50 protein-coding genes and 1 tRNA gene (2 of these 51 running past the window's edge) are annotated in these 57,671 nt (G+C 55.1%); 13 read left to right on the top strand and 38 right to left on the bottom strand.

Going from position 1 to position 57,671, the window contains the following annotated elements:
• From gap to uvrC, 6 genes are all read right to left on the bottom strand, one after another.
• A protein-coding gene (gene gap, locus QP442_RS06965) for a type I glyceraldehyde-3-phosphate dehydrogenase (RefSeq protein ID WP_006681054.1) crosses the window boundary here: on the bottom strand, positions 1-219 show its beginning. 789 nt of this gene lie to the left of the window's left edge; the window shows 219 of its 1,008 coding nt (coding positions 1-219); its start codon is at positions 217-219; its stop codon lies off the left edge, out of view.
• Positions 220-417: 198 nt separating this feature from the next.
• On the bottom strand, positions 418-1,401 hold the full coding sequence (whiA, locus tag QP442_RS06960; protein ID WP_006681055.1) for a DNA-binding protein WhiA: 984 nt from the start codon (positions 1,399-1,401) through the stop codon (positions 418-420).
• A gap of 22 nt (positions 1,402-1,423) precedes the next feature.
• The gene (locus QP442_RS06955) at positions 1,424-2,428 is read right to left on the bottom strand and encodes a gluconeogenesis factor YvcK family protein (protein WP_103632615.1); all 1,005 of its coding nucleotides are present in this window, start codon (positions 2,426-2,428) and stop codon (positions 1,424-1,426) included.
• Entirely contained in the window at positions 2,429-3,376 is a 948-nt protein-coding gene (gene rapZ / locus QP442_RS06950) for an RNase adapter RapZ (RefSeq protein WP_006681057.1), read from the bottom strand.
• A 19-nt stretch (positions 3,377-3,395) separates the two neighbouring features.
• A complete protein-coding gene (gene purT / locus QP442_RS06945) occupies positions 3,396-4,622 on the bottom strand; it encodes a formate-dependent phosphoribosylglycinamide formyltransferase (protein WP_103632614.1) in 1,227 nt (408 codons plus the stop codon).
• A 114-nt stretch (positions 4,623-4,736) separates the two neighbouring features.
• Positions 4,737-6,749, bottom strand: coding sequence for an excinuclease ABC subunit UvrC (uvrC, locus tag QP442_RS06940; RefSeq protein ID WP_103632613.1), 2,013 nt, complete (start codon positions 6,747-6,749; stop codon positions 4,737-4,739).
• A 526-nt stretch (positions 6,750-7,275) separates the two neighbouring features.
• Between uvrC and glnA the strand changes: the two genes are divergently transcribed.
• From glnA to QP442_RS06915, 4 genes are all read left to right on the top strand, one after another.
• Positions 7,276-8,700, top strand: coding sequence for a type I glutamate--ammonia ligase (gene glnA / locus QP442_RS06930; protein WP_006681061.1), 1,425 nt, complete (start codon positions 7,276-7,278; stop codon positions 8,698-8,700).
• Positions 8,701-8,905: 205 nt separating this feature from the next.
• A complete protein-coding gene (locus tag QP442_RS06925) occupies positions 8,906-10,723 on the top strand; it encodes an AMP-dependent synthetase/ligase (RefSeq protein ID WP_103632612.1) in 1,818 nt (605 codons plus the stop codon).
• Positions 10,720-12,639, top strand: a complete 1,920-nt coding sequence (locus tag QP442_RS06920; RefSeq protein WP_103632611.1) for an AMP-dependent synthetase/ligase — start codon at positions 10,720-10,722, stop codon at positions 12,637-12,639. Before QP442_RS06925 ends, QP442_RS06920 begins: the two co-directional genes overlap by 4 nt.
• Complete coding sequence (locus QP442_RS06915; protein WP_103632610.1) at positions 12,636-13,370, top strand: SDR family oxidoreductase; 735 nt, start codon at positions 12,636-12,638, stop codon at positions 13,368-13,370. The genes QP442_RS06920 and QP442_RS06915 overlap by 4 nt, the downstream gene beginning before the upstream one ends.
• Here QP442_RS06915 and QP442_RS06910 read toward each other — a convergent pair.
• The 6 genes from QP442_RS06910 to QP442_RS06885 form a co-directional block, all read right to left on the bottom strand.
• Positions 13,363-13,497 (bottom strand): helix-turn-helix domain-containing protein, encoded by a 135-nt coding sequence (locus QP442_RS06910; RefSeq protein ID WP_219810934.1) that lies wholly within the window; start codon positions 13,495-13,497, stop codon positions 13,363-13,365. The two genes, QP442_RS06915 and QP442_RS06910, sit on opposite strands and share 8 nt — an antisense overlap.
• A 4-nt stretch (positions 13,498-13,501) precedes the next feature.
• Complete coding sequence (locus tag QP442_RS06905; RefSeq protein ID WP_103632609.1) at positions 13,502-13,936, bottom strand: sigma-70 family RNA polymerase sigma factor; 435 nt, start codon at positions 13,934-13,936, stop codon at positions 13,502-13,504.
• Positions 13,937-14,478: 542 nt separating this feature from the next.
• A complete protein-coding gene (locus tag QP442_RS06900) occupies positions 14,479-14,775 on the bottom strand; it encodes a hypothetical protein (RefSeq protein WP_103632608.1) in 297 nt (98 codons plus the stop codon).
• A gap of 4 nt (positions 14,776-14,779) precedes the next feature.
• On the bottom strand, positions 14,780-15,544 hold the full coding sequence (locus QP442_RS06895) for an ABC transporter permease (RefSeq protein ID WP_103632607.1): 765 nt from the start codon (positions 15,542-15,544) through the stop codon (positions 14,780-14,782).
• A gap of 16 nt (positions 15,545-15,560) precedes the next feature.
• A complete protein-coding gene (locus QP442_RS06890; protein ID WP_103632606.1) occupies positions 15,561-16,286 on the bottom strand; it encodes an ABC transporter permease in 726 nt (241 codons plus the stop codon).
• The gene (locus QP442_RS06885; protein ID WP_103632605.1) at positions 16,283-17,047 is read right to left on the bottom strand and encodes an ABC transporter ATP-binding protein; all 765 of its coding nucleotides are present in this window, start codon (positions 17,045-17,047) and stop codon (positions 16,283-16,285) included. The genes QP442_RS06890 and QP442_RS06885 overlap by 4 nt, the downstream gene beginning before the upstream one ends.
• Before the next feature lie 142 nt (positions 17,048-17,189).
• Between QP442_RS06885 and QP442_RS06880 the strand changes: the two genes are divergently transcribed.
• From QP442_RS06880 to mobC, 4 genes are all read left to right on the top strand, one after another.
• Positions 17,190-17,891 (top strand): response regulator transcription factor, encoded by a 702-nt coding sequence (locus QP442_RS06880; RefSeq protein WP_103632604.1) that lies wholly within the window; start codon positions 17,190-17,192, stop codon positions 17,889-17,891.
• Between the two features lie 4 nt (positions 17,892-17,895).
• On the top strand, positions 17,896-19,260 hold the full coding sequence (locus QP442_RS06875) for a sensor histidine kinase (RefSeq protein ID WP_103632603.1): 1,365 nt from the start codon (positions 17,896-17,898) through the stop codon (positions 19,258-19,260).
• Between the two features lie 96 nt (positions 19,261-19,356).
• The gene (locus QP442_RS06870) at positions 19,357-19,725 is read left to right on the top strand and encodes a helix-turn-helix transcriptional regulator (RefSeq protein WP_103632602.1); all 369 of its coding nucleotides are present in this window, start codon (positions 19,357-19,359) and stop codon (positions 19,723-19,725) included.
• A gap of 232 nt (positions 19,726-19,957) precedes the next feature.
• Positions 19,958-20,212, top strand: coding sequence for a plasmid mobilization relaxosome protein MobC (gene mobC / locus QP442_RS08655; protein WP_442822792.1), 255 nt, complete (start codon positions 19,958-19,960; stop codon positions 20,210-20,212).
• Between the two features lie 243 nt (positions 20,213-20,455).
• Here mobC and uvrA read toward each other — a convergent pair whose 3' ends face one another.
• The gene (gene uvrA / locus QP442_RS06855; RefSeq protein ID WP_103632601.1) at positions 20,456-23,326 is read right to left on the bottom strand and encodes an excinuclease ABC subunit UvrA; all 2,871 of its coding nucleotides are present in this window, start codon (positions 23,324-23,326) and stop codon (positions 20,456-20,458) included.
• 83 nt (positions 23,327-23,409) lie between these two features.
• Here uvrA and QP442_RS06850 point away from each other — a divergent pair, with 83 nt between their 5' ends.
• Both QP442_RS06850 and QP442_RS06845 read left to right on the top strand, forming a co-directional pair.
• A complete protein-coding gene (locus QP442_RS06850; protein ID WP_179369661.1) occupies positions 23,410-23,727 on the top strand; it encodes a YciI family protein in 318 nt (105 codons plus the stop codon).
• Positions 23,728-23,794: 67 nt separating this feature from the next.
• Positions 23,795-24,076: a YciI family protein gene (locus tag QP442_RS06845; protein ID WP_006681067.1), complete on the top strand. Its 282-nt coding sequence runs from the start codon at positions 23,795-23,797 to the stop codon at positions 24,074-24,076.
• Positions 24,077-24,157: 81 nt separating this feature from the next.
• On the opposite strand, the gene QP442_RS06840 is transcribed toward QP442_RS06845, so the two are convergent.
• The 6 genes from QP442_RS06840 to polA all read right to left on the bottom strand — a co-directional run bounded on the left by QP442_RS06840 (position 24,158) and on the right by polA (position 35,381).
• Positions 24,158-26,569 (bottom strand): HAD-IC family P-type ATPase, encoded by a 2,412-nt coding sequence (locus QP442_RS06840; RefSeq protein WP_103632599.1) that lies wholly within the window; start codon positions 26,567-26,569, stop codon positions 24,158-24,160.
• A 66-nt stretch (positions 26,570-26,635) separates the two neighbouring features.
• Complete coding sequence (locus QP442_RS06835; RefSeq protein WP_103632598.1) at positions 26,636-27,682, bottom strand: TerC/Alx family metal homeostasis membrane protein; 1,047 nt, start codon at positions 27,680-27,682, stop codon at positions 26,636-26,638.
• A gap of 233 nt (positions 27,683-27,915) precedes the next feature.
• Positions 27,916-29,985: an excinuclease ABC subunit UvrB gene (gene uvrB / locus QP442_RS06830; RefSeq protein ID WP_103632597.1), complete on the bottom strand. Its 2,070-nt coding sequence runs from the start codon at positions 29,983-29,985 to the stop codon at positions 27,916-27,918.
• A gap of 76 nt (positions 29,986-30,061) precedes the next feature.
• Positions 30,062-30,748: a dephospho-CoA kinase gene (gene coaE / locus QP442_RS06825; RefSeq protein ID WP_006681071.1), complete on the bottom strand. Its 687-nt coding sequence runs from the start codon at positions 30,746-30,748 to the stop codon at positions 30,062-30,064.
• Between the two features lie 284 nt (positions 30,749-31,032).
• Positions 31,033-32,478: a 30S ribosomal protein S1 gene (rpsA, locus tag QP442_RS06820; protein ID WP_101627759.1), complete on the bottom strand. Its 1,446-nt coding sequence runs from the start codon at positions 32,476-32,478 to the stop codon at positions 31,033-31,035.
• A 194-nt stretch (positions 32,479-32,672) separates the two neighbouring features.
• A complete protein-coding gene (gene polA / locus QP442_RS06815; protein ID WP_103632596.1) occupies positions 32,673-35,381 on the bottom strand; it encodes a DNA polymerase I in 2,709 nt (902 codons plus the stop codon).
• Positions 35,382-35,540: 159 nt separating this feature from the next.
• Here polA and QP442_RS06810 point away from each other — a divergent pair, with 159 nt between their 5' ends.
• Positions 35,541-35,858, top strand: coding sequence for a PaaI family thioesterase (locus tag QP442_RS06810; protein WP_442953376.1), 318 nt, complete (start codon positions 35,541-35,543; stop codon positions 35,856-35,858).
• A 77-nt stretch (positions 35,859-35,935) separates the two neighbouring features.
• Here the strand turns inward: QP442_RS06810 and QP442_RS06805 are convergent.
• Positions 35,936-36,009, bottom strand: a tRNA-Leu gene (locus QP442_RS06805).
• Positions 36,010-36,075: 66 nt separating this feature from the next.
• Here QP442_RS06805 and QP442_RS06800 point away from each other — a divergent pair.
• The gene (locus QP442_RS06800) at positions 36,076-36,669 is read left to right on the top strand and encodes an ANTAR domain-containing response regulator (RefSeq protein WP_006681076.1); all 594 of its coding nucleotides are present in this window, start codon (positions 36,076-36,078) and stop codon (positions 36,667-36,669) included.
• Positions 36,670-36,783: 114 nt separating this feature from the next.
• Here the strand turns inward: QP442_RS06800 and QP442_RS06795 are convergent, their stop codons facing one another.
• The 17 genes from QP442_RS06795 to aspS form a co-directional block, all read right to left on the bottom strand.
• On the bottom strand, positions 36,784-36,999 hold the full coding sequence (locus tag QP442_RS06795) for a hypothetical protein (protein WP_006681077.1): 216 nt from the start codon (positions 36,997-36,999) through the stop codon (positions 36,784-36,786).
• 298 nt (positions 37,000-37,297) lie between these two features.
• Positions 37,298-38,743, bottom strand: a complete 1,446-nt coding sequence (pyk, locus tag QP442_RS06790) for a pyruvate kinase (RefSeq protein WP_006681078.1) — start codon at positions 38,741-38,743, stop codon at positions 37,298-37,300.
• 9 nt (positions 38,744-38,752) lie between these two features.
• The gene (gene lgt / locus QP442_RS06785; protein WP_103632594.1) at positions 38,753-39,682 is read right to left on the bottom strand and encodes a prolipoprotein diacylglyceryl transferase; all 930 of its coding nucleotides are present in this window, start codon (positions 39,680-39,682) and stop codon (positions 38,753-38,755) included.
• A complete protein-coding gene (gene trpA, locus QP442_RS06780; protein WP_006681080.1) occupies positions 39,679-40,488 on the bottom strand; it encodes a tryptophan synthase subunit alpha in 810 nt (269 codons plus the stop codon). The genes lgt and trpA overlap by 4 nt, the downstream gene beginning before the upstream one ends.
• Complete coding sequence (gene trpB, locus QP442_RS06775; RefSeq protein ID WP_103632593.1) at positions 40,485-41,786, bottom strand: tryptophan synthase subunit beta; 1,302 nt, start codon at positions 41,784-41,786, stop codon at positions 40,485-40,487. Before trpB ends, trpA begins: the two co-directional genes overlap by 4 nt.
• A gap of 1 nt (position 41,787) precedes the next feature.
• A complete protein-coding gene (trpC, locus tag QP442_RS06770; RefSeq protein ID WP_103632592.1) occupies positions 41,788-42,633 on the bottom strand; it encodes an indole-3-glycerol phosphate synthase TrpC in 846 nt (281 codons plus the stop codon).
• An 84-nt stretch (positions 42,634-42,717) separates the two neighbouring features.
• Entirely contained in the window at positions 42,718-43,083 is a 366-nt protein-coding gene (hisI, locus tag QP442_RS06765) for a phosphoribosyl-AMP cyclohydrolase (RefSeq protein WP_103632591.1), read from the bottom strand.
• 136 nt (positions 43,084-43,219) lie between these two features.
• Positions 43,220-43,927: a prepilin peptidase gene (locus QP442_RS06760; protein WP_006681084.1), complete on the bottom strand. Its 708-nt coding sequence runs from the start codon at positions 43,925-43,927 to the stop codon at positions 43,220-43,222.
• Positions 43,924-44,751 carry a shikimate dehydrogenase gene (locus QP442_RS06755; protein WP_006681085.1) on the bottom strand — a complete coding sequence of 276 codons (828 nt, stop codon included), beginning with the start codon at positions 44,749-44,751 and terminating at the stop codon, positions 43,924-43,926. Before QP442_RS06755 ends, QP442_RS06760 begins: the two co-directional genes overlap by 4 nt.
• 4 nt (positions 44,752-44,755) lie before the next feature.
• A complete protein-coding gene (mltG, locus tag QP442_RS06750; RefSeq protein ID WP_103632590.1) occupies positions 44,756-46,033 on the bottom strand; it encodes an endolytic transglycosylase MltG in 1,278 nt (425 codons plus the stop codon).
• Positions 46,030-46,512, bottom strand: a complete 483-nt coding sequence (ruvX, locus tag QP442_RS06745) for a Holliday junction resolvase RuvX (RefSeq protein ID WP_103632589.1) — start codon at positions 46,510-46,512, stop codon at positions 46,030-46,032. Before ruvX ends, mltG begins: the two co-directional genes overlap by 4 nt.
• Positions 46,509-49,211, bottom strand: a complete 2,703-nt coding sequence (alaS, locus tag QP442_RS06740) for an alanine--tRNA ligase (RefSeq protein ID WP_103632588.1) — start codon at positions 49,209-49,211, stop codon at positions 46,509-46,511. Before alaS ends, ruvX begins: the two co-directional genes overlap by 4 nt.
• Before the next feature lie 107 nt (positions 49,212-49,318).
• Positions 49,319-49,942 carry a 30S ribosomal protein S4 gene (gene rpsD, locus QP442_RS06735; RefSeq protein WP_040318548.1) on the bottom strand — a complete coding sequence of 208 codons (624 nt, stop codon included), beginning with the start codon at positions 49,940-49,942 and terminating at the stop codon, positions 49,319-49,321.
• A gap of 123 nt (positions 49,943-50,065) precedes the next feature.
• A complete protein-coding gene (locus QP442_RS06730) occupies positions 50,066-51,409 on the bottom strand; it encodes a replication-associated recombination protein A (protein ID WP_103632621.1) in 1,344 nt (447 codons plus the stop codon).
• A 5-nt stretch (positions 51,410-51,414) separates the two neighbouring features.
• Positions 51,415-52,434: a hypothetical protein gene (locus QP442_RS06725; RefSeq protein WP_103632587.1), complete on the bottom strand. Its 1,020-nt coding sequence runs from the start codon at positions 52,432-52,434 to the stop codon at positions 51,415-51,417.
• A gap of 72 nt (positions 52,435-52,506) precedes the next feature.
• The gene (locus tag QP442_RS06720) at positions 52,507-53,124 is read right to left on the bottom strand and encodes an L-threonylcarbamoyladenylate synthase (RefSeq protein ID WP_103632586.1); all 618 of its coding nucleotides are present in this window, start codon (positions 53,122-53,124) and stop codon (positions 52,507-52,509) included.
• Positions 53,125-53,345: 221 nt separating this feature from the next.
• Positions 53,346-55,163, bottom strand: a complete 1,818-nt coding sequence (gene aspS, locus QP442_RS06715; protein ID WP_285069715.1) for an aspartate--tRNA ligase — start codon at positions 55,161-55,163, stop codon at positions 53,346-53,348.
• 121 nt (positions 55,164-55,284) lie between these two features.
• Between aspS and QP442_RS06710 the strand changes: the two genes are divergently transcribed.
• Positions 55,285-56,661, top strand: coding sequence for an MFS transporter (locus QP442_RS06710; RefSeq protein WP_103632584.1), 1,377 nt, complete (start codon positions 55,285-55,287; stop codon positions 56,659-56,661).
• A 149-nt stretch (positions 56,662-56,810) separates the two neighbouring features.
• Here QP442_RS06710 and QP442_RS06705 read toward each other — a convergent pair whose 3' ends face one another.
• A protein-coding gene (locus tag QP442_RS06705; protein ID WP_219810929.1) for a DEAD/DEAH box helicase crosses the window boundary here: on the bottom strand, positions 56,811-57,671 show its 3' end. Its footprint extends 1,401 nt past the window's final position; 861 of the gene's 2,262 nt are visible here — the last part of the coding sequence; its start codon lies off the right edge, out of view — the gene reads right to left on this strand; it ends in the stop codon at positions 56,811-56,813.

The raw sequence follows: 57,671 nt of genomic DNA, 5'->3' as shown, positions 1-57,671 counted from the left end.
GATGGCCTTGCCGTTCACGATAATGGAGGACTCGTCGTAGGAAACTTCACCATTGAAACGACCGAGAATCGAGTCGTACTTGAGAAGGTGAGCGAGAGTCTTGGTGTCGGTGAGGTCGTTCACTGCAACGATCTCGATGTCCGCGCCCTGCTCGAGTGCTGCGCGGAAGAAGTTGCGTCCAATACGGCCAAAGCCATTGATGCCAACGCGGGTGGTCACTATTGTCCTCCTGCTCATGCCCTGCACGGGCACGTTTTCGAATGTGCAACCGGTATCCGCACGGTGCGAATCCGGCCCGCAGTTATCTGCGGTTCTAGCAAGACCCAATTTACACCCCACGGTGGTCTACGGCACCTTCAGTGAACGAACCCCTACGTGGCAATAATAACGTTCGTGGCTTGAGGTGGACTAAAGTCCTCAGTCGTCCTCGAGCATTTCGATCGTGAGTGCAGCTTCCGTATCCGGAATCCCGCGATCGTGAGCAACCTTGTCAGCCATGGCCAGCAGGCGACGAATACGACCGGCAACAGCATCTTTCGTCAACGGCGGATCCGTGTGCTTTCCCAGTTCCTCCAAGGACGCCTGCTTGTACTTCAGACGCAGAGTTCCCGCTTCAAGAAGATGAGGCGGAATGTCGTCGCCAAGGATTTCGAAGGCACGTTCTAGTCGGGCTCCCGCGGCTACAGCAGCACGCGCAGAACGACGCAGGTTTGCGTCATCAAAGTTCGCCAGACGATTCGCCGATCCGCGGGCTTCGCGCTTCTCTCGACGGTCCTGCCACGTCTTCTGAGTAGAGGAGGCACCCATCTTGCCAATCAGTTGTCCGATGGCCTCTGAATCGCGGACAGAGACGCGGTCCGTTCCTCGTACTTCTTTCGAACGTGCAGCGGCGCCCAACTTTCGCGCACATCCGACCATAGCGAGCGCAACCTCAGGTCCCGGGCATGTCACTTCCAGCGAAGTCGAGCGCCCGGGCTCCATCAGCGACCCCCGCGCAAGGAACGCTCCACGCCAGACCGCGGCCGCTTCACCGTTCCCCGACGCTACTAAGGTGGCGGGGAGACCGCGTACTGGCCGGCGAAGAGAATCGACAAGACCGGTCATACGAGCAAGCTCGTCAGCCTTATGCACAACGCGAACAACAAAACGCTTACCGCGACGCAGCGAACCACCTGAAACAACGACAACCGTTGATTCAGCGTTGTAGAGCGTCTGCAAAAACAGGCGAAGACGGAGCGCCGCTGCGGGGGTATCCAGTTCTGCTTCGATCAGAATGTGGCCGGAAACAAGGTGCAGTCCACCAGCGAACCGCAGAATCGCAGCGGTTTCAGCAGCCATCTCAGACTGAGTTTGTGGCGCAACGCGCGCAAGTTCGTCTTTTAAATCAGTAGTTAGTGACACGTTCATTTCCTCAGATGTCGCTTCAGGGCAACCAAGTCTCAGTTTTGCCGACTTCTCCAAGGAAGCCGTCAAACGCATCCCTCAGCGCTGCGGCAAGGCGGAGCGGGTCGTGGTGCGGTTGCCCATCACCGGTACGAACCTGTCGAAGTAGCACGCGAGCGCCCACCCCCTCTGAAGCAACAATAAGGTCGTCGACATCATCGATGGCGGTTGGATCGGCAATAATCACATCCAGTTTGAAATCTGGAGCATAGTCGCGGATCACGCGAACATGATCGGCAGTGGTCATACGATCTGTCTCGCCACGCTGGCGCGATAGGTTCAAGATCAACGCACGGTGGGCATCAGTCGTCACAAGTGCACGGTGAACGTCTGGCACCAACACATGCGGAATCACGGACGTGTACCACGAGCCAGGACCAAGCAAAACCCAATCCGCCTGTTCGATCGCCGTCCCAACTTCTGCTGGAACACGCGGGCTTTTGGGAAGAAGACGAATATGTTCGACAGTTCCTGGTGCAACCGCCACCTTCGACTGTCCCGAAACCGTGTACTTACGTCCGTCATCATCCATGTCCGCTTCGATCTGGAGAGGATCGATGGACATTGGAAGCACACGGCCGCTCGCACCAAGAAGGCGCCCAACCCAATCAAGACCCTCAACCGGGTCGTCAAGCAACTGCCACAAGCCGGAGATCAAAAGGTTACCTAAAGCGTGCCCATTCAACGGCCCGGTTGTTTCAAGACGCGTTTGCAGGACATCGCGCCACGTCAGACCCCACTCGGTTTCTTCGCAGAGAGAAGCAAGAGCCATGCGAAGATCACCGGGTGGCAGGATCTCCATCTCTTGACGCAGACGACCTGATGATCCCCCATCATCGGCGACGGTAACTACCGCAGTCAGCGATCGCGTGATGTGACAAAGAGCGCGCAGAGTGACGGAAAGACCGTGGCCACCACCGAGAGCGACAACGGAAGGACCGGTTTCTCCGCGTAGTGTCCAACCTGCTGCATCGACGTATGACATTTACTCTCTCCCGAGGTCACGGTGGTGGACTCGGACAGGATAGCCGTTTTCACGAAGCCTGTTGGCAATCAGTTCCGCACATGCGACCGAGCGATGCTGACCGCCGGTACATCCCACGGCAATTGTTGCGAATGGTTTGAGCTCACTAATGTAGCCCTGAAGCATGGGGGCAAGCAGGTCCGCATATGACACAACGAACTGTCGAGCTCCGGGCTGATCCAGCACATAATCCGCAACCGGCTTATCGCGACCGGTCAGATGACGGAGTTCATCCACCCAGTACGGGTTCTTCAAGAAACGCACGTCAAGCACATGATCAGCGTCAATCGGGATTCCTCGTTTGAAGCCGAAAGATTCAACTGTGATTTGGAGCGGACGATCGCCCTCTCCCGCAACGACATCGCGGATATGACGCGTCAGGTCATGGACGGACATATTCGACGTGTCAATCACTTCATCTGCGATGCGACGAACGGGAGCAAGCATGCGTCGTTCGGCTTCAATGCCGTCCAGGATTGTCTTCTGCCCCTGCAACGGGTGTGGGCGACGGTTGGACTCGTAGCGTTTCACCAGAGTGCGTTCGTCTGCCTCGAGGAAGATAACCCGGTAGGCGACACCCATTTCTCTCATTTGATCCAGCGTCTTCGTCAGATCGGCAAAGAATGTGCGTGAGCGTACGTCAACGATTGCTGCCAGACGGTGGACGCCTCCGCCTGCCGGTGACATCATGCCAACCAACGCGGGCAACATTGAAGGTGGCAGGTTATCAACGACGTACCAGTCGAGGTCTTCAAGCGCTCTGCCTGCCCCGGTACGTCCAGCGCCAGATGCACCGGTGATGATGAGGACCTCGTTCGATGCTATGGGGGCAACGACCGGGCTGTTCATGTCAAGCAACGGGATGCCTGCAGGTACGGTTGGCGGGTTGTTATCGAGTTCGTCAGTCATGGTGTAACTATCGCACTTTTCAATTGTTTTCGCCGGGTAGCGACGTTGCTTCAACAAGCGTGATAGCGTCGGCTCCTCGATTTGCGCGCTCGCGTGCCAGGTCGCTGCTGGCACCGCTTGCCAGAACAACGCCGACTCGACGACCGGCTCGTGTGACGGGCTTGCCGAATATTCTGACTCCATCGGCCTTGGACAAGGCTTCGGCGACGCCTAGGTATTCGGGGTGTTTGAGGGGTTTTGTTGATTTGATGACTGCAGATGCACCCGGTGTGCGTAGCGTCGTATCGATGGGCAGGCCGAGGATTGCGCGGACGTGAAGCTCGAACTCAGACTGTGCTTGGGACACCATAGTGGTCATGCCAGTATCGTGCGGGCGTGGGGATAATTCGGAGAACCAGACGTCGTCGCCCTTGATGAAGAACTCGACGCCAAAGAGGCCGAGAGCAGGCGATGCTCCGTTGGATGCCAATGCGTCTGTTACGAGCTTCGCCATGGCCTGGCAGCGCTCAAGCGCCAGTGGCGAAATCGCTGCCGGTTGCCACGATTCAACATAGTCACCGTTGACCTGTCGGTGTCCGATGGGACTGCAGTAGGACGTTTCGACCGATTCGCCATTCCACCAGCGGACGGTCAGAAGCGTGATTTCGCAGTCGAACCGTACTTCTTCTTCGACGATAACTTCACCAGTTTGAGAGCGGGCGCCTTCCTGAGCCGCATTCCAGGCCTCATTAACCTGTTCCTCGGAGGTAATGCGGGACTGTCCGTGGCCAGACGATGACATTGTTGGTTTGATGAAAGCAGGCAGGCCGGTGTGATTCAGTGCCTCGCGAATATCATCGGCGCTTGAAGCAAAGCGGAACTGAGAAGTGACAACACCATCGAGGCTCGCAGCAAGGCCACGAATGCGATTGCGATCCATCGTTGCTTGGACGGCAAATGCGTTGGGCACGATACGCGTGTCCTGATGCGTTGCTTCAAACTTTGCCAGTGCGTCAGTGGCGATTGCTTCAACTTCGGGGACAACAAGGTCTGGTTTCACCCGGTCGAGCAACGCGAAAAGCTCGTCATCATCCGACATATCGAGAACCGCGTACTCGTCGGCGACCTGCATCGCGGGAGCTACCGGGTAGACATCTACAGCAATCACGTATACGCCGTAGCGTTTCAGACAGATTGTGACTTCTTTTCCTAGTTCTCCGCTACCCAGCAACAAAACGCGACACGGAAGATGAAACGCCGGCGTCATAGTGTGCTCCCCGTTGGTGAATTGAGTTTTCTTCAGGTTAGTGGACCAAAGCGCGCGTGTGCGGGTGTGCTCACGTTTGACTCGGGCGACTGAACGAAAGTATCACGAGGCCGATCAGGCGTGTTCGGACTGTGGATTCAGTGCTTCGAGGATCGATTGAGCAAGCACTGAGCCAATGCCGGGCACCGAAGCTACTTCGTCGACGCTTGCTTCGCGAAGCTTTTTCACTGATCCGAATCGCGTGAGTAGCGCTGATTGCCGCGCGGGGCCGACGCCTTCAATGGCGTCAAGGGCGGACCTCGTTAGTGCTTTCGTTCGACGCTTACGGTGCTTCGTAATTGCGAATCGGTGGGATTCATCGCGCAGGTACTGCAGCAAGTGGAGGGCAGACGAGCCGCGCGGGAAGATCATTGGAAATTCGTCGCCGGGAATCCAGACTTCTTCAAGACGCTTAGCCAATCCCACAAGAGGAATGTCGACGCCAAGATCATCGAGTGCAGTACGCGCTGCATTCACCTGAGGCAGACCACCGTCGACGACCACAAGGTCGGGCCGATAAGAAAACCTGCGTGGCTTTCCTGTGAGTGAATCAATCGGACCGGACTCGAAGGCGACGCCCTCATCGTCTTCACCGGCAACCCCTGCTTCTTCTGCAAGCAGACGGGAGAAACGCCTGCGCAGAACCTCGTCCATCGCGGACGTATCATCGGGGGTACCGTTGCCATCTGTGCCTCGAATATTGAATGTCCGATAAGCGTCTTTACGCGGAGCGCCGTCTTCGAAGACGACCATGGAACCGACCTGGTGGGTACCCATGGTGTGCGAGATGTCGTAGCACTCAATGCGCAACGGGGCAGCATCCAGTCCGAGGTTTTCAGCCAGTTCTTCAAGTGCTTGGGAACGAACAGTCAGATCGCCTGCTCGCTTGGTCTGATGGAGTTCCAGCGCTTGGCGAGCGTTCTCACGCACCGTTTCCATCAGCTGGGCTTTCGGACCGCGCGAGGGCACGTGAATGCGCACGGACGCCCCTCGCACTTCACTCAGCCAGGACGCAATCATTTGCTTGTTGTCCGGCTCGATCGAGACGAAAACTTCGTGCGGAATCGCCGACGTTGGAGTGTGTGCGATGTCGTCAACCGACTTCTTTTTGACCTTCTCGCGCCTTGTCGGGGTGCTCGGATCAGAAGGAGGAAGCTGCGAGTAGACCTGTTCAAGCAAACGAGCCATCAAGACCTGCTCATCTGCACCATCGACGCGATCGATCACCCATCCTCGCGTGCCACGGATACGACCACCACGAACGAAGAAAACGTGGACAGCAGCATCGAGTTCATCAGCAACAAGCGCGAAGACATCAGCGTCTGTACCATCATCGAGGACAACAACGTTCTTTTCCAGAACGTTCTCAATCGCTTTCAGGTCGTCGCGGGTCTTCGCGGCAGTTTCAAAGTCAAGGTTCGCTGCGGATTCTTTCATCCGTTCTTTCAACTCACGGACAATGGGACCGGTCTTCCCCTCCATGAAATCGCAGTAATTCTGCGCAAGCTGACGATGATCTTCTTCGCTAATCGCACCGATACAGGGAGCAGAACACTTGTCGATATGCGCCAGAAGACAGGCTCGCTTTTGGGCTTTCGCACGCTGAAAAACTCCCGGGGTGCACGTACGCACGGGGTAGATACGTGAGAGCAAATCGATCGTTTCACGAATCGCCCACACCTGCGTATACGGGCCGTAGTAACGCGTTCCGGCACGTTTCGCCTGACGCGTGACATGAACGCGGGGGTATCTCTCCCCCATGGTCACAGCCAAGTAAGGATAGGACTTATCGTCCTTAAACATGACGTTGAACTGTGGATTAAACTCTTTGATCCACGTGAATTCAAGCGTCAGGGCTTCAATTTCGCTACGAACAACGGTCCATTGAACGTGCGTCGCCGTAAACACCATTTGGCGCGTACGAGGGTGAAGATTGCCTGGATCCTGGAAATAGTTCGTCAGACGATTACGAAGGTTCTTTGCTTTACCGACATAGATAACTCGACCGTCTTTATCGGAAAAACGATAGACGCCCGGTGACGAAGGAATATCACCGGTTTTCGGACGGTACGTTGACGGGTCGGCCACCTGAATAGTGTACGTACCTGGGTGCGCGTATGCCGACGCAGAAGATGATGATGGACAGCTGCAGTAGCCAGAAGTGACGGGATTGGCGCCATTTCAGCGTTTGTTTCACGGTCAGAAAGAACGAGGAATGAAACACCATCTTCGACCGGAACGTCTCGCCACGCCAGAACGCGCAGCCCCTCTTCACGAGCAATCGTTTCAACCGTTGCCACTGCACGCATCGTGTTTATTCGCCGGATCATAGAGACCACTGGCGCGTTGTTCACGCACTCGAGCACTCATGATGTCTTCTCGCGTCGAAAATGCATCTATTCCACAATTGCAAAGTAATAGTAAACACTTGTGGAAAGAACGGGCTCATCTTGGAGAATTCACGCCACAAACAGGACAAATGCGCCACATTTCGGACAATCTTTTTCGCGCATGAAACGCTATGTAATACCATCTATTTAGCGGTTGTTTGGCAAAGTTTTTACCAAACGTCTTGGCATCAACGCATTAATAACGTGCGATGGAAGGACACCTTATGTTCACCACCTCCGAAGAGGTTGTTTCGTTTATTACTGAACAGGACATTGAATTTGTTGATGTTCGCTTCTGCGACGTTCCCGGCGTCCAGCAGCACTTCACAATTCCTGCACAGGAGTTCATTGACGACGCCCTTGAGAATGGTTTGATGTTCGACGGATCGTCCGTGCGCGGTTTCACTGCTATTCACGAGTCTGACATGAAGCTCATCCCCGACATCACGTCAGCATTCGTCGACCCTTTCCGCGTCGCCAAGACTCTCGTCGTCAATTTCTCGATCGTTGACCCCTTCACCGACGAGCCCTTCTCTCGCGATCCTCGTCAGGTTGCAGCCAAGGCTGAGGCCTACCTACGTTCCACCGGTATCGCTGACGAATGCTTCATCGGCGCCGAAGCTGAGTTCTATCTCTTCAACGATGTCCGTTACGAGGTCAAGCCGAACTCAACGTTCTTCAAGGTTGACTCCCCCGAAGCATGGTGGAACACAGGCCGGCAAGAAGAAGGCGGCAACCGCGGATACAAGGTTGGCGTTAAGGGCGGCTACTTCCCTGTTTCACCCCAGGACCAGTACGCGGATATCCGCGATGAAATGGTTCGCAACCTTGCCGCAGTCGGCCTGAAGATTGAGCGCGCTCACCACGAGGTTGGTTCCGGTGGTCAGCAGGAAATCAACTACCGTTTCGCAACCCTGCAAAAGGCTGCGGACGACATGATGAAGTTCAAGTACGTCATCAAGAACACCGCTCTTGACTTTGACCACACGGCAACCTTCATGCCGAAGCCACTGTTCGGTGACAACGGTTCGGGTATGCACACCCACCTTTCGCTCTGGAAGAACGGCGAGCCGCTGTTCTACGACGAACGAGGCTACGGTTCACTCTCCGACACTGCTCGTTGGTTCATCGGAGGTCTGCTTGAACACGCTCCGGCACTGCTTGCTTTCACGAACCCGTCGGTCAATTCTTTCCGTCGCTTGGTTCCCGGCTTCGAAGCCCCGATTAACCTGGTGTACTCGGCGCGTAACCGCTCGGCATGTATCCGCATTCCTGTTACAGGTACGTCCCCGAAGGCGAAGCGCGTCGAATACCGTGTCCCGGACCCGTCGGCCAACCCGTACCTGTCTTTCGCGGCCTGCCTGATGGCCGGCATCGACGGCATCAAGCGTCGTATTGAGCCTGCTGCCCCAATCGATAAGGATCTCTACGAGCTTCCGCCGGCTGAATACCAGGACATCACGAAGCTCCCGAGCTCACTCGAAGCAGCCCTTGAGGCCCTGAGCAACGACCATGAGTTCCTCACTGAAGGCGACGTCTTCACCCAGGACCTCATCGACACATGGCTCGACTACAAGGAGGCGAACGAGGTCGCTCCTATGCGCGTGTACCCACACCCCTACGAGTATCACATGTACTTCGATCTCTGAGCCGAGTACTTGAGGGAGGCCCCGCTCATCCGTTTTCGGATCGGCGGGGCCTTTTGTCATACACATTGTCATACACACCACCGCGCGAATCGTGAGCAATCAAACGCCACCCAAAACCGGAGGGTCGCACACTAGTTGAAGGAGATGTAGGTAGGCTCAAGTTAATAAAAGAATTGAAATAAGTTCGCGACCACGGGAGGAATCCATGAAAAAGCTACGCGACGGCTCATTCACAGTGAAACCAAAGTTCAAGGTTGGGGCACACGAATCAGTATCCTCACTCTTGATTGCGCGTGCTCAGAAGCACCCCAAACAGGTCGCCGTCGAACAGCGCACTCCCGTTGGTCTTCCCCAACCGGTGACCGCCGAAGAGCTTCTTGCTCAAGTCAACGATGTGGCTCGCGGCTTGATCGGCCAGGGCATTCACCCCGGCGATGCCGTCGCGATCCTTTCATCAACCTCGTATGAATGGATGCTACTGGACTATGCCATCCTGTCTATCGGAGCTATCACCGTTCCCATTTACGAATCAGACTCTGCTGCTCAAATCGAACACATCCTGACCGACGCGAAGGTTATTCAGGTCTTCACCCAGACCAGCCAGCAGGCGGAACTTGTGGAAAGCGTCCGTACTCCCAACGTTCGCTTCATTGATTCCATTGACCGTGGCGCCATGCGCAATATCGCTACAGCTGCGCTCGGCATCGAGGCTTCAGAAGTTGAAGCACGCCGTATCAAAATCAAGAGCAGTGATCTGGCAACCATCATTTACACGTCGGGAACAACCGGCATGCCGAAGGGTGTCTGCCTGACTCACGCCAACTTTGTCGGCACAGCCTACGCAACTCGACAGGTACTCGGAGCGGTCATTGACTCCCCCGACACCCGCCTGCTTCTGTTCCTTCCCGTGGCACACGTACTCGCTCGCTTCGTCATGCACGTGGTGATCTCCGGCCAAGGAACACTCGGATTCTCCCCCGACATTAAGAACCTGCTTCCCGACATTGCCTCATTCAAGCCCTCCGTGTTGTTGGTTGTCCCGCGCGTCCTGGAAAAGGTCTACAACTCCGCAGCCGCGAAGGCCGGTAAGGGCATTAAAGGCAAGATTTTCTCCTGGTCCGCCAAGCAGGCAAGGTCGTGGGCAACTTCGAAAGAAAAGACGCTTGGCCCATCGCCGTTGAAGCGCGTGCGCCACTCGGTTGCTGACACTCTGGTTCTGAAGAAGATTCGTGAGATCCTGGGCCCGAACCTGAAGTACATCGTGTCCGGCGGAGCCCCGCTTGCATCGGATCTTGCACAGTTTTTCGGTGGCCTCGGCCTGAAGGTGCTGCAGGGCTACGGTCTTTCTGAAACGACCGGGCCCGCATGTGTCCAGCTACTGAATAACCACCCGTCTGGTTATGTCGGCCCCGTTCTGCCTGGTAATTACGTCAAGATCGCTGATGACGGCGAGATTCTTCTGAAAGGCGTTTCGGTGATGTCGGGGTACTACAATCTCTCCGACGCGACCGCAGACTCTTTTATTGACGGATGGTTCCGTACAGGTGACCTTGGCACCGTGGATAAGAACCTCGGAGTATCAATCACCGGCCGTAAGAAGGAATTGATCGTCACCGCCGGTGGAAAGAATGTTTCGCCCGAGGTCCTCGAAGAACAGCTGATCACCCACCCGCTGATCGCACATATTGTTGTCGTCGGTGATGCTCGCCCCTACATTGGCGCGCTGATCACCCTCGATTCCGATATGTTGCCCACATGGCTGAAGAATCACGGTCTCCCAATTGTGGACGCCGCACAGGCTGCGGATATGCCAGAAGTACGCGATTCCTTGGAGAAAGCAGTCACGCGTGCAAACAAAAGGGTGTCGCGTGCAGAGTCCATTCGGCGGTTGAGGATCATCGATCAGACGTTTACGGTGGAAAATGGATATATGACTCCGTCGCTGAAGCTTCGTCGCCATGCTGTGATCAAAGACTTCGCTCACGAGGTCGACGCACTCTACGCCGAAGGGCAAAAGAAATGACATTGATCCACGTTGACGCATCAACATGGGATAATCCTGCTACTCGCGTAGCCGATCCTGACTGGAACCTGCCCAAGATGATCCGACAGCGCGCAATTGACCACCCGAATCAAGTGGCGATTGAACGCCGAAACGGCGTTGGTCAGTGGCGTCCGATGACGATCAATGAGTTCGTTCGTCGTATCGACGATACGGCACGTGGCATGATCGGCCTTGGCCTGCAACCGGGCGCGCATCTTGCCATTCTTGCGCCCACGTCGTTCGAATGGGCGCTCATTGACCTCGCAGCGCTCAGCTGTGGCGCAGTCACGGTTCCGATCTATGAAACAGATTCTGCAGCACAGATCGAACACATCCTTGTCGACTCTGAAGTGACGATTGTTGTCACGGCAACAACGCAACAGGCAGACCTTGTCCGTTCGGTTGCACGCGATAACGTGACCATCATGTCGCTCGATAAAGGCGCCGAGCGCACAATTCTCGCTGCTGCTAAAGGCGTGAGGCTCGAACAGGTCAACGAACGCCTTGAGCTCCGTAAACTTCACGACGTTGCAACGATCATCTACACCTCGGGGACAACGGGTCGCCCAAAGGGCATTGAGCTGACGCACGGAAACTTCATTTCTTCTGCCATTCAGGCCTACGACTTCCTCCCGGACCTCATCAATTCTCCAAAGTCGCGCTCACTGCTCTTCCTGCCCGTCGCGCACTCTCTGGCACGCTTCGTCATGTACGCGTTGCTTGGCGGTCAGGGACGCGTCGCGTTCGTTCCGGATATGCGTAACCTGCTGACGGACATTTCGACCTTCAAGCCCACAATGCTCCTTGTCGTGCCTCGTGTTCTGGAGAAGGTGTACAACGCTGCAACCGCGAAGGCCGGTGGCGGTATCAAGGGCTCGCTTTTCTCATGGGCAGCAAACCAGGCGAAACAACTGTCGCATGCGACCGCATACACGAAGGCTCCTGAAATCGAACAGACCTCGGCCGTAGGCGCTCCGACCAGCCACACAACTCAGATTCCTTCAGCGTCTGCAGCCCCTTCTCCCGGTCCTTCCTTTGCGTTGAAGTCTCGCCTACGTGTTGCCGATGCTCTGGCTCTGCGCAAGGTGAAGTCAGTGCTTGGCCCGAACCTCCACACGATCATTTGCGGTGGCGCTCCCCTGGCAGCTGACCTTGCTCACTTCTACCGTGGCCTTGGTATTACCCTTCTGCAGGGCTACGGTCTGTCGGAGTCGACTGGGCCGATTGCCGTCGAATGGCCCTCGGACTTCCCGCCGGATTCGGTGGGCTTCCCCTGGCCGGGTAACACGATTCGTATCGATGACGACGGTGAGATCCTGATGAAGGGTGTCAGCGTCATGAAGGGCTATCACAACCTGCCGGAGGAAACTCAAGCCTCCTTCGTTGATGGCTGGTTCAAGTCCGGTGATTTGGGTGCTATCGACGAAACGGGCCACCTGCGTATTACGGGCCGTAAGAAGGAATTGATTGTCACCGCGGGTGGTAAGAATGTTTCGCCCGAGGTTTTGGAAGATTCCTTGCAAACACACCCGTTGATTTCGAGCGTGGTTGTTGTCGGTGATGCTCGCCCGTACATTGGAGCGCTCATCACCTTGGATGCTGAAATGCTCCCGATGTGGCTCGCATCGAAGGGACAGGATGTTGTAGATACGGCATCTGCTGCGAACCTTCCGGTCGTGCGTAAATCGCTCGAAAAGGCGATTGCTCGAGCGAATGAAAAGGTGTCGCGCGCAGAATCGATCCGCCGATATCGCATCGTCAACGCCGAATTCACAGTCGAGAACGGCTACATGACCCCGTCCCAGAAGCTGAAGCGCAACGTCGTTCTGCGCGACTTTGCCCACGAGGTCGATGCACTCTACTCCGACACAACTCAGAATGGAGACGCGCGATGACCGCTACAGTATCGTCCAATCGCCCAGTCGCTCTGGTCACCGGTGCCACTCGTGGCCTCGGACATGCGATTGCCGTTGAACTGGCGAAGACGCATCACGTCATCGTTGGCGGACGATCAGCCGAAGCAGTAGGTCGCGTGGTCGACGAGTTGGGTGATGCTTCCGCCTTTGTCGCCGATCTGACGAATGAGGACGAGGCCGCCCAAGCTCTTTCGGACGTGTTGGCCACAGTGGGGCGTCTCAATGTCCTCGTCAACAATGCTGGTGTTGGCAAGAAGGCGACGCTTGATCACACGACTCGCGACGATTGGCGCTGGGTCTTGGAAACCAACGTCATTGCTGCCGCTGACCTGACACGGATGTGTCTGCCGAAGCTACGCGAGAATTGCGGCACGGTCGTTGTCATCAACTCCGGTGCTGGTGTGCGCATCTATCCCTCTGATGCTGCGTACACGGTCTCGAAGTGGGCATTGCGTTCTTTCACCGATTGTCTGCGTGAAGCTGAACGTGGCCGGGTTCGCGTTGTCGCTATTCACCCTGGACGTATCGATACTGATATGCAGGTCGCTATGCAGGCTCAGGCTGGCAAGACCTACAACCCTGATGATCACATGCGTGCTTTTGATGTTGCGAAGACTGTGCGTCTTGCCGTCGATATGCCAGCCTCGACGAATGTCGACGAGCTACACATTCGAACGACCGAAGCGAAGAAAACCAACCCGTCTATCTGAGTTTCTTCGCTACGAAACCCTCATAATACCGGAGTACCTGATCCACAGCCTGAGAGTCCCCGTCACGGGCGGCGTCAATCACCGAAAGAGGAAGAAGCTCCTTGCCCTTGTAAGTGGGTTTCTTCATACCTTCAACCTCCCTTCGGCATGAGTGCGGCCAACTTGATCCGCCGCTCGGTCAATGATTTTGCCCTTCGCCGCTGAACGGCGCTGCAAGACATTCCAACAAGGCGGCCAACCTCCTGATCCGGCAAGTCCAGAACAAAATGCGGGATCAAAATACTCTGCTCCTGAACGGACAAACCGGCGAAGGCATCAGCCACAAGCTCGTTTTCGATATGCAGGTCATACCCGTGGGACGAGAATGTAAATCTGTCACTGGGGTAATGATCTACAACGCAGAGCTTGTCCATCTCCATTTGTGGAAGGTCGCTGAATGACAGTTCCCTGTCACGGCGCCTCTGCATTTCCCGGAGGTAGTCGATTGCCTCATGGTATAGTACAAGCTTGCAGTAAGCATCAAACTGGCACCGCTCGCCATAGTCATTGCGGGGGATCACATCCATCTTTTCCCCCCCCTTTCCTGGGGGAATGAGGTGGGTTTCTCCCTTTCCGCTAACAAGGCGAACGCAAAGCCGCTCGCTACCCGCTAAAAGCCTCCTTTTTGAAAATTTCTTAAAAAATTTTTTCGAAGTGGGCTTGTCTTCGGAAAACAGCAAAAGCGCCCAGCAAGTCGCAATGGACCTGCTGGGCGCAGAAATGTTTTATAAAGATGATTGCTATACATGGTATAGTTCATATCCAAAGCCGTACAACTCCAACGGAGGGGCTACGCTTTTTAACTGGTGCAGATCATGGATACTGCGAAATAAGAAGAAGGATACGGCAAATTAACCTCCAATCGGCTACCGCGCCCTTGCAGGTCATCAGCGGCGGCTCTGAAAATCAAAGCCGCCGCTTCATACGCGCATGAAAATATGTCTGCTCTGCTCTGTCTTTGAGGTTATCACTTAACCTATCGAAGCCGGAGCAGGCAATACAAGCCAGCAAAGAAACCGCGATCAGGCATCATCCAATAAATTTCTCAACTCTACGCATAACTGTTTCTTCACTGAACGAAAGTAAGGAACATGGCAAGCGCGACAATTCCCACCATCAGCAGCAGCCAAAAAACGCTGATTGCAGTTGATACAATATTGATTATACTGCGGCTTTCCCTGCTCCGCACACATACCACCGAAAGAATCAGGCCCAGCAGGACAAAAGCGATATTGGCTCCGGCCCAAGCGGTTCGGACTCCGTCCGACAGCGAAAGGTGCAGAAGCGATGGGGCAAGAGCCGCCAGCGGTAGGATGCTCACAATGAGCGCAGCGATACTAACTGGTTGAAGTTTTTTCTTTTCCATAGTTTTACCTCATTTCTTTTTTCCCAAATTGGGTGACAGCCAGCGCGAAAAACAGGCCAAACACCACAATCGCGCACGGCAGGAACGGAAACACCGAAAAAGCGGCGTCGGAAGTTTCTGCTGTAAAGTCATGGAGAGAGCAGGAAACGAGATAACCGCTGTAACAGTACGGGTAGGCGATCCACAGCGGCGTATTTGCAACCAATACACCGGGAATCACAAGCAGCAGATTTAATCCAACAGAAAGAAGCGGTTTTTCAAACAGCACAGTGATGGCCCACATAGCCGCAATGCACGGCAGCATAGTCAGAAACAGCCCCAAGCACCATTTCAGAAGATATAGGATCGGCAGGGTTTCTGTTACTCCCATTGTCTGTGTCGCAATCAGCCCAGCGATTACAAATACGACAAGAAACACCACCATCTCCATAAACAGATAAAAGGTAAGCACACAGAATTTGGCAATGGATAATGCGCAGCGGCTGACCGGTAGCGCCAGCATTTTCAGAATCCCGTTATTTCCTGTTTCTCGTCCTGCGATCATCACGCAAACCACGATCATGCTGAATGGAAGCAGATAGTAGGCGTAAACAAGCGCACTTTGAATAAACATGGCAGGCCACGCATTGGTGTATTCCGGTGTAAAGTAGTTGCTCAAACTCGCAACCCCGGAAACCACCACCAATAAAGGTGCAATGAAAATCAGGGGTACGATTTTGGAGCGTTTTACTTTCATAAACTCGATTTTGAGTAAATCCAAAAAGCTCATTTCTTATTATCCCTCCTTACTCGTAGCGTCTGTACTTCGCCAGCCACAAGCCCACAGCAAGGAACAACAGTGTTTCCACCAAAGCGACAAGGGCAACCGTCGAATCAGGCTGGGCGCTCTTGGCTACTGCTGGTTTCAGAATAATCACAACAGGATGCACCAGCAAAAGCGTCAGTCCCGAATTTGCAAGGGCCATACCACTCAGAAAACCGGCAACACCAATTCCAAGCGGCACCCACATATTTTCAAAGCGCGAGGAAATCAGCAGCATAAACGACAGTACCGGCATGGATGTGAGAAAAGAGTATCCGGCAAAGCGTACCAGCGTACCCATCTCAAATGCTCCGTCCGGCAAGTCCGTCATTCCGATCTGTGCAAGTGCCAGGTTTTGCAGCACGATTGCAATCAAAAACATGACCGTCAGAATCAGAAATTTGCACAGATACATGGTCGGGACGCTGACGGGAAGCATATACATCTTCTTTACGGCACTTCCCTTAAATTCCATGTTGTAGATCATGCAGGTAGCAACTACGATACCGAACAGATTCAGCACCATAATCATGCCGTAGAGCTGGGTCAACAAGACATCCATCGGGGCCAGCGGCAGATTCAGAAGCGTGTCTTTCCGCACAATGAAATCGACAAATGCGCAGGCGGCTCCCAAGACACCAACGGCCAGCAGCACGGGAATCGCGCCGGTTCGCTTTTCTTTCCGAAGTTCGATTGCCAGCGTTTTCATAATTTTGCCCGCTGCTTTCTGTCCATGTTATCTTTCTCAACCATAGAAAGGAACACATCTTCCAGATTGTTCGCAGCGAAGCCGGATTGCAGGGCGTATTGACGCAGATCATTCATGCTTCCCTCAAACAGCAGCCGCCCGTGGTTGAGAATCCCAATGTCATCTGCAATCAATTCGATTTCAGACAGCATATGGGACGAGATCAGCACCGTGCAGTCGTAAAGGCTGGGCAAAGATTTTACCAGATTGCGGATTTCGTGGATACCAGACGGGTCAAGACCGTTTGTGGGTTCGTCCAGAATCAGAATCGGCGGACGCCCCAAGAGCGCCCCGGCAAGGCCCAAGCGTTGCTTCATTCCCAGCGAATACTGTTTTGCCAGCCGGTCGCCAAACTCGGTCAGCCCTACCAGTTCCAGAGCATCTTCCACATCAGCTTTCGGCAGTCCCAAAATGCGGCGGATAATGTCAAGATTTTCCCGCCCGGTGAGATTTGCGTAGAAAGATGGCGCTTCGATGAAAGAGCCGATCTCTTTGAGAATGGCAATCCGATCCTGCGGAAACTGTTTCCCATCAATGGTAAAGCTGCCTTTTGTGGGAGCGGTCAACCCCAACAGCATTTTCATGGTAGTGGATTTGCCTGCCCCGTTCGGGCCAAGAAAACCATAAATGCTGCCCTTGCGAATATGAAGCGAAACATGATTGACCGAAGTGAAGTTCTTATATTTCTTGGTCAAATGTTCCGTTGTAATGATATAGTCCATAGAAACATCTCCTTTCGATGCTTCTACGGTACAACTTCAACCTGACATCTACATTCTCCCGTCCTTACTTTTACCTTACTTTTTGAGGATGCCCTCCGCAGACTTTAAATCCTTTTTTATAATACTTTCGGGAGGTGACGCTATGGACAACTCTTTTCTGCATCGAAAGAAGCTCTTGCTTGTAGACGATGAGCCGGATCTGCTGAAAATGGTATCCGATATTTTAAGCGATGCCGGTTTTGAAACCATACTTACTGCCGCAACAGTAAAAGAAGCCATACTAATGACAGAAAAAGAAAAACCCAACTTGATGGTTTTGGATGTCATGTTGCCAGATGGGGACGGCTTTTCCCTGATGAAGCAGCTCCGCACTTTTACAAATGTGCCAATCATCTTTCTGACCGCAAAAGACGAAGCAGCAGACAAGCTGGCCGGTCTTGGCCTTGGAGCAGACGATTATATTTCAAAGCCTTTTATGCCGCAGGAGCTATTGCTGCGTGTCTATGCGGTTTTGCGCCGAACTTATAAAGAGGACAGCCCGCGGGTTTTCCTGGATGGATGTACGATTGATTTTAGCCGGGCAGAGGTCAACAAAGGCGGCGAGATTATCCTCCTGACCGCAAAAGAGCATACCCTGTTGGAAACGCTGGCCCGCAACGAGGGAAAGATTGTTACGGTTGACGCTCTTTGTGAAGCATTATGGGGCGACAATCCTTTCGGCTATGAAAATAGCCTGAATGCCCATGTACGGCGGATTCGGGAAAAAATTGAAGCCGATCCCTCAAAGCCCGTTTCCCTGATTACGATTAAGGGGCTGGGTTATAAACTGATTACAAGGAAGTGACGCCTTGAAATCTTTTGGCACCTATATTTCAAAGCACTTGGTGTCTTTCGCTGCATTTCTTCTGATCCTGGTAATTGTCAATGTCGTTCTGTTTGGCGTGACTTTCTATCACACAGTTTCAGAGGATTACGGAGAAGCGTCCCCGCGCGCCATGCTTGAGCTGACCTCTACTGCGGCTACCATAGAGGGTTTGCCCGATTACGCAGAGCAGAAATTGCGCCAGTACAATATCTGGGCCATGTATCTAACGTCAACGGGCGAATGTTTCTGGCGGCTCGATGTGCCACAAGAAGTGCCGCAACATTACAGCATTCAAGAGGTAGCTTCATTTTCCAAAGGCTATCTGGAGGATTATCCCGTTTTTGTCTGGAGTACAGAGGATGGATTGTTAGTTTTAGGGTATCCAAAGAATAGCTATATGAAGCTCACCAGCAACTACTATTCCATGGAGGCTATTCAGAAAATTCCCCTCTATGTGATAGGAACGTTGGGCATGGATGTGCTGTGCCTGTTTTTGGCCTACTATTTTTCAAAACGCAGGATCATCCAGAACACGGAACCGATTGTAGATGCCATTGAAACATTGGCCGATGGCAAACCCGTTTCTCTCCATATTGATAGAGAGTTATCCGAAATTGCGGGCAGCGTAAATAAAGCCTCTCTGATATTAAGCAGGCAAAACGAAGCCAGAGCCAACTGGATCAGCGGGGTCTCTCATGACATCCGAACTCCGCTTTCTATGATTATGGGCTATGCAGACCGGATCGCCGCAGACAAAACAGCCAGTGAGGGGGTAAAAGAGCAGGCTCTGATCGTGCAAAAGCAAAGCGCTAAAATCAAAGAACTCGTGCAGGATTTGAATTTAGTGTCTCAACTGGAATATGAAATGCAGCCGCTTCACAAGGAGAAAATACGCCTGTCTAAACTCCTTCGTTCCTATGTGTCGGAACTGCTCAACTCCGGGATTTTGGATGCCTATACGGTTGAAATTGAAATTACGCCAGAAGCAGAAAATGCCAGGCTGGAATGTGATACCCGCTTGATTTCACGGGCAATCAACAATCTTGTGCAGAACAGCATCAAACACAATCCGGGAGGCTGCGAAATTCGGCTTGATCTGGAAAATGCACATGATGGTCTTACGCTCTCTGTTGCAGATAACGGAGTAGGTCTGTCTCCTGAAAAGCGACAAGACCTAGAAGAAAAGCCACACTACATGGAAAGTATAGATGAGCGTCTGGATTTGCGGCATGGGTTGGGGATTTTGATTGTTCAGCAGATTATGGCAGCACATAAAGGCACAATGCAAATCGAAAACGTAGTGCCACATGGATGTAAGACGATATTGACATTTTCGAATTCTGATTAGTTCACAGAAATATGAAATATAAAGTTTAAGAAAACTGCATATGACATCATTCCACGGGCAATCTATGAAATATAGAATGTATGTGGGTGATGCTAAATAGCAAAAGTTAAAGACTGCCCTGGCTTTGAAACCTTCGGTGCGGATGTAAAAGAAGCACGGAAGGCGAAGAACCTTGCACGAAAAGATTTAGCCGAAAAGGTGAATATTGATACCAGGTATCTTGCCAACATTGAAAACGAGGGTACGATCCCCAGCCTGCCGGTCATCATACAGCTTGTAAAAATCTGCGGCCTGTCGATGGAGAGATATTTCAATCCAGAGGTCATGCGAGAGGAAAGCGAGCTGCGCCAGCGGGTCGGACAGAAGTTAAAGCCCTGCCCAGAACAGTATTTTCCTATCGTGGAGGGTGCCATTGACGGGGCCTTAAAAATTGAAAAGCCGAATGAAGAAACGGAGGGTGTCTGAACATCCTCTGTTTTTCTTATTTTGCGGGCATTTTAAGGTTTCCGAAACGCTTTATAAGTAGGGATAAGATACGGTAGCAAGCACAGCAAGTGAGTACCCACTTGCGAAATTTCTGCTTGTTGGGATAATTCCAAACCCTTATGCGGAAGGTCGGCGGCACATGGCAAGTCGAAAACGGAATATTCAAATGAAATTTTATGTCACGGAGGATAAAAACGGCTCATAGACAAAAATGAGCCAGTTACCGACACGCAGATATGGCGCCTACCTCCGAAAGATGGCGATTGACGGGTATATCACCTATACGGACACCGCAGATATCAAGGCATTTACCAAAGAGCTTTCCATCATCGGTCGGAACATCAACCAGATCGCCAAGCGGATCAATGCCGGAGGCACTGCGTATCAGGCCGACATGGATGAGATACGGGAAAGGCTGGACGAGATATGGCAGTTACAAAGACGCATCCTATCAAGTCAACGCTGAAAGCAGCCATTGACTATATCTGCAACCCGGAGAAAACGGATGGGAAGCTGCTTGTATCCGCCCATGGCTGCGCCGCCGAAACCGCGGATATCGAATTTTCCTGGACCCGCCGCCACTGTTACTGCCCGAACTTGACCGGACAAAAGGGGGTCGCCGATCAATCATGATCGGTGCCCCCTCGTTATGCTCGCCTATTCGCAGATCAAAGGAGTAGCAGAAGCATCGTCCTTACTTCTTCTTGGCTCAGACCTTCTTCTTCGCGACAGACTGGTTCTTCGCACTCGCGAGAATATCTGCCAGGAACTCCCCGGTAAACGACCCCTTCACCTTCGCAACTGCTTCTGGTGTTCCTTCAGCAATGACGCGACCACCACCGGAACCACCTTCGGGGCCCATATCAACGATCCAATCAGCGCACTTGATGACGTCCAGGTTGTGCTCAATGACGATGACCGTATTGCCTTTGTCAACCAGCGATTGCAAAACCAGCAGGAGCTTGCGAATATCCTCGGAATGTAAGCCGGTCGTCGGCTCGTCCAGCACATAGATCGTTCGTCCAGTCGAACGACGCTGCAGTTCGGACGCGAGCTTCACACGCTGTGCTTCGCCACCCGACAGTGTTGTTGCCGCCTGCCCCAATCGCACGTAACCCAGGCCAACCTCGACAAGGGTATTGAGATGTCGCGCAATCCTGGAGATCGGCGCGAAAAACTCCGCCGCTTCAGACACCGGCATATTCAGAACGTCTGCGACTGACTTCCCCTTGTAAAGAATCTCCAAGGTTTCACGGTTGTACCGTGCACCATGGCACACTTCGCAGGGAACGTACACGTCAGGCAGGAAGTTCATTTCGATCTTTAACGTGCCGTCGCCCTTGCAGGATTCACAGCGTCCGCCTTTCACATTGAAGGAGAAACGGCCCGGACCGTAGCCTCGTACCTTCGCTTCCTGTGTTTCCGCGAACAGCTTACGAATCGCATCCCACACGCCCGTATACGTCGCAGGGTTCGAACGTGGCGTACGACCGATCGGCGACTGATCAACGTGGACAACCTTATCGAGATGCTCGAGGCCACTCATTGAACGGTAACGACCTGACACAAGGCGCGCACCGTTCAAGCGCGATGCCAGCGTGCGGTACAGAATCGAATTCACCAGCGTGGACTTTCCCGAACCGGACACGCCCGTCACAGCGGTAAAGGTGCCGAGAGGGAACGAAACTGTCACGTCGTTGAGGTTATGCTCGCGTGCACCCTTGATCGTCAGCATGCGCTCGGGATCAACCGGGCGACGAGTAGCTGGCACTCCGATGGAACGACGGCCCGACAGGTAGTCGCCAGTCAGTGATTTCTTGTTGTTCTTCAAGTCTTCCAGAGTGCCGGAGTGGACAATCCAGCCACCCGTTTCACCGGCGCCTGGACCGATATCGACGATCCAGTCAGCGGCTTCCATCGTTTCTTCATCGTGCTCGACAATAATCAGCGTATTGCCAAGGTCGCGAAGACGCTTCAAGGTATCGATGAGCTTGCGATTGTCACGCTGGTGCAGACCGATCGACGGTTCGTCGAGCACATACAGGACGCCAACCAAACCGGAGCCAATCTGCGTGGCTAGACGAATACGCTGCGCTTCGCCGCCCGACAGTGTTCCGGCACCACGTGACAGCGTCAGATAGGTCAGGCCAACATCGACAAGGAAATCGAGGCGAGCACGAATCTCCTGCAGGATTGGCTTGGCAATCGCCTGCGAACGCTGATCCAACTCCAACGCATTGAGGTGTGCGCGGGCATCTGAAATCGACAGGTCAGACAGTTCAGCAATCGATAGATCGCCCACTGTCACCGCAAGAACCTCGGGACGCAGACGAGCCCCCTGACACGTCGGACACGGAACCTCACGCATATAGGCGTTGAGCTTCTCCGACACCCATTCCGATTCGGTTTCCTGGCGCTTGCGCTCAACGTAGGTGACGGCACCTTCGAAGCCCGTCGTGTACGAGCGTTCGCGTCCCCATCTGTTGCGGAACTTGACCTTGACCTCGTAGTCCTTACCAAACAGGATGGCTTCGCGGACGTTGTCGGGCAGGGCCTTCCACGGAGTTGTCATCTCGAATCCGAGTTCACCGGACAAGGACTCCAGCAGGCGCTTGTGGTACTTGAAGTTCGAGTTCCACACGATCACCGCACCGTCGGCCAGCGACAGTTCCTCGTCGGGAACCAGTAGGTCAGGATCAACTTCAAGTTTCGACCCAATACCCGTACAGTCTGGGCAGGCACCGTAGGGAGCGTTAAAAGAGAATGTACGAGGTTCGATTTCTTCCAACGCTAGCGGGTGGTCGTTCGGGCACGAACGCTTTTCCGAGTATCGGCGACGACGATCAGGATCGTCCTCGTCCAAGTCGACCATGTCAATAATGACGAGGCCATCGGACAGACGGAGAGCTGTTTCTACCGAATCAGTAAGGCGCTGGCGCATACCGGAACGCACCACGAGCCGGTCAATGACGACCTCGATCGTGTGGCGCAGTTTCTTTTCCAAAACCGGAGCGTTCTCGAGTCGAACCAATTCGCCGTCGATGATCGCACGCGTGTAGCCGGACGTCTTCAGCTCATTGATCAGGTCCTGATACTCACCCTTGCGTCCACGCACGACCGGCGACAGAACCTGGAAACGCGTTCCCTCGTCCATGGAACGCACTCGGTCCACAATCTGCTGGGGAGTCTGCGCCTGAATGCGTGCGCCACACTTCGGGCAGTGAGCGATCCCCGCACGCGCGTACAGCAAACGCAGGTAGTCGTGAATCTCAGTAATCGTGCCAACCGTGGAACGCGGGTTGCGCGATGTCGACTTCTGGTCAATCGAGACCGCGGGCGACAGACCCTCGATGAAATCGACGTCGGGTTTGTCCATCTGACCGAGGAACTGGCGCGCGTACGACGACAGAGACTCCACGTATCGACGCTGGCCCTCTGCGAAGATCGTATCGAATGCCAACGATGACTTACCGGAGCCGGAAAGTCCCGTAAAAACAATCATTGTGTCTCGAGGCAACTCGAGGCTGACATCCTTCAAGTTATGCTCGCGAGCACCAGAAATAACTAAAGATTCATGCACCCTAACAGTCTACTCGGCGCCGAGTTCGAATGTCGTACATGTGTTCCATCGTCAAACGGCAGTTTAACTGGCATTATGAGGCAATGAGCCTCTACATGATCGAATACACCTACGACCATTCACTCGAGTCGTTGATCCAGTCATTCAGGCCCGCTCACCGCCAGTTCCTGCGAGACCTGCATTCACGCGACATTGTGGTGGCTTCCGGCTTCCTGCGTGATAGGGGAGAAAATGATGCGCTGATTATTCTTCGCGCCAATTCGGCTCAGGATGTTTTCAAGATCCTCGCTGACGACCCTTTTGCTCTTCAGGGTTTTGTCGAAACCTGCAAGATTCGCGAATGGGTGCCGACGATCGGCTTCGGGGCCGAAGGGTTCGATACGGAATTCCCCTTTTCGTAAGAGAATTGACGAGGCCTGGCGTGGCGTTTCATATGCAATCACCGCCCGTTGCGCCTACCGTTGAGTCATGGCTTACTTTGCAGTGACTTACGTTTATGACCCTGCCCAATCAGCGCTGATGGACGAGGTTCGTCCCAAGCACCGCGCATTCTTAACGCAGTTGAAGGACGACGGATTTAACGTGGCCTCGGGCCCCGTTACCGGCGGTCATCCGACGGCTCTGCTGATTTTCGAAGCTGAGAACGCCGATAAGGTCGCGTCACTTCTTGATGAGGATCCGTTCAAGGAGGCCGGTGTCATTCGTGAACGTATCATCGGCGAGTGGAATCCGGTGATTAACCGCTTCTGATTGTTCAGTACAGTGTGGGAGAACGTTTTGGCGTTCTCCCACACATGCATGTACGGCATCTGTTAAAGCTCGCGCCGATGCTCAGAATTGCGCCGTGTCAGAGGCACCGATGGCCTCTGCATGAGCGTGTTGACGCTTGTGGTACAGGCGGTGGCTGGCTTCAATCAAAAGTCCGGCACCGACTCCTGACACCCCGATCACAAGCCAATGTTCGTGCGTGGGCCAGCTGAGCGCTAAGAAGGTGCGGATGGTGGGAATGGAGACTCCCATGAACGCTCCGAGCGCCATGAGGAGCACGAGTCCACCACGCCAGCCTAAGAGCGGACGAGCGGTGACCGAGACTAGCCAGAGCGCACCGACAATCAGCGAAAGCGTGGCAATGGTCCTCGCGTACTCATCTCCAGGGCCCACGATTGCGTAGCTACCTAGCGCTGCCAGCGTCAAGGCAATTCCTGCGGGTAGCGCTAAGGCAAGTGTTCGGTGCAGGAACCCAGGCACGTAACGCCTAGCATTCGGTGCGAGAGCAAGGAAGAATGCGGGGATGCCGATCGTCAGTGCATCGATGTAGGTGAAGTGACGTGGAAGGAACGGGTATTCCCACGCCATCAGAGCACACGTCACAACAATCAACGCCGCGTAAACGGTTTTGGCAAGGAAGAGAGCACAAACGCGTTCCATATTCGCAATGATGCGTCGCCCTTCGCCCACCACTCCTGGTAATACAGCAAACTTTGAATCAATCAAGACGATCTGCGCAACAGCCTTCGTTGCCTGAGACCCGTTGCCCATCGCGATTCCAAGGTCGGAATCTTTCAGAGCAAGGGCATCGTTCACTCCGTCGCCTGTCATTGCGACCGTGTGTCCATTAGCCTGCAGTGCCTGGACCATCGCGCGCTTTTGCTCCGGCGTCACACGCCCGAACACATCCGTTTTCTCAACGATCTGGCCGAACTCATCTGACAAAGTATCTACGGGGAGAGTGCGCGCATCCGTGATGACCAAAGGCTTCCCGTCAGGACGACTCAAACCCGCTTGGCGTGCCAGAGCGCCAACAGTCACCGGATTATCACCCGAAATCACTCGAACGCGGACGTCTTGGCGAGCAAAATATGTCAGCGTATCGGCTACGTCTACACGCAAGTCTTCTTCCAAGACAATGATGCCCACAACGCGTCGTGTGTCTGGAAGCAAGTAGTCACCGGAAGAGGCGTCGAATGCCGTTGCCTCGTCGCACTCTTGGCTACGAGCCAGGGCAACAACGCGCAAACCTTCCGCCGAATACTCGTCGATGAGCTGATCAAAGTCCCCGGGTTCTTCCGAAGAACGAAGAATCTCCGGAGCGCCCAAATACCAGCTGCCACTCGTAGTCCCACACGCTGACCACTTGCGAGCTGATGAGAACGGAATCGCCCAATTCACCTGGCCTAGATCCGCGTCGGAATAATAGTCGTCAATCGCCTGCGCTGTTGCATTCGCACGATTGGCGCTCAGAGCTTTCAAAGCGAGCGTGGCCTCATCCTCCGAAACATTCGCACCAATGCGAAGCGTGCGCACCCGAATATGGCCTGTGGTGAGAGTGCCCGTCTTATCAACGCAGACACTGTCGACTCGTGCGAGGACTTCCACCGCGGGCAGTTCTTGGACAAGCACTCCCCTGCGCGCCAACGTCGCCGAACCGATCGCGAAGTTCATTGAAGTCAGGAGCACGAGGCCCTGTGGAATCATTCCCACAACGCTCGCGACCGCCAACACGATCGCTTGGTTCCAGGCCGCATCAGTGCCGGCAATACGGGTTTGCGACCACATGGTCAGCACAATCACCGGAATGAGTAGCGCGGAAATGACACGCAGAACCTTGTTGATACTCACCTGAATATGCGAAATAGTCCGCGTGTAGACGCGAGCTCGGCGAGAAAGATCCTGCGCGTATGTCTGTGCTCCCACCGCGTGGGCAACCATGAGTGCACTACCAGCAACGACCGAGGTTCCTGCAAGAACCTGATCGCCCACTTTCTTCTTGACGGGTGTTGATTCACCGGTCAGTAGTGCCTCGTCAACCTCGAGGCCCGAGGATTCTTCAACGACGCCATCTGCGCAAATCTGCGTACCCAGTTCAAGGCACATGACATCATCAAGCACAACATCCTTGGCCAGGATCTCTTGAGTTTTTCCACCACGAATAACCAACGCTGTTGGAGCATCGACGATTGCGAGTGAATCAAGAGTCCGCTTCGCCTTCAATTCCGAAGCAATGCCGATAATCGCGTTGATAATCAGCACTCCCCCGAAGACAACATCCTGAGGATGCCCAAAGATGAGCACCAGCACCGCAGCACTGATCAGGATCGCGTTAAACAGCGTGAGAACATTCTCGCGAATAATCGAGGCAATCGATCGCGAGGTCCTTTGGCGAACATCATTCGTTTCACCGCGTGCAACGCGTTCTCTCACCTCAGCGTGCGTCAGACCGGAGAGTGTTGAAGAGTGCGTCATTACGTCCTTCGGTGTGGGCGACGGTTTTACGTTGGACGGGTACGTAAGCCCCGTCGGGGCAACGTGTCAGTCAAAAGTACGAGCGGGCTTTTCCTTCTCCAGAACGTGGGTGTCTGGAGCGTCCTTTAACGCCATCGAACGGCTCTTCAGCAACGATGTCACGACCGTCACCACGATAGTCACGATGATAAAGGACAGGGATGGAAGGATTCCGATTTCCGGTGCCCAGTGAATGCCTTCGCCTCCGTTAAGGAACGGAAGCGTATTCTCGTGCATCGCGTGGAAAACCAGTTTCATTCCGATGAAGGCAAGGATTGCTGCCAAGCCGTAGTTCAGGTAGACCAGTCTTTCCAGCAGACGTTCGATCAGGAAATACAGCTGACGCAGACCAAGCAGAGCGAACGCGTTCGATGCGAACACCAAATAGGGTTCATGGGTCAGGCCGAAAATTGCCGGAATCGAGTCGAAGGCAAACATCAGGTCAGCAGTGCCCAGCGCGAAGACCACCAGGAGCATCGGCGTCAGGTACGTGCGACCACCGTGGCGGTGCAGGAACTTGTCACCAATGAAACCGTCGGTCACCGGGAAAACGTGACGCATCAGTTTGACGAAGGAATTCTCGTGGTATTCCTCCTCTTCGTGTTCATCTTCTCCGCCAACACCTTCACGTGCTTGCGAGAAGGCGGTCCAGAGTAGCCAGGCGCCAAAGATAAAGAAGATCCACGTGAAGCGTTCAATCAGCGCTGCGCCAACAAGAATGAAGACGAGGCGCAGAACGAGGGCGATGATGATGCCGGATAGCAGTGCCTTCTGTTGATAGTTACGAGGCACCCTGAACGACGACATAATGATGATAAAGACGAACAGATTATCGAGTGACAGAGCTTTTTCTGTCAGAAAGCCAGCGTAGTATTCGCCGGCAAATTGGCCACCGTAGACGCCCCAAATGATGAGGCCAAAGGCAAGACCAAGAAGAACGTAACCGATCGACCACCAGGTCGATTCTTTAAGAGTCGGAGCGTGCGGTTTACGGACGTGGCCAACGATGTCAACGGTAATGAGGGCAAGAATTGCGACGGCCAGACCAAACCAGCCGAGGGCGTGAACATGCACGGGTGGGAACCTCTCTGAGGTACGAGCAACTATGGTGAGGTCTCTTCCCACCCGATGTTCGGGCTGCTGATCCGAGCGATGCTCGTGTCCAACGCCGTGGTGACGAACCAGCACTTCGTGGGATTACTCCCCTCGCGAACTAGTCTACCTAGATCGCGCTACGATGCCCCGATGAAAAGCCAGTATGTGGAGAACCTAACGAGATTACCCCCAAGCGGACGCTTCAGCTCTCACTACTGAGCTGCCCTCATGTGGCGCAGTTCCTTCTTCAGATCCTGCAACTCATCGCGTAGACGCGCAGCGACCTCGAACTGTAGGTTTTCGGCGGCTAGCATCATTTGCTTCGTCAGGTCTTCGATCAATTCTTCAAGATCTGCTTGCGCTACACCCGCGAGGCTGAGTGCATCAGGCTTCGAACGAGCAGACGCTGATTTTTCCTTACGGTATCCGCCGTCGAGTAGCGTGCGCGTATCAACTTCTTCACGCACAAGCATGTCGGTGACGTCAGCGATCTTCTTACGCAGTGGCTTCGGGTCGATACCATGCTCGGTGTTGTAGGCAATCTGTTTCTCACGACGACGTTCAGTTTCGCTGATCGCAGCTTCCATAGATGGCGTGATGTTGTCGGCATACATATGCACTTCGCCCGACACGTTGCGTGCTGCACGACCGATAGTCTGGATCAGCGATCGGGTCGAACGCAGGAAGCCTTCCTTGTCCGCATCGAGGATCGAAACAAGGGAAACTTCCGGTAAATCCAGACCTTCACGTAGCAGGTTGATGCCGACCAGGACGTCGAAGTTGCCTTGACGCAGTTCTCTGAGCAACTCAACGCGACGCAGGGTATCGATGTCAGAGTGCAGGTACTCGACACGGACGCCACGGCGAGCGAGGTACTCGGTCAGGTCTTCCGCCATCTTCTTCGTGAGCGTCGTGACAAGAACACGCTCATCCTTTTCGACACGCTCGCGGATCTGTTCCAGAAGATCGTCAACCTGTCCCTTCGTGGGCTTGACGATAATCTTTGGATCCACCAGACCAGTTGGGCGAATCACCTGTTCCACTACCCCATCGCTTCGTTCAAGTTCGTAGTCACCCGGGGTTGCCGAGAGGTAGACTGTCTGGCCGATGCGTTCAACGAATTCGTCCCACTTCAACGGTCTGTTGTCCATTGCTGAGGGCAGTCGGAAACCATGATCGACCAGGGTACGCTTGCGCGACATATCGCCCTCGAACATGGCACCGATCTGCGGAACTGTCACGTGCGATTCGTCGATGATCAGGACAAAGTCATCGGCAAAATAGTCCATCAGCGTATGGGGCGGAGTGCCGGGACCTCGTCCATCGATATGACGCGAATAGTTTTCAATGCCCGCGCACGATCCGATTTCTTTGAGCATTTCCAGGTCGTATGTGGTGCGCATGCGCAGACGCTGGGCTTCAAGTAACTTGCCTTGGGATTCGAACCACGTGAGGCGTTCTGCCAGTTCTTCTTCAATCGAGGCAATGGCTCGCTTCATGCGCTCTTCGCCGGCAACGTAATGGCTGGCCGGGAATAGATAGACGTGATCGACTTCGTTGATGACGTCACCGGTCAGGGGATGCAGGACTGCCAGAGAATCGATTTCATCCCCAAACATTTCGATGCGGATCGCCAGCTCCTCGTACACTGGGATGATTTCGATGGTGTCGCCACGAACTCGGAAAGTGCCTCGCGTGAAGGCGACATCATTGCGCACGTACTGCATGTTGACGAAGGCGCGAAGAAGGGTGTCGCGGTCGACGATCATGCCACGTTCCAGCTCAATCATGCGCTCGACGTACTCTTGTGGAGTACCCAAGCCGTAGATGCACGACACGGAAGCAACGACCACCGTGTCACGACGGGTCAGCAGGTTGTTCGTCGCCGAGTGGCGCAGACGTTCGACCTCATCGTTGATCGACGAGTCTTTCTCGATGTATGTATCCGTCTGCGGAATATAGGCTTCCGGCTGGTAGTAGTCGTAGTACGACACGAAGTACTCGACAGCGTTATTAGGCAACAGTTCGCGGAATTCAGCGGCAAGCTGGGCGGCAAGCGTTTTATTCGGCTCGATAATGAGCGCCGGTCGCTGAATCTGCTCAATGAGCCACGCAGTCGTTGCGGTTTTACCCGTGCCCGTAGCGCCGAGGAGAACAATATCCTGTTCGCCGTCATTCAGGCGCTTGACCAATTCTGCGATTGCAGTCGGCTGGTCGCCCGATGGCGTGTAGTCAGAGACAACCTCAAACGACGCTTCTTGCCGCACAACTCGTTTGCTCACAGTCCTACCGTAGTCACTTTGTCAGACTCATGCCGATTGAGGACCTATCGCCTGCTCGTGATGTACGAGGCCGGAATCATCTGCCGGTCGGACTGCCAGTTGTGCCCGAGTGTGTCAGCCATTGGGCATGAACTGTCGCAACCAGACGGTGAAGATCCACGAGCGAGCCGGTGTTGGTTATCCAGATGTGGCAGATCGCACGTCGTTCATCACTGTTCGCTTGGGATGCGATTCTTTTTCGGGCCTCGTCAATCGTCATCCCGCGGGCTTGTAGACGGCTCAGGCGCATATCAAGCGGAACATCGACCATGATCACGGCGTCAAACTGGTCTTGCATATGTTGCTCAGTCAGCAGAGGAACATCGTAAAGAGCAATGTTCCCCGGTTGGGCGCTTGAAAGAATCTGGCGGGAACGCTCAGCAATCAAAGGATGAGTGATTGCTTCCACTGTCTTTCGAGCACTGGCATCGGTGAAGACCTGCTGGGCTAGTGCTCCTCGATTGAGAGTCCCGTCATCATTCAAGATGGCGTCGCCGAACACTTCTTCGATACGACGAAGACCGACGCTTCCAGGTTCGACCACTTCACGTGCGATGGCATCTGCGTCGGCAACGACCGCGCCAAGACTCGCAAACGCAGTGGCAACAGATGACTTTCCAGAGCCAATTCCACCGCTCAAACCGACGAGCAGTGCGCGGTCTGTTGGAATGACGAAAGGACGAAGAAGGTCAGCAGATGCGCCTCCCATGTGAATCTGGGTCATGATGCATTCCTAACGGCTGTTACGATCCGAGCGACTTCATCCTGATCCGTTGCAATCGCAACGCTAGGAAGATCCTCAACACACCTCAATATGAGTCATAGCTTCATTGTCCTATATGAGTCGACGAGCGACTAGCGTCCGATATTCTTCAACGTCCATACAGGCTGGAGAATGCAGTCATAGGAGAATCATTCGACGCGTGGTGTGAATAAACGCGTGTGCCCCACGAACACCGTTCGTGGGGCACACGTTCATCACATCAGAGCCGAGGCTCTGTGATCAGTTCAGTTTCCGTTCGTGAGCTTCTCACGCAGAGCTGCGAGAGCCTCATCGGAAGCGAGGGTACCAACGGTCTCCGGCTCGACGGAGGACGAGGAAGAGGTGGCCTCGGGAGCAACCGGAGCTGCTTCGGCATCTTCTTCCTGCGCCTTGACGACCTGAGCCTTGTGGGCCTGCCAGCGTGCCTGCGCTTCGGCATACTGTGCTTCCCAAGCCTCGCGCTGTGCCTCGTAGCCTTCCATCCATTCCTGGGTTTCCGGATCGAAGCCTTCGGGGTACTTGTAATTGCCGTCTTCGTCGTACTCAGCGGCCATGCCGTACAACGAGGGATCAAACTCTTCGGAGGTCGGATCGATGCCTTCGTTTGCCTGCTTGAGCGACAGGGAGATGCGACGACGTTCGAGGTCGATATCGATGACCTTCACGAATGCGTCGTCGCCAACCTTGACGACCTGATCCGGCAGCTCGACGTGACGCTGAGCAAGCTCGGAAATATGGACGAGGCCTTCGATGCCGTCTTCGACGCGGACGAATGCGCCGAATGGAACAAGCTTCGTGACCTTGCCCGGCACGACCTGACCGATCGCATGGGTACGGGCAAATGCCTGCCACGGATCTTCCTGGGTTGCCTTGAGGGACAGGGAGACGCGTTCGCGATCCATGTCGACGTCGAGAACCTCGACGGTGACTTCCTGGCCAACCTCAACGACCTCTGACGGGTGATCGATATGCTTCCAGGAGAGTTCGGAGACGTGGACGAGGCCGTCGACACCACCGAGGTCGACGAACGCACCGAAGTTAACGATCGAGGAGACGTTACCGGTACGAACCTGACCCTTGCCAAGAGTGTGGAGGAAGTTCGTGCGAACCTCGGACTGGGTCTGTTCAAGCCATGCGCGACGCGAGAGCACAACGTTGTTGCGGTTCTTGTCGAGCTCGATGATCTTCGCTTCGATCTCGCGACCAATGTACGGTGCGAGGTCGCGGACGCGACGCATTTCAACGAGGGATGCGGGGAGGAAGCCACGAAGGCCGATGTCGAGGATAAGACCACCCTTGACGACCTCGATGACGGTGCCGGTAACAACGCCATCTTCTTCCTTGACCTTTTCGATCTGGCCCCAGGCGCGCTCGTACTGTGCGCGCTTCTTCGACAGGAGCAGACGGCCTTCCTTGTCTTCCTTCTGGAGGACGAGGGCTTCGATCTTGTCGCCAACAGCAACAACATCGTCAGGGTTCACGTCGTGCTTGATGGAGAGCTCGCGAGAGAGGATAACGCCCTCAGTCTTGTAGCCGATGTCGAGGAGGACCTCATCGTGGTCAACCTTGACGACAGTGCCCTCGACGATGTCGCCATCGTTGAAGTACTTGATGGTTGCGTCGATGGCGGCAAGCAGATCTTCGGTCGAGCCGATGTCATTAACCGCGACCTGCGGCGTATTGGTGGTCATGTAGTTGTGTCTCCGAAACGGACTGAATAGTAGGTGTACAGAAGTGGCGAATCGGCATTCGCGTACACGAGTGCCAAGACACCGCTAGTAAGTCTACCAGTTCATTAACGCGATCTTTTCCACTGTTTGGTGGATAAAAACGTGGTTTCGGTCGCGTTTATCTGTTACGGACACACATGTGATCACCCATCCACCTAGTGGGCGGCGGCCATCCAGTTCGCTCCCACTCCCACTGCGACATCCAAAGGCACCTTCAATTGGACTGGCGAGCTCATCTTGTCGCGGACAAGCTCCTCAGCCTGCTGACGTTCTTCCGGTGCTATTTCAAGTAACAATTCGTCGTGGATCTGGAGCAGTACGCGTGACTTCATGTCAGCCTGATGCAGAGCGTCGATGAGGTTGACCATCGCAATTTTCACGATATCCGCTGCACTCCCCTGAATCGGCGCATTCAAAGCAGCACGTTCGGCCATCTCGCGGCGCTGCCGGTTCGATGAGGTCAGGTCGGGCAGATAGCGCCTACGACCGAACATCGTTTCCGTGTAGCCGTTGATCCGAGCCTCGTCGACGAGCGAATTCAGATAGTCGCCTACCCCCGCGAAACGTTCGAAATAGCGGTCACGCAACGCGGCTGCTTCGTGGACTGGAATATGCAGTTGTGCGGACAGACCGTACGAGGACAATCCATACGCGAGACCATATGACGTGGCCTTGATGCGAGAGCGTTGCTCACCCGTCACGTCTTCAACGGGCGTATCGAAAACCATCGCAGCCATCGTCTTGTGCAGGTCCTCGCCGGTAGCGAAAGCTTCGATCAAGCCCTCATCTCCCGACAAATGCGCCATGATGCGCATTTCAATCTGGGAATAGTCGGCGCTCATCAAAGACTCAAAGCTGGGGCCAGCAACAAAACCGGAACGGATCTTCAGACCATCTGGGCTACGAGCTGGAATATTCTGCAGATTCGGGTCCTTGGATGCCAAACGGCCAGTTGTGGTAACAACCTGTGAGAACGTCGAGTGAATGCGCCCATCGGGGTTGGTGGAGGAAATCAGCGTGTCCACCATCTGCTTCAATTTGATTCGATCACGGTGCATCAGCAACGAGTCAAGGAATACGAAGCCTGGACCACCCGAATCTCGCGTCTTTTCGCGCAAGTCAGCAAGAGCTTCAGCGTTCGTTGTGTAGCCGGTCTTCGTCTTCTTCGTCTTGGGAAGATCGAGGACCTCGAAAAGAATCCTCTGCAGTTGCTTGGGACTGGAAAGATTCACATCTTCACCAATCACATCAAGAGCACTCTTGCGGGCCGCATCAACTTCGAATCCCAGTTGCGTCGACTGGGAGCGCAGCTCGTCACTATCAACGGCAATACCTGTCGCTTCCATCTTCGCCAAGACCCTAGATACGGGAAGCTCCATCTGTGTCAGCAGGTCCAGTTCACCGTTATCCGCTAAAAGCGCGCTCAAGGTCTTCCACACAAACGGCAGGGAGTAGCAGATACGCGCGCATCGTTGAATACGTTCTTGAATCTCACCGCTGCCAACGATCTCGAAGAGAGCGTCCGTCTTCTTTTCTTCTTCGGGCAACTCAATGTTGAAATAGCGGTTCAAGATTTCTTTGATCTCGACGTTCTTCGAATCGGGGCGTGCAAGATAGGCGGCAAGCTGAACGTCCTTCGAAGGCCAGGCCATCGCCCACCCGTGTCCTGCCAAAGCGTGAGACAAGGCTTTAGCATCATGAACGACGTGCGAATCGCTGTGCTTCAGGACCTTCACTAAAGCCTGATCCTGCACCGGAGAGAGCGTGGTCGGGTCAATGACAAGGACGCGACTTCCTGCGCTCAACGCAAGAAGATCGATGTGTCCATGAGCAGGGATCCCCTCCCCGTCGGCCCAAATCGCATCAATATGGCCGACCGAGCGTGCCCAGCCGGAAATGTCAGTAGCAGCGGAAGCGACCGACACCGTTAAGGGCGCCGTCCAAAAAGCCTGGTCGGCCTCGTTCCCCGATTCTTCTACTGAGTCATCGCCTACACTGACCGCAAGCACCTGGTTACGCAGGCGCCCAAACTCCAACGTATCGAACAACGCAAGCAATTCAGTCTTTTGAGTAGCCCCGGGGACAAGATCCCCCAGCTCAACCCCCAGGTCCAGATCCGTGAGCAGACGATTCAAACGACGATTACGCGCAACATCATCGCCATGTTCGCGCAGAGCCTCGCCACGCTTACCCTTCACCTGATCAGCATTCGCCATCAGGTTATCGAGGCCATCGAACTCGTTAATCAGCTTTGCCGCTGTCTTCGGTCCAATACCGGGAACGCCGGGCAAATTATCGGAGGTCTCACCGACAAGAGCCGCAATTTCCGGGTAACGGAACGGTGGGACACCGTACTTTTCTTCAATAGCAGCGGGCGTCATGCGCTTCAAGTTCTCGGTCGACGCACCCGGATAGAGAACCGTCACATTCTCAGTCACCGTCTGGAAAGAATCCCTATCCCCCGACGCGACCAAGACACGCATCCCGGCTTTCTCACCACGGTGAGCAAGCGTCGCCAAAATATCGTCGGCTTCGTAGCCGTCCTTGCGCAGGGAACGAATACCCATCAGTTCCAAAACCTGGCTAATCAGTTCAACTTGGCCTTTAAAGGGTTCCGGCGTCGCATCACGCGTTCCCTTATACTCCGGATACTCCTCGGTGCGGAAAGAATGGCGCGACACGTCAAACGCCACCGCAACATGGGTCGGCTTTTCCTCTTGGAGCATCTTCACCATCATCTTGATGAAGCCGTACACCGCATTCGTATGTTGCCCCGAATGTGTCACGAAACGGTCAGCCGGAAGAGCATAGAAGGCGCGAAAAGCCATCGAATGGCCGTCGATAATCAGCAAAGTGTCACTCACACATGTAACCCTAGAGGTATGCATGGACAAACCGCACGACAAACCGCGCCCGATCCTTCCCACAATGGCGGATTCGTGGGCGCACATTGGCCACATTCCCTGATGGAAGCCATGCGAATGGATGTGTTAGAACATTCGCCCGAAAAAACAGTGATCTTAATGCCCGTCGAAGGAAACACCCAGTCAGCTGGGATTCTTCACGGTGGGGCAAGCGCAGCGCTCGCGGAAACCGCAGCATCATTTGCTTCCCAGATTCACGCTCGTAACGTTCACGGCGCCGATCGCGGGTTCGCGGTGGGCACTGAACTGACGATTTCCCACATCTCGTCGGTTTCTACCGGTCGAGTGATCGCGACGGCAACGGCTATTCACCTGGGTGGTTCATCGACAGTCCATCTTGTTGAAATAAAGAACGAGGCCGGGAAGCTGATTTCGTCGGCGCGCGTAACGAACCGGATTATGGCGCGACGAGCTTGATGGTTCCCAGCACACCACGATCAGCGAAATGAAAAGTGCCACGGTAGTACGAAAACTACCGTGGCGCCCTTCGCAAGTACCCCGAGTGGGATTCGAACCCACAACAAGCCGGGTTTGAGCCGACCGCCTCTGCCAGTTGGGCTATCGGGGCGTCGCCGTAATCGGCGCCGTTTAAGTTTATGATAGAGCTAGGAAACCTACAAACCGAGGATCAGTTATGACCACTGAAGTTCAAAACGAACCACGCCGCGTTCTTGTCGCAGAAGATGAGGGCCTGATTCGTCTGGATATCGTTGAAACCCTCACTTCTGCCGGATTTGAGGTTGTTGGTGAGGCCGCAGACGGTGAAGAAGCCGTCCAGCTTGCACTTGAGCTCGAACCTGATCTCTGTGTCATGGACGTGAAGATGCCCCGCATGGATGGCATCACCGCCGCTGAAAAGATCCTTCAGGAGCTTTCGTGTGCTGTCGTCATGCTGACCGCGTTTAGCCAAACAGAGCTTGTTGAACGTGCTCGCGATGCGGGCGCAATGGCGTATGTTGTGAAGCCCTTCAGCCCCGCGGATTTGATTCCTGCCGTTGAGATTGCCCTTTCGCGTCATCAGGAAATCGAATCTCTCGAAGAGGAGATCGCCGATCTTTCTGACCGTTTCGAAACGCGTAAGCGCGTTGACCGCGCGAAGGGCCTGCTGCAGAAGAACATGGGCATGACCGAGCCCGAGGCCTTCCGCTGGATCCAAAAGACCTCGATGGATCGTCGTCTGTCAATGCGCGAGGTCGCTGACGCTGTTATCGATCAGGTTGACGACTAAACCCGAAGGCTGACACAAACGGTGGCGGGCAGTTCTTTCGAACTGCCCGCCACCTTGAGTGTGTACTGGTCACAGCTACATCACCGTTTGAGTGAGGCCACTGCACCGTTCAGATCATGCTGCTTCGATCAGCTCAAGGCCGAGGAAGTCAGCTGCGCGTCCACGTGAACGCGGGTTGGAAAGATCTGAAATTGCGCGAGCAATACTCACATCAATCATTTCGTCAAACCAAGGCTTGACTGCATTGGCCAGCTGGTCGATATCCAGGTTGTTTGCCTGACGATTCAGTGCCTGAGAATGGACTGACACAGTCCGGGTACGCGTATTCATTTTTCTTCTCCATCATTCATTCATCAGACCGTATGCAGGTATGCGCGTTGTTCGCGCAGGCAACCTCATACGGTAGGTCGTATGTGCCGAAAGCTTTCTCAAATACCCTCATCGGCATTCTTACTCGCCGTGGCACTCCCACTACCCTACACGATTTCGCGTAGTCCGCCATCGGAAGCGCCCCTTCGTGTTGCACGCCATGAAGTCCCTAGTCCATCACGAACAATCAAAGCGTCCGTGTCACGAATAAAAATGGCCAGACTACCGAAGCAGTCTGGCCACCTTTCACATGCTGGTGTCAGCGAAGTCCGCCACCGATTGAGTAGTCGACTTCATCGCCCACCTTGTGCAAGCGAAGCATGTTCGAGGAACCTGCGGTCCCCGGTGGCATACCTGCAACGATCACGAGTTCGTCACCAATTTCAGCGAGGCGCGACGACTGCGCAACCTGGTCGACCTGCCACACCATGTCATCGGTGTGACGGACCTCAGGAACGCGGTAGGTCTGAATACCCCACGTCAATGCCAGGCGACGACGCGTTGATTCCAGCGGAGTAAATGCGAGCATCGGAATCGGGCGACGCAGACGCGACATCATGCGAGCCGAAGCACCGGACTGAGTGAAGGTCACCAGGTAGCGAGCATCAAGATGCTCAGCAATCTGAGCGGCAGCTTCACAGATGACGGCCGCACGGTCGTTGACGAAGAAACCAGTCAGTGCGGCGATCATTTCGCCACCGTTTTCTTCGGTGGACTCGATAATACGAGCCATCGTGCGAACAGCTTCGATCGGGAACGCACCCACTGAAGTTTCGCCGGAAAGCATGACCGCATCGGCACCGTCAAGGATGGCGTTTGCACAGTCAGAAGCTTCAGCGCGGGTCGGTCGAGGATTCTTAATCATGGAATCCATGACCTGGGTTGCGACGATCACCGGCTTCGCAGCACGGCGAGCCAGTTCGATGGCGCGCTTCTGAACCAGCGGAACGGACTCGAGCGGCATTTCAACGCCAAGGTCACCGCGGGCAACCATGATCGCGTCAAACGCATCGACGATTTCCTGGAGCGCTTCGACAGCCTGCGGCTTTTCGATCTTGGCGATCACCGGAAGACGACGACCGTATTCGTCCATGATCGCGTGGACATCATTGATATCCTTTGCATTGCGGACGAACGACAGAGCGATGAAGTCTGCGTCGTTTTCCATTGCCCAACGCAGGTCCTCTTTATCCTTCTCGGAAAGAGCAGGAACGGACACTGCGACGCCGGGAAGGTTCAAGCCCTTGTGGTCGGAAACTACGCCGGGGACCTCAACCTTGGTGATGACGTCGGTATCGGTGACCTCGACAACGCGGACTGCGACGTTTCCGTCGTCAATCAGCAGGCGATCGCCGGGAGCACAGTCACCAGGCAGACCTTTGAAGGTCGTACCAACGAGTTCCTTAGTTCCAGGCACGTCGCGGGTTGTGATGGTGAACGTGTCACCAACAGCGAGGACCTGGGGCCCTTCTTCGAACGTCTCCAGGCGAATCTTCGGGCCCTGCAGGTCAACGAGGATTGCAATGGCACGCCCTGAAGTCGCGGAAGCACGACGGACCTTTTCAATAACAGCTTCGTGCTCTGCAGCCGTGCCGTGTGATCGATTGATTCGGGCGACATCCATACCGGCGTCAACCAGTGCTTGGACTTGCTCCGAAGAATCAGTGGCAGGGCCGAGAGTACATACAATTTTTGCTCGACGCATAGCCCAAGTCTACCGTGATTGGGCGTCAAAACTCTTATCCTGGGATTCAATTTCAAGGTGATCGTTCCCATGTTCAGCGATTTTAGAAGCGTTTTCGCCACTTTCAGCAGGCACGAAGCGTTCGTCGCCCTGCAAGATAGTGGATCGTCCCAGTCTCCCGGCAACGAAGTAGACAATGAGGCCTAGCGCAAAAATGGCGAGCGATGTCCATACGTTCAGGCGCACTCCGAAGAAGGTGTGAGCCGTGTCGATGCGCATCATTTCAATCCAGCTTCGTCCAAGTGGATATGCGATCAGGTAGAGCGCGAACACCTGTCCAGAGGCGAAACGGAAACGACGATCGCACCACACGATGATTGCTGCCATCGTCAAATTCCACAGGCACTCATAGAGGAATGTTGGGTGAAACAGGGTTCCCGAGGCAAAACCATCGGGCAGATGCGCGTCGTCGATCTGCAAACCCCATGGCAACGTCGTGGGGCCACCGAAAAGCTCTTGATTGAACCAGTTCCCCCAGCGACCAATGGCCTGGGCGACCAGTAATGCTGGTGCAAGCGAATCAGCAAGCGGGCCAAGGCGCTTCCCGGAACGTTTCACTGCAATCCAAGCGCCGACTGCACCCAGAGCGACACCGCCCCAGATGCCCAAGCCACCTTCCCAGATTTGAATGATTCGAGCCGGATCACCGTTTGGACCAAAGTAGGCTTCGGGTGATGTGAAGACATGGTACAGGCGAGCTCCGATAATACCGATCGGGATCGCCCAAAGGGCCACGTCATACATCAGTTCAGGGTCACCGCCACGTTGTGCGTAGCGCTTGGACGTCCAGTAGACGGCGATAAACATGCCGATAACGATGATTAATCCGTACGCGCGTAGCGGTAGCGGACCGATGTACCAGACACCCTGCGACGGCGAAGGGATGGAGGCGCTGATCACAATCGGGCTCCTTTCACTCCTGAAACCAAGTCGTGAGCACGTTCTTCAAGAAGACGAAGGCCGCGGTCAATTGGCTCGTTAAACAGTGTCTTCACCAGTGCGGAGCCCACGATAACGCCGTCGGCGTACGCACCGATTTCTTTCGCCTGCTGGCCGTTCGAAATACCAAGACCAACGCACACGCGCTGAGCCCCGGCATCTCGCGTGCGTTCAACGAGGTCCTTGACGTGCTCTCCCACGGATGCGCGAGCACCGGTAACCCCCATTGTCGAGGCAGCGTACACCCAGCCTTCGCTATGCGCACTGATCAGTTCCAACCGGCGCCTCGGAGACGAGGGGGCGACAAGGTACGTGCGCTCCAAGCCGTATTCTTCTGCGCTTGCTTCCCACTGCGCCCCTTCTTCTGGAGGAAGGTCGGGGGTAATCAGACCGGAACCACCCGCAGTAGCAAAATCACGGGCAAAGCGCTCCACCCCCCACCACTCGACAGGATTCCAGTAGGTCATCACCGCGGTGGTCAGTCCATAACTGGTCAGTTCTTCAACAGCTCGAAACAGATCTTCAAGGTGAGTACCGTGTTCAAGAGCAGCAACTGTTGCCTTCTGAATCGTGGGTCCATCCATTCCTGGATCGGAATAGGGGAAGCCCAGTTCTAGTACGTCAAAACCACAATCTGCAAGGACTTTGCCCGCTCGAATGGAATTATCAACCGACGGAAAACCAACGGGAAGGTATCCGATGAGAGCTGCGTCGCCTCGTGAATGAGCTTCGTCGATGCGATGCCCAGCTTTCAATTCTTTGCTCACTTGCCCGCCTCTTCATCATCGTCCAACTGGGAAATGCCAGTCGAACCGGCACTGGGGTCAATCACTTGACGAGTCGCATGACCCAAGTTGAACCACTTCGATGCCGTGTCCACGTCTTTATCTCCGCGTCCCGACACAGTGACAATGGCAATCGGACCTTCACCTTCAGCAAAGGGACCGCCGTTTTCGCAAACCTTCTGCGCGGCCCACTGGCGGATACCTGCAAGAGCATGCGAAGACTCAATTGCGGGAATAATACCCTCGGTGCGCGATAGCAACCGGAAAGCATCCATCGCATCGGCATCGTTGATGGGAATGTAGCGAGCGCGACCGATCGCAGCGAGCCACGAATGTTCGGGGCCAACACCCGGGTAGTCGAGACCCGCCGAAATCGAATGTGATTCCTTCGTTTGACCGTCTCGTTCTTGAAGCAGGTACGTGCGGGCTCCGTGAAGAACACCGGTTTCATTCGCGGTAATCGAAGCGGCATGGCGACCGGTCTCAACCCCGTCTCCACCAGCTTCGCACCCGAGTAGTTCGACATCGGGATCGTCGAGGAATGCGGTGAAAGTACCGATTGCGTTCGAACCACCACCGATACATGCGCAGACGATGTCCGGCAAACGGCCTTCCATTGCCAGAAGCTGTGCTCGAGCCTCATCACCAATCACTCGCTGTAAATCACGAACAAGTTCCGGGAATGGATGAGGACCAGCCGCGGTACCGAAGATGTAGTTGGTTGTAGCTTCGTTCGTCACCCAATCGCGGAATGCTTCATTGATTGCATCCTTCAGAGTCTTCGAACCGGATGCTACGGCGACAACTTCCGCCCCAAGCATCTGCATTCGAGCAACATTCAGTGCTTGACGTCGAGTATCTTCTTCGCCCATGTAGACGGTGCACTCCAAGCCAAGAAGCGCCGCTGCAGTGGCGGTCGCAACACCGTGTTGCCCGGCACCGGTTTCAGCGATGACTCGGGTTTTGCCCAGTTCCTTCGTCAAAAGAGCTTGGCCAAGCACGTTGTTGATCTTGTGCGAGCCCGTATGATTCAAGTCTTCGCGCTTCAAAAAGACGCGCACTCCCCCAAGCTCGCGGGAGAAACGAGGCGCCTCGGTCAGCAAAGACGGACGACCCGCATACCCAACAAACAGGTCACGAAGACGCTTCTGGAACGCAGGATCGGGCCATAAGCGCTTCCACTCACGTTCAATAACCTCGAGTGGTCCCATCAATGATTCGGCGACAAACCGTCCACCGAATTGGCCAAAGTAGGGGCCTTGAACGTTTGACAGTGCCACGTTACTTCTCCTCTAGAGCGGCGCGAACGCGCGCCTTACGGTCGGTCAGGAGAGCCGGATGAGAGCCGGCACATACCATGTCACGAATGGAGGACAACGGATCACCGCTGGTCACCAGAGCCTCTCCGACGAGAACAGCATCAGCACCCCACTTGGCGTATTCGAAAACGTCGTGGGGGCCTCGTACACCTGACTCCGCGACGGCGACAACGTCAGCTGGAATCACATCAATCACCTGGTTAACGGTGTCGCGGTCAACTTCAAGGGTCTTCAGATCTCGAGCATTGACCCCGATAATCCGTGCTCCCGCTTCGAGCGCTCGCAACGCCTCAAGACGCGAATGCGTTTCAACCAGAGCATTCATCCCCAGCGAATGGACGCGTTCCAGAAGCGAGACAAGTGCCGGCTGTTCAAGTGCGGCGACAATCAAGAGGACGAGGTCCGCTCCATGTGCCCGCGCCTCGTGAATCTGATACGGAGTAACAATAAAATCCTTGCGGAGCACTGGAATATCCACTGCGGCACGCACTGCATCAAGGTCAGCGAGGGAGCCAGAGAAACGACGTTTTTCCGTTAGAACAGAAATGGCGGTTGCGCCACCTTCTTCGTAGATCGACGCAAGACGCGCAGGATCAGGAATATCAGCAAGAGCGCCCCTTGACGGAGAGGAACGCTTCACTTCGGAAATAATCGATACGGCGCCTTCGCGTTCCTTGAAGGCTGCGAATGCGTCATGGGCATCGGGGGCACGCAGTGCACGTCGCTTGATTTCGTCCATGGGGACGTGGGCCTCGCGCAAGGCAAGATCTTCACGGACACCTGCGATGATGTCATCTAAGACTGTCATGATTGCGCTCCTTCGCCACTACCGTCGTCAATTCGATGCTAGTGGGTACTAGCAGAGATACTGAAATGGGCTCATCATGTGTGCTCATACGTCACCTCGCTGACCGATGACTGCACCAAGGTCACCGCCTTCTTCGAAACAGGAACGCTTCCCCGTGTGACAGGCAACCCCAACCTGGTCCACTTCGATGAGCAACGCATCGCCGTCACAATCAAGACTGACAGCCTTCACAAACTGGAGGTGTCCGGACGTATCACCTTTGCGCCAATACTCTTGGCGACTTCGCGACCAGAAGGTCACTCGCCCTGTCGTCAGCGTCCGATGAAGAGCCTCGTCATCCATCCACCCAAGCATTAAAACTTCACGGGTATCCCACTGCTGAACGACAGCAGCAACAAGACCGGCAGAATTACGCTTTAAACGCTGAGCAATCGAAGGATCTAAAGTCATTCATCTATCTTGACACGAACAGGTCAACACGACCTCTGCCGTTCATTCTCCGGCTATAACGCCATCGCACACATCGAAGCGACCGGCCTCGTACCCTCAAAAAGAATGCAGTCAACTGCGTAGGCGAAAGAACCGCCTACTGCCACTGAAGAATCGCACCCCAGCCGATATACCCACCGGCAGCACCAAGAATCAGCCACGGTCCAAGAGGTATCCGCGCCCCGGTCCCCGCATTGCCGACGACCAATCGCCACAACGCGGCGCCACCGGCCAAAACGAAGGAAATAATCAAACCACCGTAGGCAGCTTGGATACCAACGCACCCAAGCAACGCTCCAAGGACAGGAGCAATCTTCACGTCGCCAAAACCGACACCGCCCGGGATCCTAGAAAGGATCCACAAGGGAACCGCCCAAATTGCCATCGACAGGACAATACGCACGATCACTTTCACGGGCGTTTCCGAGTGAAAAATCATGCCCAGCGCACCGAAGGTCACGCCGATCGCCATCGTAGCCGTGTATGCGTTGGGAAGCTTGTGCGTTCGAGCATCAACCAAAGCAGAGAGCGCCCCAATCATCGCAACCGACACAATAGCCGGTGCCGACGGTTTCAGTTGCAGCGTCACAATCGTTGCAGCCCCAAACAAAGCGGAGGTCCACACGATACCCGTGCGCTTATACGGTGTCAGCGTCGCTTCAATGAAATATCGGCGTTGGACGCGCCAGCCGTAGCGCCACAGCCAATAGATGATGATCAGCCATGTTGCGAGTGCTAACGCAAGCGACAAGTCCTGGACCGTTGTTGCTTCACGGACGCGCAGAAGACTTAAAAAATCGCTCATTGAGGAATCACCTGACGCATCGCCTCCACATCAGCGTTCTTCCCCGTCATTAGCTGAACCTGAAGATGCGCTTGATGAAGAAGCATCTCGACACCGTAGACAACGCACGCGCCATTGGCTTCATACACCTGTACAAGCTGCGTGTCACGAGGCGAATAAATGACATCAAGCAGACACTGATCGGTTCTCGGGCTCAATTGCTTGGCAATATCATCGCCAATATGTGCGGGCAACGTAGAGATGAGGATGTCTGCCGAAGCGATCTCATGCATCACTCGTTCATGATCGCTGAAAAGAACCTGGTCAATCTCAACACCCAACCGCGTTGCTGCCACAACAATCGAACCCGGTCCGCCAAAACGACGCGCGATCACAGTTGTGCGAGTGATACCAAGCGTGCCCAAGGCTGCAAGGGACGAGGCCGCCGTCGCTCCACTGCCCAAGATCACTGCAGAATGCGGCGCATCACACCCCCTGCGCGCTCGAGCCTGATCGATAGCCATCACGATCCCGTGCACATCGGTGTTAAAACCGGTCAACACGCCTGCCGATGGGACAACGGTATTCACACTTCCAACCGCTTGGGCCAAAGGATCGCAGACATCAATCAAAGACATGATGTCCTGTTTGCACGGCATGGTCACGGAAAGACCGAGGCACCCTGAATCGAGCGAGGACAGGAAAGACGGCAACGTTTCTTTCGTGACCTCGATTGTGCGGTACGTCCAATCAGAACCCACGCCGACAGAATCCCACGCTGCCCTGTGCAAAAGAGGCGATAGTGAGTGCTCAATGGGTGAGCCGATTACGCCAGCCCAACTCATTGTGTCAGCACTTCCCGGGGTGAGCTTCGCAGTAGTCCTTGAATTTCTTCTGATTGGCTTCGTGATCGGCCAGCGTTGAAGCAAACACCGTCTCACCCGTATCCAAATCAATGGTCACATAGTACAGCCAGTCGCCATCCGCAGGATGCATCACGGCCTTGATTGCTGCTTCACTGGGCTGAGCGATCGGGCTCGGAGGAATCCCCTTATGAAGGTATGTGTTGTACGGGTTCTCATCCAGCAGATCGGAAGCAGTTGGTACGCCACCGGTTTTACCAACTCCGTAAAGAACCGTTGAGTCCATTTGGAGCAAGCCACGAGTCTCGTTTTCAGTATCAGCAAGGCGATTTTCAATCACTCGAGCGACCTTGGGCAGGTACTCGTCGAGATTCACTTCACGTTCGAGAATTGAAGCCTTGTTCAAAACAATTTCGCGCTGGTCTTCAGCGACACCGGCACTATCGAGCGTGGAAATCGTAGTGGCAACCATCTGGGCAACCAGAGTCACCGGAGTATCCGAAGACGCCACTTCGTATGAACCCGGAGCAAGCCACCCCTCAACGTTTCCCCCAGCCACATCGGGCAAACCAATAGCGCTGGCATCTTCAAATGCTGCGGTGACATCATCAAAGCTGAAATCGGTGACAGATGAAATACGCTCGGCAATTTCTGCCTTGGTTTGACCCGGAGTGACAGTCACCGTGTTATCAGACCTATTAGCGTCATCAAGCAATGCGGCAACCGCATCAGACGCCCTCATCTGCATTTTCAGCGTGTATGTGCCCGGACGGATCATTGTGGCTGCTTTATTCGCGTCATACGAGCGGATAAAGGCTGCAACGCTCTTGACGACGTCAGCATCAACCAGTGACTGACCGATTTCGGCACCTGTTTCGCCGACATCGATCGTCACTTCAACAGAGCCTGAACCTGGACCTGGATAGTCATCGTCCAATTGCGAGAAGGAAGATGAAGGCGCGGTCAGTTGGCGTACGGCATACACTGCTGCACCGCCAATGAGAGCAATAACGATTGCCAGGATAATGAACGCGCGGATACGACGATTACGCTTACGACGGCGGGCTTGACGACGTTCTAGTTCTAGGCGTCGAGAACGCATGCCGGTCGTTTCACTACTCACGGTTTCAAAAAGAGGAAGATCATTCGACTGTGGCGTTGCGGGCGGTGTCTGCGCGCGCTGGTGCGAAGCCTGAGTGCCTGCTCGTCCCTGCATATCTCGTCGTCGAGGAAATGGAGGGCGTTGCGAGTTGGGCGTCGTCACGAAAGATCCTTCCCTTCAATGATGATCTCAAGCCCTGGGGCTCGATCGCTCATTCGTTCCGCTTCAAGTGCTTGCTCAAGAATGATTTGAGCAGCCACCTGATCGACAACCGCTCGGTGTTCCCTCTCTGGAACGCCTGACTGTCGTAAGCGCGCATGCGCTTGATTTGAGGATAGCCTCTCATCAACCAATGCGACACGAACATGTGGCCTAGCTAGCTTAATTCGTCTGCCGTAGCGCCGAGCGCCTTTTGCTGAAATTCCCTCTCCACCTTTGAGATGTTTCGGCAGGCCTACGATGACTTCTAAGGCATCGTATTCGTCGATGATTGAGCAGATACGCTCAACGTCAGAACCGTCATCAGCTCGGATAACAGTTTCAACGGGCATTGTGAGTATGCCGTCCGGGTCGCAGCGACTCACTCCAACCCGGACAGTTCCAACATCAACACCGATGCGCGTTCCGCGACGAAGACTCACGAATGAGCAACCTCGCGACGGATCGCGTCAAGCGCTTCCTTGATCGCGTCGAGCTTGGTGCCACCGCCCTGTGCGATGTCATCACGGCCACCGCCGCCACCACCAAGGTGCTGGGCGACAGCGCGAACAAATGCGCCTGCCTTAGCCTTGCGCTCGCGTGCCTTCTCGTTTGTCACAACGACGATCGAGGGCTTGTCGTTCACTCGGCCGATGAGAGCGACAACAACCGGATTCGCATCGCCAAGACGATCACGAACTTCAAGAGCCAGAGTGCGCAACGCGTCAGCGGACGGCATAACGCCTGCATCATTGGCGACTACAGCAATGCCATTGAGCGACTGTGCCGTATCAGCAAACGTCTGCGCCTGAGCCAGTGCTTGCTCAGTGCGCATGCGCTCGAGTTCCTTCTCAGATTCCTTCACTCGAGCAAGCAACGAAGCAATACGATCCGGAAGCTCTTCGCTACGGCCCCCCACCATGGTCGACAGCTGGGAAACCAAAGCATGTTCCTTTGCCTGGAACGAATACGCGCCATTGCCGACAAGCGCATCAATGCGTCGCACGCCCGAACCAATGGATCCTTCACCCACGATCGTGATACGACCAATGTGGCCGGTCGTAGGAACATGGGTGCCACCGCAGAGTTCCTTATCGAAGCCGTCACCGATGGTGACAACACGGACCTCAGCACCATATTTTTCGCCGAAAAGTGCAATCGCGCCGGAAAGGCGGGCCTCTTCGATCGACATCACGTCAGTCTTGACCACGAGGTCCTCGGCAAGCTTTTCATTGACAAGGGCTTCAATGTCGTTAATCTGCGAACCCTCGAGAGCCGAGGAGTGACGGAAGTCGAAGCGTAGACGTGACGGTGAGTTCTCAGAACCAGCCTGATCGGCGTCTTCGGCAACGATTCGACGCAGACCCGCATAGACCATATGGGTTGCGGTGTGAGCGCGAGCAATCGCCAGACGACGCTCAGAGTCAACCTCTGCCCATGCCTTCGCACCAACCGTCACTACGCCTTCAGTCAGCGTGCCACGGTGAACCGACAGCCCCTTAATCGGAGCCTGGACATCGTGGACCTCGATAATGCCACCGTCTGCAAGGCGAATCTGACCGTGGTCAGCGAGCTGACCACCCATCTCAGCGTAGAACGGAGTGCGGTCAAGGACGACCTCGACCTCAGCAGGCGCCTGCGCGACGGGAGCGGGAACGGAATCAACGAGAAGAGCGGTGATCGTCGCTTCGGAGCCAAGATCTGTGTAGCCGAGGAAGGTCGAGCCACCACCCATCTGCTTCTCAATATCTTGGAAGAGGCGAACGTCGGTGTGGCCGGTCTTCTTTGCGCGAGCATCGGCGCGTGCACGGTCCTTCTGCTCCTGCATGAGAGTCTTGAAAGCATCCTCGTCAACCTTCAGGCCCTGCTCGCTTGCCATTTCAAGCGTCAAGTCAATCGGGAAGCCGTAGGTGTCATGCAGTGAGAATGCTGATTCGCCGGACAGAACGTGAGATCCAGCCTTCTTCGCATCACGAACGGCGGCGTCAAGAATCGTAGTGCCGGCGCTCAGCGTGCGACGGAATGCGTCCTCTTCGGCGTATGCGACGTCCTGAATGGTTGCCCAATTCTCGTTGAGTTCCGGGTAGGACAGGGACATGACGTTCTTCGAAGCTGTCAGCAGACTCGGCATCGTGGCCTCGTCGACGCCCAAAAGACGCATCGAACGCACCGCACGGCGGATCAGACGACGCAACACGTAGCCTCGTCCATCGTTGCCCGGACGCACGCCGTCATTGATCAGCATGAGCGCAGAACGCACATGATCTGCGACAACGCGCATACGCACATCATCGTCATAAGCGACACCCGCGCTGGGGCCTGAGGCACCCAAGCCGTACTTCTTGCCCGACATCTGCTGTGCGACATCAATGACCGGGAAGACTTCGTCGATCTCGTACATGTTCGGCTTGTCCTGCATGATGAATGCAAGACGCTCAAGGCCAGCACCCGTATCAATTGCGGTCTGGTCAAGCTTGCCAACGAGTTCGAAGTCGTGGCCTTCACCTTCGCCTCGAACAAATTCGTCGAAGACGAGGTTCCAGATTTCAAGGAAGCGGTCGCCAGCAACGTCGGCGACGGGACCGCCATCGGGGCCAAACTCAGGACCACGGTCGTAGTGGATTTCACAGCATGCGCCAGCAGGACCCGGCTGACCGGTCGACCAGGAGATCTCTTCAAACGGAAGACGCTGGATGCGCTCTGCGGGCAGGCCGATCGTCTTCGTCCAGTAGTCGAAGGAAACCTCGTCTTTTTCCCAGATGGTCATCCACAAGCGGTCGCCGTCAAGGCCGTAACCGCCCTTATCCTGCGGAGTTGTCAGCAGTTCCCACGCGTGGCTGATAGCGCCTTCCTTGAAGTAATCGCCAAAGGAGAAGTTACCGTTCATCTGGAAGAACGTACCGTGCCGCGTGGTCTTACCAACATTGTCAATATCATTCGTACGAATGCACTTCTGCACCGATGCTGCGGTCGGCCACGGAGCCGGCTCTGTTCCCAGAATGTAGGGAATAAACGGCACCATGCCCGCGACGGTGAACAGAATGGAAGGCTCCGGAGAGATCAACGAAACCGAAGGCGAAATATGGTGGCCTTTGGATTCGAAGAAGTCGAGCCAACGTGAACGAATTTCAGAGGTGCGCATGGTTCCCTATCGTAATAGGTGAGGGCCAGATAAAGCACATCTGACCAACGGGGTGAAAGAAAACAACAGAGCCCCGAGAAAAATCTCGGGGCTCTGCAAAAGTGTGATCAGCGTGAGTAGTGTTCAACGACCATCTGGACGTCACAGGTCACGGGGACTTCAGCGCGCTTCGGGCGACGAACCAAAGTGGCCTTGAGGCGCTCAAGCTCGACGTCCAGATATTCGGGAACTGCCGGCAGAACGTCACGGTGGATGCCCTGAGCAGCAATTTCGAACGGAACGGTGGTCTGCGACTTCGGCTTGACCTGGATGGTCTGACCCGGCTTCACACGGAAAGACGGACGGTCAACGATCTTGCCGTCAACCAGGATGTGACGGTGAACGACGACCTGACGTGCCTGCTGGATGGTGCGGGCGAAGCCTGCACGCAGAACCAGGGCGTCAAGACGCGTTTCAAGAAGCTCAACCAGGTTTTCACCGGTCAGGCCAGCGGTACGACGTGCTTCTTCGAAGGCGCGACGCATCTGGGATTCGCGGATGCCGTACTGAGCGCGCAGACGTTGCTTTTCCTTCAGACGAACGGCGTAGTCGGATTCTTGACGACGACGGGAGCGACCGTGCTCGCCGGGGCCGTAGGGGCGCTTCTCGAAGTAGCGGACTGCCTTCGGGGTGAGTGCAATGCCGAGGGCGCGGGATTCGCGCACCTGCTTGCGGGAACGGTTCTGTGCCATTTCCTCTATCTTTCCTGTTTCTTGTGTCATGACCATGGACTATCCGTTGGCCACGGGGTCAACTCCCAGAATTGCTTCTTTCGGCTAAGACCCCAGGTGTGCCATACAGGCAACCCGTCAAGACTACCGTAGTTTCAGTAGTTTCCTAATCACGGACAGGCGTTCAGTGATGAGTTTCTCATGCCCGTTCGTGGTTGGCTCATAGTAGCGTGCACCCTCAAGATTGTCGGGAAGATACTGCTGGGTAGCAACGTGATGCGGTTCGTCGTGCGCATAAATGTACTCTTGACCGTGGCCCAGTCGTTTCGCTCCCCCGTAATGAGCATCGCGCAGATGCATGGGAACAGGTCCGCTCTTTCCAGCTCTCAGGTCCGCAATCGCCCTGTCAATACCAAGGTAGGCAGCGTTCGACTTCGGCGCGGTTGCGACAGCAATGACCGCTTCGGCCAAAATAATGCGCGCCTCCGGCATGCCGATCATTGCCACTGCTTGAGCCGCAGCAACGGTTGTAGATAGGACCTCGGGAGCTGCCATACCCACATCTTCCGAGGCAGCGATCATGACGCGCCTCGCAATAAAACGAGGATCCTCCCCCGCTTCTAGCATTCGCGCCAGATAGTGCAACGCCGCATCAACGTCAGAGCCTCGCATCGATTTAATGAACGCCGAAGCAACGTCGTAGTGCTGATCCTGGTCCCAGCGGACAAGCGCTTGGTTCGCGGCGGTCTGCACGTGATCAAGGGTGATCGCTTGGGACTGTTGGTCGTCGGCTGCTCCAGCAGCAGCTTCCAGCAGAGTCAGTGACTTTCGTGCATCGCAGCCAGCAAGGCGTACGAGGCCCCCCATCGCGTCGTCATCCAGTGTGTAAGCGCCATTCAGACCTCGTTCATCATCGAGAGCACGACGGATTAAGAGCTCAATCGCCTCTTCTTCGAGTGGCTCGAGCACCAGCAAGATCGAACGTGAGAGCAACGGCGAGATCACCGAAAACGATGGATTCTCGGTTGTTGCAGCAACGAGGGTTACCCACTGATTTTCGACAGCTGGGAGAAGAGCATCCTGCTGAGACTTCGAGAAACGATGAACTTCGTCGATGAAAAGAATGGTTCCTTCACCGGTTGACGCGGTACGCCTCTTCGCGCTGACAACAACGTCTCGAATATCTTTTACGCCAGCTGAGACCGCGGACAATTCTTCAAAATGACGACCGGATGATTGAGCAACAAGGTAGGCAAGTGTGGTTTTACCAGTGCCCGGTGGGCCCCACAAGATCACGGAAGAAACCTGAGGAGCACCCGGTTTAACCGGAGCGAGCAACCGTCGAAGAGGCGAACCTTCTGAGAGAAGATGGCGTTGCCCAATGACTTCGTCGAGAGATGTTGGACGCATACGCACCGCAAGAGGAGCATGCGAGTTAAACTGCGGAACTCCGTCGGCAGTTAAAGAGTCGGAACTAAAAAGGTCCACGAGGTTCACTGAGTGGGCGCTGAGGCGGACAGTAGATGTGCAACGGCGCCACCAGCGATTAACACCATGCCACCACCGGCCGCGAAGGCTGATGCGGACAAAGCCATCGCCGCGTTCATTGCAGCACCGTTGTCGGCGTTAGCTTCGTGCGCAGCAAGAATGGCTTCCGCCGACAGTGAAGACGCCGACGACTCGCTTGATTGGGAGGAAAGAAGCTTCACTGTTGGCTGGTCAGATTGGTCTTCCGTTGAGCTTGCTTCGCTTGGAACGGGAGAAGCAAGCGTCGTTTGCTGGGCAGGAACCTGAACAGCTGGATTCGAAGCACTCCGGGCGGCCGCCGTGTTCGTCTGCGCAGAAATGGCATCAGGCAACAGTGCAGCCGGCGCTGAAGGAGTAACGGGCTCAGGAACAACCGGGGCACCGGGGGTTACGGGCTTTTCAGGCTCACTGGGAATCACTGGATCTACCGGTTGAACGGGAGTAGCAGGTTCAACGGGATCGACTGGAGTAATCGGGATTGCCTTTTGCGTAATGCCGACCCAGCGCGTGAACCCGCAAGCCTCTCCTGCACTGTGACCATCCTTGGTCAGATAGAAGACAGTGAGTTGATGAGCGGCGTTAGCTTCCCACAAAGTACCGTCAGCATTATTCGTGCCGTTAGGGATCTCAACGGGTGCCACGAAACGCTCTTTCTGCGCGTCATAGGTACCAACTGCCCACACCTTCGCGTCAAGCTTTTCGCCGGTCAGCGGGTTTGCCAGTGCTTCACTACGTTGCAAAAGGGTTCCGTTACCGTCAAGGTAGACGGCAATAAGGTGCGTTGCGTCAAGTCCACTACAACTTGAAAGGACCGTGAACGTGTCTGAGAGAGAGTCCTTTAAAAAAGGGCTGTTCGCGCTCTTTCCATCGCCCTGCGCAAACGACGGGGTAGCACAGGCTAAAACAAATCCAACCAGCACAAAAAGGAGTGCAAGAATACGCGCGAAATGCGCACGAACAGCACCAAGATGGCGTTGTAGCGCCATTCTTCCCTCCCCTTTACTCAATATGCTCCATTGAGCCTATCAGGAGAGAAGTGAGAAGGTCATACGAAGTACTTACTCAAAAAGTGAGGTATCCCCCGCACCAGCACGCGCGACCACTCCAGCACCCTGGGTGAAGTCGATCACGGTTGTGGCCTCGTCACCACCGACGGGAGCAACGATCACTAGGTCAATCAACTTACCGATGCGATCATCCACCTCGAACCCGTCGATCATCGGTTCGCTCTCACCGGGCAAAATCAGTGTCGAACACAGAAGCGGTTCGCCAAGCGCTGCAACGATCTCTTGGGTAATGACATGATCGGGAATGCGGACACCAACTGTGTGCTTCTTTTTGTTCAGCGTCATGCGAGGAATCTCTTTAGTTCCAGGCAAAATGAAAGTGTAGGCACCCGGAGTCAGAGCTTTGATCGTACGGAACTGAGAGTTATCGACGATGACAAGTTCACCCAGTTGCGCAAAAGAATGGCACAAGAGCGAGAAGTTGTGTTTCTCGTCCAAACGACGAATCGAACGAATCGTATCCATGCCAGCCTTGTTGCCGAGCTTGCAGGCAATCGCGTATCCCGAATCAGTCGGAAGCGCGATCACGCCGTCGTTGTTCAAGATCTCGACAGCTTTGTTCACGAAACGAACTTGTGGATTCTCTGGGTGCATTTCTACGTACGACATACATACAGTGTGCCCTAAATCACGCACTCATGCAGGTGAAACAGACCTACCACCTGACGAATCTGCCATGCAAGAAGTCTGGTGACACAGATGAAATCCATGGGATAAATCAGAGGGCGGTACCGAAGAGCTCAGTCTTCAGTACCGCCCTCTGCGCTCAGGTATTCACCGGAGATGAAATTTCCACGCGAACGATAGGGGGCGTCATTGGACGCGCGCTATCACTTTGATTCACCGGCCTCTTTTTTGGAGGTTTCCTCTTCGCCACGCTTCTTCGGCTGGGCATCAACACCAGCTTCCTTACGCTGCTGAGGCGTAATCGGAGCGGGAGCTTCGGTCAGCGGATCGTAGCCACCACCCGACTTCGGGAAGGCGATGACGTCGCGGATCGACTCGGACTTGGTGAGCAACGAAACGATGCGGTCCCAACCAAATGCAATGCCACCGTGTGGCGGAGCGCCGAACTTGAAGGCATCCAGCAGGAAGCCAAACTGCTCCTGGGCTTCTTCGTCGCCAATACCCATGACATTGAAGACGCGGTTCTGGATGTCACGGCGGTGGATACGGATTGATCCGCCACCAATTTCGTTGCCGTTGCAGACGATGTCGTAGGCGTAGGCAAGTGCATTGCCCGGGTCCTTGTCGAAGGAGTCCAGCCATTCGGGCTTTGGGGAAGTAAATGCGTGGTGCACAGCGGTCCATGCGGAGTGGCCAAGTGCAACGTCGCCTTCTGCTTCTGCGTCGCCGGTGGGCTTGAACAGCGGAGCGTCAACTACCCAGGTGAATGCCCATGCGTCGGGGTCAATCAGATCGCAACGCTTGCCAATTTCGAGGCGCGCCGCGCCGAGCAATTCGCGCGAGGCGGTCGGTTTACCCGCACCGAAGAAGATGCAGTCGCCGGGCTGAGCACCGGTTGCTTCCGCCAGTCCTTCGCGCTCAGCATCGGTGATGTTCTTGGCAACGGGACCACCGAGGGCGCCGTCTTCACCAATGGTGACGTAGGCGAGGCCCTTTGCACCGCGTGCCTTCGCCCATTCCTGCCACTTGTCAAAGGTGCGACGCGGCTGGGAAGCACCGCCGGGCATGACGACTGCGCCGACGTAGGGAGCTTGGAAGACGCGGAACGTGGTGTCTTTGAAGTATTCGGTCAGGTCAACCAGCTCGAGGCCGAAACGAAGGTCGGGCTTGTCAGAGCCGTACTTTTCCATCGCGTCCTTGTAGGTCATTCGAGGAAGCGGGGTCGGCAGGTCGTAGCCGATGAGCTTCCAGACGTTCATCATGACATCTTCGGCAACGGCAATGACGTCATCTTGGTCAACGAAGCTCATTTCGATGTCGAGCTGGGTGAATTCTGGCTGACGGTCAGCGCGGAAGTCCTCGTCACGGTAGCAACGTGCGATCTGGAAGTAGCGTTCCATACCGGCAACCATGAGCATCTGCTTGAACAGCTGCGGGGACTGTGGAAGTGCGTACCAAGAGCCGGGCGACAAACGAGCCGGGACGATGAAGTCGCGAGCACCTTCGGGGGTCGAACGCGTCAGGGTCGGGGTTTCGATTTCGACAAAGTCGTGCGCGTAGAGAGTGTCACGAGCGGCGCGCGACACCTGGGAACGAAGACGCAGCGCGTACTGTTCCGGTTCGCGACGAAGGTCGAGGTAACGGTACTTCAGGCGAGTTTCTTCGCCAACGTTGCCGGAGTCTTCTGTGTGCGCAGAGACCTGGAAAGGAAGAGGTGCGGATGTATTGAGGATTTCAATGTCGTCGCCCATCACTTCGATGGCGCCGGTGGGCAAGTGAGGGTTCTCGTTACCCTCGGGGCGAGCACACACCTCGCCGGTGACTTTGAGGACGAATTCGGAGCGGAGCTCGTGGGCGACGGATTCGTCGCGGACGACAACCTGTGCAATACCGGATGCATCGCGGAGATCGACGAATGCAACGCCGCCGTGATCACGGCGGCGATCCACCCAACCGGTCAGAGTAACGGTCTGACCGACAAGGTCGGTATTGAGGGTGCCAATGTTATGAGTGCGCAGCACGTGTCTTCCTTTCATTGTGGCCATCCGCGAGACGGGCGGCGGCACCGCGATTTTACTCCCCTTTATGCGCTCTTGTTCGCTTGCTTTGCTCGCTGGGCTCTAGGAGTGGGAAGATTCGCAGGTGACTGCTGAAGATTCCACACGCCTCAAATGGCAACCTATTGAGATTTCTTTGCTCGTAGGCTCAGTTCTTTTGATTACGCTTGCAGCGTTTGAGGGGCTTGCCACAACAACGATCATGCCGAATGTTGTTGCGGATCTGGATTCCGAAGCGTGGTTCTCAGTCGCTTCTGGCGCAGCTCTCGCAGCTCAGCTCAGCGCGACCGTCATCGCAGGAGCGCTGGCGGATTCAAAAGGGCCTCGGATGGTTCTTCTTGCAGGCTTTATCTGTTTTGTCGCCGGTCTGCTCACGTCAGCGTTCGCTCCTCACATTGCGATTTTCGTTGTCGGTCGTCTGATCCAGGGCTTGGGTGGCGGACTCATTATTGTTCCGCTGTATGTCTTCATTGGTTCGATTGCCCACGTTCATCATCGACCTTTCTTCTTCGCCGCGTTCTCTCTGTCATGGGTTCTGCCGGGCCTCGTTGGTCCCGCGATTGCTGGGTATGTCGCGCAGTACTTCGGCTGGCGCCCGGTCTTTTGGGCGGTTCCGTTCTTGGCTCTTCTTGCCGTTCTTCCCCTGATTTCTGTTCTTCGCCAGCTCGGTTCGTCCACAACGCACCCGGTGAAGAATCTGAAGCACTTGGGATTGCTCGCTGTGGTCGCGGGCACCGGTGTTCTGATGCTTCAGCTGTCGGGGGCTCTCGGTGGCATTGAACTGATCATTTTGATCATTGTGGGGCTTGTGCTCACCGGCTGGGCTCTCCCCCAGCTTCTCCCCAAGGGCGCGATGCGTTTGAAGCGTGGGATGCCCGCGGCGATTATGACGCGCCTGCTTGCCATGGGCGCTCAGGCCGGTGCGTCGGCGTTCCTGCCACTTGTCTTGCAACGCGTTCACATGTGGGATGCAGATCATGCCGCTCTCGCTGTCACCATCGGTACGATCTCGTGGTCTGCCGGTGCGACTTACCAAGCTCGAGTCCACGACCCCGACCGTCGTATGCAGTTGCCCGCGATTGGCATGGCTCTGCTGACGCTTGGTCTTGTCCCGATTCTGTTCCTTGTGATTGCGTCGTGGCCCGTGTGGCCGGCGCTCGTCGGCTGGTTTGTTGCCGGGTTTGGCACGGGACTCATGCACTCGACACTCTCAGTGCTGACACTGGGGCTTACCGATACTTCGGAGCACGGTAAAGTTGCATCGTGGCTTCAGGTCGCCGACGCCGCAGGTGCATCAATCGAACTCGCGTTAGTGTCGATTGCCTTCGCTCTCTTCGCGCTGGTCATGCCAGTAGGGCCCCTCTCCTACTTGGCCTCCCCCGTTATCACCGTGATCGTCACCGTGGTCGCTCTTGTCGCATCATTGCGAATCAAGGGTGGCAATGCCCCTTCGGCTTCGTAGTTATTTCGCCGTTTGACGAGGCTCATCACGAGCCCGTAGGCAGAGACACCAAAGGGATGGCAGATGATTTCATCTGCCATCCCTTTGCGTTTAAGCGCTTCGTTCTGGGCCTCGTCAACCCCCTGTGTCAGATCGCGCCACCGCTAGATTCAGCGTGAGTGACGGTGAGAACCAAAGGACCTCGTGCCCTTTGAACCTGACTTGCCACCGCGGTCGAAACGATCGGAGGACTTGCCACGGCCACTCGCGCGAAAACGATCAGAAGAGCCGGAACGCTTCGCGGCACGTAGCGATGAGCGACGGTCGGACGACTCGTGGTGCGCATGATGATCAAAGCGGTCGTTGCGGTCCTTGTGCGCACGACGTGGCTTGTCATCGCGTTCGTAACGACGCGCATATTCGCGTTCGCCACGGTCACGTTCGGGGCGTCCCGAACGATCGAACTTCTTAGCCTTGTCGAAGCTACGTTCGCGGTCAGAGCGGTGCCCGCCCTTACCGGGGCCCTGGTCCACGCGAATGCGCAGCGGACGGCCCTGAACGTAGCCCTTGCCGATGCGGCGCAACTGATCGTCGGTCAGGTCGCCGGAGATTTCGACCAGCGAGAAGGTCGGGAAGATTTCAATATTGCCAATGTCGCGGCCGTCAACGCCACCTTCACCAGCAATCGCTCCGACAATCGAACCGGGCTTCACGCGGTCTTTCTTGCCAACCTCAACGCGGTATCGGGTACCGACACCAAAGGATGCCTTGCGACCACGACCGCGTTGGTGGCCTGGCTTCAGCGGACGATCCTTATCACGACCGCCCTCGAATGAAGCACCAACGAATTCTCCGGACTCGTCGATTTCTTCTTCGTTACGGATCTTGCCCTTGCCACGGCGATCCTTTTCAACGCGCAAAGCCGGACCCTCGTCACCAACAGCGTTCGCCATGAGCGCGGCAGCGATGTCCATAATGTCGGTTTCAGACGTTTCTTGAACCTCGGTCAGCAGGTTCTTGTACATTTCAAG

The organism is Pauljensenia sp. UMB1177, from assembly GCF_030217965.1.
GTDB lineage: Bacteria > Actinomycetota > Actinomycetes > Actinomycetales > Actinomycetaceae > Pauljensenia > Pauljensenia turicensis_A.
The sequence above is the reverse complement of the archived record's forward strand: the minus strand, read 5'-3'. Positions and strand labels throughout refer to the sequence as shown.

Excerpts from the sequence above, each read along its gene's own strand:
- hisI (WP_103632591.1), bottom strand. The coding sequence starts at position 43,083 with ATGACTTTAGATCCTTCGATTGCTCAGCGTTTAAAGCGTAATTCTGCC.
- QP442_RS06925 (WP_103632612.1), top strand. The coding sequence starts at position 8,906 with ATGAAAAAGCTACGCGACGGCTCATTCACAGTGAAACCAAAGTTCAAG.
- glnA (WP_006681061.1), top strand. The coding sequence starts at position 7,276 with ATGTTCACCACCTCCGAAGAGGTTGTTTCGTTTATTACTGAACAGGAC.
- QP442_RS06890 (WP_103632606.1), bottom strand. The coding sequence starts at position 16,286 with ATGAAAACGCTGGCAATCGAACTTCGGAAAGAAAAGCGAACCGGCGCG.
- QP442_RS06720 (WP_103632586.1), bottom strand. The coding sequence starts at position 53,124 with ATGTCGTACGTAGAAATGCACCCAGAGAATCCACAAGTTCGTTTCGTG.
- QP442_RS06920 (WP_103632611.1), top strand. The coding sequence starts at position 10,720 with ATGACATTGATCCACGTTGACGCATCAACATGGGATAATCCTGCTACT.
- QP442_RS06900 (WP_103632608.1), bottom strand. The coding sequence starts at position 14,775 with ATGGAAAAGAAAAAACTTCAACCAGTTAGTATCGCTGCGCTCATTGTG.
- QP442_RS06885 (WP_103632605.1), bottom strand. The coding sequence starts at position 17,047 with ATGGACTATATCATTACAACGGAACATTTGACCAAGAAATATAAGAAC.
- rpsA (WP_101627759.1), bottom strand. The coding sequence starts at position 32,478 with ATGACCACCAATACGCCGCAGGTCGCGGTTAATGACATCGGCTCGACC.
- QP442_RS06755 (WP_006681085.1), bottom strand. The coding sequence starts at position 44,751 with ATGAGTTGGGCTGGCGTAATCGGCTCACCCATTGAGCACTCACTATCG.
- QP442_RS06725 (WP_103632587.1), bottom strand. The coding sequence starts at position 52,434 with ATGGCGCTACAACGCCATCTTGGTGCTGTTCGTGCGCATTTCGCGCGT.
- QP442_RS06905 (WP_103632609.1), bottom strand. The coding sequence starts at position 13,936 with ATGGATGTGATCCCCCGCAATGACTATGGCGAGCGGTGCCAGTTTGAT.
- coaE (WP_006681071.1), bottom strand. The coding sequence starts at position 30,748 with ATGACCCAGATTCACATGGGAGGCGCATCTGCTGACCTTCTTCGTCCT.
- QP442_RS06895 (WP_103632607.1), bottom strand. The coding sequence starts at position 15,544 with ATGAGCTTTTTGGATTTACTCAAAATCGAGTTTATGAAAGTAAAACGC.
- pyk (WP_006681078.1), bottom strand. The coding sequence starts at position 38,743 with ATGCGTCGAGCAAAAATTGTATGTACTCTCGGCCCTGCCACTGATTCT.
- QP442_RS06845 (WP_006681067.1), top strand. The coding sequence starts at position 23,795 with ATGGCTTACTTTGCAGTGACTTACGTTTATGACCCTGCCCAATCAGCG.
- QP442_RS06810 (WP_442953376.1), top strand. The coding sequence starts at position 35,541 with ATGCCCGTCGAAGGAAACACCCAGTCAGCTGGGATTCTTCACGGTGGG.
- QP442_RS06800 (WP_006681076.1), top strand. The coding sequence starts at position 36,076 with ATGACCACTGAAGTTCAAAACGAACCACGCCGCGTTCTTGTCGCAGAA.
- QP442_RS06840 (WP_103632599.1), bottom strand. The coding sequence starts at position 26,569 with ATGACGCACTCTTCAACACTCTCCGGTCTGACGCACGCTGAGGTGAGA.
- mobC (WP_442822792.1), top strand. The coding sequence starts at position 19,958 with ATGAGCCAGTTACCGACACGCAGATATGGCGCCTACCTCCGAAAGATG.
- trpC (WP_103632592.1), bottom strand. The coding sequence starts at position 42,633 with ATGACAGTCTTAGATGACATCATCGCAGGTGTCCGTGAAGATCTTGCC.
- QP442_RS06955 (WP_103632615.1), bottom strand. The coding sequence starts at position 2,428 with ATGTCATACGTCGATGCAGCAGGTTGGACACTACGCGGAGAAACCGGT.
- QP442_RS06760 (WP_006681084.1), bottom strand. The coding sequence starts at position 43,927 with ATGAGCGATTTTTTAAGTCTTCTGCGCGTCCGTGAAGCAACAACGGTC.
- QP442_RS06850 (WP_179369661.1), top strand. The coding sequence starts at position 23,410 with ATGAGCCTCTACATGATCGAATACACCTACGACCATTCACTCGAGTCG.
- QP442_RS06915 (WP_103632610.1), top strand. The coding sequence starts at position 12,636 with ATGACCGCTACAGTATCGTCCAATCGCCCAGTCGCTCTGGTCACCGGT.
- QP442_RS06795 (WP_006681077.1), bottom strand. The coding sequence starts at position 36,999 with ATGAATACGCGTACCCGGACTGTGTCAGTCCATTCTCAGGCACTGAAT.
- QP442_RS06910 (WP_219810934.1), bottom strand. The coding sequence starts at position 13,497 with ATGAAGAAACCCACTTACAAGGGCAAGGAGCTTCTTCCTCTTTCGGTG.
- alaS (WP_103632588.1), bottom strand. The coding sequence starts at position 49,211 with ATGCGCACCTCTGAAATTCGTTCACGTTGGCTCGACTTCTTCGAATCC.
- rapZ (WP_006681057.1), bottom strand. The coding sequence starts at position 3,376 with ATGACTGACGAACTCGATAACAACCCGCCAACCGTACCTGCAGGCATC.
- rpsD (WP_040318548.1), bottom strand. The coding sequence starts at position 49,942 with ATGGCACAGAACCGTTCCCGCAAGCAGGTGCGCGAATCCCGCGCCCTC.
- purT (WP_103632614.1), bottom strand. The coding sequence starts at position 4,622 with ATGACGCCGGCGTTTCATCTTCCGTGTCGCGTTTTGTTGCTGGGTAGC.
- QP442_RS06880 (WP_103632604.1), top strand. The coding sequence starts at position 17,190 with ATGGACAACTCTTTTCTGCATCGAAAGAAGCTCTTGCTTGTAGACGAT.